General features: G+C 58.4%; 50 protein-coding genes and 2 tRNA genes (2 of these 52 only partly in view). 27 read left to right on the top strand and 25 right to left on the bottom strand.

Annotated elements, in window-relative coordinates; translation table 11 throughout:
- Positions 1–16: the 5' end (the start) of a putative sulfate/molybdate transporter gene (locus AC5FXY_RS14020; RefSeq protein ID WP_493557315.1), read on the bottom strand. Its footprint begins 1,142 nt before the window's first position; 16 of the gene's 1,158 nt are visible here — the first part of the coding sequence; the start codon lies at positions 14–16; its stop codon lies off the left edge, out of view.
- Positions 17–373: 357 nt separating this feature from the next.
- Here AC5FXY_RS14020 and AC5FXY_RS14015 point away from each other — a divergent pair, with 357 nt between their 5' ends.
- From AC5FXY_RS14015 to AC5FXY_RS13990, 6 genes are all read left to right on the top strand, one after another.
- On the top strand, positions 374–664 hold the full coding sequence (locus AC5FXY_RS14015; protein ID WP_493557314.1) for an MFS transporter small subunit: 291 nt from the start codon (positions 374–376) through the stop codon (positions 662–664).
- Between the two features lie 43 nt (positions 665–707).
- Complete coding sequence (gene fdhD, locus AC5FXY_RS14010) at positions 708–1,571, top strand: formate dehydrogenase accessory sulfurtransferase FdhD (protein WP_493557313.1); 864 nt, start codon at positions 708–710, stop codon at positions 1,569–1,571.
- 122 nt (positions 1,572–1,693) lie between these two features.
- Positions 1,694–2,035: a DUF7009 family protein gene (locus AC5FXY_RS14005; RefSeq protein WP_493557312.1), complete on the top strand. Its 342-nt coding sequence runs from the start codon at positions 1,694–1,696 to the stop codon at positions 2,033–2,035.
- A 100-nt stretch (positions 2,036–2,135) separates the two neighbouring features.
- Positions 2,136–4,691 (top strand): FdhF/YdeP family oxidoreductase, encoded by a 2,556-nt coding sequence (locus AC5FXY_RS14000; protein ID WP_493557311.1) that lies wholly within the window; start codon positions 2,136–2,138, stop codon positions 4,689–4,691.
- Between the two features lie 325 nt (positions 4,692–5,016).
- On the top strand, positions 5,017–5,832 hold the full coding sequence (locus AC5FXY_RS13995; RefSeq protein ID WP_493557310.1) for an SDR family oxidoreductase: 816 nt from the start codon (positions 5,017–5,019) through the stop codon (positions 5,830–5,832).
- 56 nt (positions 5,833–5,888) lie between these two features.
- Complete coding sequence (locus AC5FXY_RS13990) at positions 5,889–8,597, top strand: MGH1-like glycoside hydrolase domain-containing protein (protein ID WP_493557309.1); 2,709 nt, start codon at positions 5,889–5,891, stop codon at positions 8,595–8,597.
- 563 nt (positions 8,598–9,160) lie between these two features.
- On the opposite strand, the gene AC5FXY_RS13985 is transcribed toward AC5FXY_RS13990, so the two are convergent.
- From AC5FXY_RS13985 to AC5FXY_RS13955, 7 genes are all read right to left on the bottom strand, one after another.
- Positions 9,161–9,463 carry a hypothetical protein gene (locus AC5FXY_RS13985; RefSeq protein WP_493557308.1) on the bottom strand — a complete coding sequence of 101 codons (303 nt, stop codon included), beginning with the start codon at positions 9,461–9,463 and terminating at the stop codon, positions 9,161–9,163.
- Positions 9,464–9,900: 437 nt separating this feature from the next.
- The gene (locus tag AC5FXY_RS13980) at positions 9,901–10,353 is read right to left on the bottom strand and encodes an ankyrin repeat domain-containing protein (protein ID WP_493557307.1); all 453 of its coding nucleotides are present in this window, start codon (positions 10,351–10,353) and stop codon (positions 9,901–9,903) included.
- Between the two features lie 227 nt (positions 10,354–10,580).
- On the bottom strand, positions 10,581–11,963 hold the full coding sequence (locus tag AC5FXY_RS13975) for a T9SS type A sorting domain-containing protein (RefSeq protein ID WP_493557306.1): 1,383 nt from the start codon (positions 11,961–11,963) through the stop codon (positions 10,581–10,583).
- Between the two features lie 112 nt (positions 11,964–12,075).
- On the bottom strand, positions 12,076–13,122 hold the full coding sequence (locus AC5FXY_RS13970; protein ID WP_493557305.1) for a bile acid:sodium symporter family protein: 1,047 nt from the start codon (positions 13,120–13,122) through the stop codon (positions 12,076–12,078).
- A gap of 63 nt (positions 13,123–13,185) precedes the next feature.
- A complete protein-coding gene (locus tag AC5FXY_RS13965) occupies positions 13,186–13,446 on the bottom strand; it encodes a hypothetical protein (RefSeq protein ID WP_493557304.1) in 261 nt (86 codons plus the stop codon).
- A 13-nt stretch (positions 13,447–13,459) separates the two neighbouring features.
- Positions 13,460–14,056 carry a glycosyl-4,4'-diaponeurosporenoate acyltransferase CrtO family protein gene (locus tag AC5FXY_RS13960; RefSeq protein WP_493557303.1) on the bottom strand — a complete coding sequence of 199 codons (597 nt, stop codon included), beginning with the start codon at positions 14,054–14,056 and terminating at the stop codon, positions 13,460–13,462.
- Positions 14,057–14,440: 384 nt separating this feature from the next.
- Positions 14,441–16,030: an MDR family MFS transporter gene (locus AC5FXY_RS13955; RefSeq protein WP_493557302.1), complete on the bottom strand. Its 1,590-nt coding sequence runs from the start codon at positions 16,028–16,030 to the stop codon at positions 14,441–14,443.
- A 134-nt stretch (positions 16,031–16,164) separates the two neighbouring features.
- On the opposite strand from AC5FXY_RS13955, the gene AC5FXY_RS13950 reads away from it, so the two are divergent.
- Entirely contained in the window at positions 16,165–16,944 is a 780-nt protein-coding gene (locus AC5FXY_RS13950; RefSeq protein ID WP_493557301.1) for a sulfite exporter TauE/SafE family protein, read from the top strand.
- A 287-nt stretch (positions 16,945–17,231) separates the two neighbouring features.
- Here the strand turns inward: AC5FXY_RS13950 and AC5FXY_RS13945 are convergent, their stop codons facing one another.
- Positions 17,232–17,699 (bottom strand): hypothetical protein, encoded by a 468-nt coding sequence (locus AC5FXY_RS13945; protein WP_493557300.1) that lies wholly within the window; start codon positions 17,697–17,699, stop codon positions 17,232–17,234.
- 180 nt (positions 17,700–17,879) lie between these two features.
- On the opposite strand from AC5FXY_RS13945, the gene AC5FXY_RS13940 reads away from it, so the two are divergent.
- Together AC5FXY_RS13940 and phhA are read left to right on the top strand one after the other, a co-directional pair.
- A complete protein-coding gene (locus AC5FXY_RS13940) occupies positions 17,880–18,929 on the top strand; it encodes an SDR family NAD(P)-dependent oxidoreductase (protein ID WP_493557299.1) in 1,050 nt (349 codons plus the stop codon).
- A gap of 390 nt (positions 18,930–19,319) precedes the next feature.
- A complete protein-coding gene (gene phhA, locus AC5FXY_RS13935; protein WP_493557298.1) occupies positions 19,320–20,054 on the top strand; it encodes a phenylalanine 4-monooxygenase in 735 nt (244 codons plus the stop codon).
- 417 nt (positions 20,055–20,471) lie between these two features.
- On the opposite strand, the gene AC5FXY_RS13930 is transcribed toward phhA, so the two are convergent.
- The gene (locus AC5FXY_RS13930) at positions 20,472–21,551 is read right to left on the bottom strand and encodes a zinc-binding metallopeptidase family protein (protein WP_493557297.1); all 1,080 of its coding nucleotides are present in this window, start codon (positions 21,549–21,551) and stop codon (positions 20,472–20,474) included.
- Between the two features lie 473 nt (positions 21,552–22,024).
- Between AC5FXY_RS13930 and AC5FXY_RS13925 the strand changes: the two genes are divergently transcribed.
- The 3 genes from AC5FXY_RS13925 (at position 22,025) to AC5FXY_RS13915 (ending at position 25,504) form a co-directional block, all read left to right on the top strand.
- A complete protein-coding gene (locus AC5FXY_RS13925) occupies positions 22,025–23,476 on the top strand; it encodes a circularly permuted type 2 ATP-grasp protein (protein WP_493557296.1) in 1,452 nt (483 codons plus the stop codon).
- Between the two features lie 92 nt (positions 23,477–23,568).
- Entirely contained in the window at positions 23,569–24,504 is a 936-nt protein-coding gene (locus tag AC5FXY_RS13920) for an alpha-E domain-containing protein (protein WP_493557295.1), read from the top strand.
- A 10-nt stretch (positions 24,505–24,514) separates the two neighbouring features.
- Positions 24,515–25,504 (top strand): transglutaminase family protein, encoded by a 990-nt coding sequence (locus AC5FXY_RS13915; RefSeq protein ID WP_493557294.1) that lies wholly within the window; start codon positions 24,515–24,517, stop codon positions 25,502–25,504.
- Between the two features lie 244 nt (positions 25,505–25,748).
- Here AC5FXY_RS13915 and AC5FXY_RS13910 read toward each other — a convergent pair whose 3' ends face one another.
- The 4 genes from AC5FXY_RS13910 to AC5FXY_RS13895 all read right to left on the bottom strand — a co-directional run bounded on the left by AC5FXY_RS13910 (position 25,749) and on the right by AC5FXY_RS13895 (position 29,541).
- A complete protein-coding gene (locus AC5FXY_RS13910) occupies positions 25,749–26,249 on the bottom strand; it encodes a lipocalin-like domain-containing protein (protein ID WP_493557293.1) in 501 nt (166 codons plus the stop codon).
- Between the two features lie 294 nt (positions 26,250–26,543).
- A complete protein-coding gene (gene mutM / locus AC5FXY_RS13905) occupies positions 26,544–27,362 on the bottom strand; it encodes a DNA-formamidopyrimidine glycosylase (RefSeq protein ID WP_493557292.1) in 819 nt (272 codons plus the stop codon).
- 248 nt (positions 27,363–27,610) lie between these two features.
- Complete coding sequence (locus tag AC5FXY_RS13900) at positions 27,611–28,507, bottom strand: PhzF family phenazine biosynthesis protein (protein ID WP_493557291.1); 897 nt, start codon at positions 28,505–28,507, stop codon at positions 27,611–27,613.
- 152 nt (positions 28,508–28,659) lie between these two features.
- On the bottom strand, positions 28,660–29,541 hold the full coding sequence (locus AC5FXY_RS13895) for a M48 family metalloprotease (protein WP_493557290.1): 882 nt from the start codon (positions 29,539–29,541) through the stop codon (positions 28,660–28,662).
- A gap of 221 nt (positions 29,542–29,762) precedes the next feature.
- Here AC5FXY_RS13895 and AC5FXY_RS13890 point away from each other — a divergent pair, with 221 nt between their 5' ends.
- Complete coding sequence (locus tag AC5FXY_RS13890) at positions 29,763–31,844, top strand: T9SS type A sorting domain-containing protein (RefSeq protein ID WP_493557289.1); 2,082 nt, start codon at positions 29,763–29,765, stop codon at positions 31,842–31,844.
- 70 nt (positions 31,845–31,914) lie between these two features.
- Here the strand turns inward: AC5FXY_RS13890 and AC5FXY_RS13885 are convergent, their stop codons facing one another.
- Both AC5FXY_RS13885 and AC5FXY_RS13880 read right to left on the bottom strand, forming a co-directional pair.
- Complete coding sequence (locus tag AC5FXY_RS13885; protein ID WP_493557288.1) at positions 31,915–33,726, bottom strand: ABC transporter ATP-binding protein; 1,812 nt, start codon at positions 33,724–33,726, stop codon at positions 31,915–31,917.
- Positions 33,727–33,790: 64 nt separating this feature from the next.
- On the bottom strand, positions 33,791–34,126 hold the full coding sequence (locus tag AC5FXY_RS13880) for an STAS domain-containing protein (protein WP_493557287.1): 336 nt from the start codon (positions 34,124–34,126) through the stop codon (positions 33,791–33,793).
- 577 nt (positions 34,127–34,703) lie between these two features.
- On the opposite strand from AC5FXY_RS13880, the gene AC5FXY_RS13875 reads away from it, so the two are divergent.
- Positions 34,704–34,775, top strand: a tRNA-Glu gene (locus AC5FXY_RS13875).
- 212 nt (positions 34,776–34,987) lie between these two features.
- Positions 34,988–35,059: transfer RNA gene (locus AC5FXY_RS13870), tRNA-Glu, on the top strand.
- 120 nt (positions 35,060–35,179) lie between these two features.
- On the opposite strand, the gene AC5FXY_RS13865 is transcribed toward AC5FXY_RS13870, so the two are convergent.
- Complete coding sequence (locus AC5FXY_RS13865) at positions 35,180–35,578, bottom strand: hypothetical protein (RefSeq protein ID WP_493557286.1); 399 nt, start codon at positions 35,576–35,578, stop codon at positions 35,180–35,182.
- A gap of 197 nt (positions 35,579–35,775) precedes the next feature.
- Between AC5FXY_RS13865 and gap the strand changes: the two genes are divergently transcribed.
- The 5 genes from gap to AC5FXY_RS13840 all read left to right on the top strand — a co-directional run bounded on the left by gap (position 35,776) and on the right by AC5FXY_RS13840 (position 40,045).
- Complete coding sequence (gap, locus tag AC5FXY_RS13860) at positions 35,776–36,780, top strand: type I glyceraldehyde-3-phosphate dehydrogenase (RefSeq protein ID WP_493557285.1); 1,005 nt, start codon at positions 35,776–35,778, stop codon at positions 36,778–36,780.
- A 17-nt stretch (positions 36,781–36,797) separates the two neighbouring features.
- Entirely contained in the window at positions 36,798–37,856 is a 1,059-nt protein-coding gene (locus AC5FXY_RS13855) for a diacylglycerol/lipid kinase family protein (protein ID WP_493557284.1), read from the top strand.
- A gap of 63 nt (positions 37,857–37,919) precedes the next feature.
- Positions 37,920–38,264: a translation initiation factor gene (locus tag AC5FXY_RS13850; RefSeq protein ID WP_493557283.1), complete on the top strand. Its 345-nt coding sequence runs from the start codon at positions 37,920–37,922 to the stop codon at positions 38,262–38,264.
- 177 nt (positions 38,265–38,441) lie between these two features.
- Positions 38,442–38,840 (top strand): DUF1622 domain-containing protein, encoded by a 399-nt coding sequence (locus AC5FXY_RS13845; protein ID WP_493557282.1) that lies wholly within the window; start codon positions 38,442–38,444, stop codon positions 38,838–38,840.
- A 209-nt stretch (positions 38,841–39,049) separates the two neighbouring features.
- Positions 39,050–40,045, top strand: coding sequence for a hypothetical protein (locus AC5FXY_RS13840; RefSeq protein WP_493557281.1), 996 nt, complete (start codon positions 39,050–39,052; stop codon positions 40,043–40,045).
- A 14-nt stretch (positions 40,046–40,059) separates the two neighbouring features.
- Here AC5FXY_RS13840 and kdsB read toward each other — a convergent pair whose 3' ends face one another.
- Entirely contained in the window at positions 40,060–40,806 is a 747-nt protein-coding gene (kdsB, locus tag AC5FXY_RS13835; RefSeq protein WP_493557280.1) for a 3-deoxy-manno-octulosonate cytidylyltransferase, read from the bottom strand.
- 185 nt (positions 40,807–40,991) lie between these two features.
- Here kdsB and AC5FXY_RS13830 point away from each other — a divergent pair, with 185 nt between their 5' ends.
- Both AC5FXY_RS13830 and AC5FXY_RS13825 read left to right on the top strand, forming a co-directional pair.
- Positions 40,992–42,011 carry a LysM peptidoglycan-binding domain-containing protein gene (locus tag AC5FXY_RS13830; RefSeq protein WP_493557279.1) on the top strand — a complete coding sequence of 340 codons (1,020 nt, stop codon included), beginning with the start codon at positions 40,992–40,994 and terminating at the stop codon, positions 42,009–42,011.
- Between the two features lie 88 nt (positions 42,012–42,099).
- Positions 42,100–42,873, top strand: coding sequence for a TIGR02757 family protein (locus tag AC5FXY_RS13825; protein WP_493557278.1), 774 nt, complete (start codon positions 42,100–42,102; stop codon positions 42,871–42,873).
- 6 nt (positions 42,874–42,879) lie between these two features.
- Here AC5FXY_RS13825 and AC5FXY_RS13820 read toward each other — a convergent pair whose 3' ends face one another.
- On the bottom strand, positions 42,880–44,442 hold the full coding sequence (locus tag AC5FXY_RS13820; protein ID WP_493557277.1) for a hypothetical protein: 1,563 nt from the start codon (positions 44,440–44,442) through the stop codon (positions 42,880–42,882).
- A gap of 593 nt (positions 44,443–45,035) precedes the next feature.
- Between AC5FXY_RS13820 and AC5FXY_RS13815 the strand changes: the two genes are divergently transcribed.
- From AC5FXY_RS13815 to AC5FXY_RS13800, 4 genes are all read left to right on the top strand, one after another.
- A complete protein-coding gene (locus AC5FXY_RS13815) occupies positions 45,036–45,173 on the top strand; it encodes a hypothetical protein (RefSeq protein WP_493557276.1) in 138 nt (45 codons plus the stop codon).
- Between the two features lie 26 nt (positions 45,174–45,199).
- Positions 45,200–45,643 carry a hypothetical protein gene (locus tag AC5FXY_RS13810; RefSeq protein ID WP_493557275.1) on the top strand — a complete coding sequence of 148 codons (444 nt, stop codon included), beginning with the start codon at positions 45,200–45,202 and terminating at the stop codon, positions 45,641–45,643.
- 206 nt (positions 45,644–45,849) lie between these two features.
- Entirely contained in the window at positions 45,850–48,267 is a 2,418-nt protein-coding gene (locus AC5FXY_RS13805) for an endonuclease MutS2 (RefSeq protein WP_493557274.1), read from the top strand.
- A 204-nt stretch (positions 48,268–48,471) separates the two neighbouring features.
- Positions 48,472–49,302 carry a rhomboid family intramembrane serine protease gene (locus AC5FXY_RS13800; protein ID WP_493557273.1) on the top strand — a complete coding sequence of 277 codons (831 nt, stop codon included), beginning with the start codon at positions 48,472–48,474 and terminating at the stop codon, positions 49,300–49,302.
- A gap of 79 nt (positions 49,303–49,381) precedes the next feature.
- Here the strand turns inward: AC5FXY_RS13800 and AC5FXY_RS13795 are convergent, their stop codons facing one another.
- The 5 genes from AC5FXY_RS13795 to AC5FXY_RS13775 form a co-directional block, all read right to left on the bottom strand.
- A complete protein-coding gene (locus tag AC5FXY_RS13795; RefSeq protein WP_493557272.1) occupies positions 49,382–49,918 on the bottom strand; it encodes a hypothetical protein in 537 nt (178 codons plus the stop codon).
- Positions 49,919–49,988: 70 nt separating this feature from the next.
- Positions 49,989–52,298 carry a phospholipase D-like domain-containing protein gene (locus AC5FXY_RS13790; protein WP_493557271.1) on the bottom strand — a complete coding sequence of 770 codons (2,310 nt, stop codon included), beginning with the start codon at positions 52,296–52,298 and terminating at the stop codon, positions 49,989–49,991.
- A gap of 141 nt (positions 52,299–52,439) precedes the next feature.
- Positions 52,440–53,417 (bottom strand): hypothetical protein, encoded by a 978-nt coding sequence (locus tag AC5FXY_RS13785; RefSeq protein WP_493557270.1) that lies wholly within the window; start codon positions 53,415–53,417, stop codon positions 52,440–52,442.
- A gap of 146 nt (positions 53,418–53,563) precedes the next feature.
- Positions 53,564–54,589: a UDP-N-acetylmuramate dehydrogenase gene (gene murB, locus AC5FXY_RS13780; protein WP_493557269.1), complete on the bottom strand. Its 1,026-nt coding sequence runs from the start codon at positions 54,587–54,589 to the stop codon at positions 53,564–53,566.
- Positions 54,590–54,708: 119 nt separating this feature from the next.
- Positions 54,709–56,106: a sugar MFS transporter gene (locus AC5FXY_RS13775; RefSeq protein WP_493557268.1), complete on the bottom strand. Its 1,398-nt coding sequence runs from the start codon at positions 56,104–56,106 to the stop codon at positions 54,709–54,711.
- Positions 56,107–56,223: 117 nt separating this feature from the next.
- Here AC5FXY_RS13775 and AC5FXY_RS13770 point away from each other — a divergent pair, with 117 nt between their 5' ends.
- Complete coding sequence (locus tag AC5FXY_RS13770; RefSeq protein WP_493557267.1) at positions 56,224–57,420, top strand: THUMP domain-containing class I SAM-dependent RNA methyltransferase; 1,197 nt, start codon at positions 56,224–56,226, stop codon at positions 57,418–57,420.
- A 188-nt stretch (positions 57,421–57,608) separates the two neighbouring features.
- Here the strand turns inward: AC5FXY_RS13770 and AC5FXY_RS13765 are convergent, their stop codons facing one another.
- Positions 57,609–57,671, bottom strand: partial view of a DoxX family protein gene (locus AC5FXY_RS13765; RefSeq protein ID WP_493557266.1) — the final stretch only. The gene runs 303 nt beyond the window's last position; the window shows 63 of its 366 coding nt (coding positions 304–366); its start codon lies off the right edge, out of view; the stop codon is at positions 57,609–57,611.

The following is a 57,671-nucleotide window of genomic DNA, read 5'->3' as shown; positions in this document are numbered from 1 at the left end:
GCGGAAGTACTGTCAAGGGCGTATGGTGAACAATGAAGGTCGCAAAGGAAGCAGAATCCGGCTTGTGGGCATACGCACCCGCCCGCCGGGCAGGATACCGAACCGGGATGCGACCTAGCTATAGCGGATTAGGAACATTTAAGCGCTGCTTTTCACGTAACCCGTGCAGAAGTAGGTGCATTGATTAGGTAACCGTCAGGTCATCAATGGTATGGGGCTGGGTGGTTGGGATACGCGTTTGCGCTTTCACCTACCCACTACCACTCACCTCAATGGCCGCAGGTTCTTTCGTTGATTCTAGGTCCGCTGATCGTAAACTTCCTGCACCAAAGTCAAAAGGGCAAGAGCCTAACCGGGGCGGCAGCATACCAAAGTGTGTTCTGCACCATGGCCGGCATGCTGGTGGTGGTTTTTGGGCCAACCTGCTGGTGCGCGCCGTCAGCGAGAAGCATCACTACAAAGTGGCGCCCGTAGCCCAGCCTGCCACCGCCTGATTGTCTTCCAACTCACTGCTACACATTTTATAGCTTTCGAAACCGAAATTACCCAACCCGGTGAGCCTACGTCGGGCCTGAAGCTGGCCCTGACTTGGATTTACGTGGGCGTTCCGCTGCTCTGGGGCGTGTCACAAACATTTATTAAGGCCCTCACCTTATTTACATAGCCTGCCCGTTGCTTCCAGGCACTTTTGATAACCTCCGTCTTGTATGACTGCCCCTGTATTTCTTCCGCCTACCAGCTACGAGTACGCCACCATTCAGAAGGTAGTGGGGGAGCAGCAGGCTACCGCCTCCGATGTGTTGGCGGCAGAGGAGCCCTTGGAAATTCGGGTAGGTTACGGGCCGGCCGGCGAGCGGACGCACCGCACCTTGGCCATTACCATGCGCACCCCCGGTCATGATATGGAGCTGGCCGCTGGTTTTTTGCTTACTGAAGGCATCATTCGGGCACGACACGAGCTAAATGGCTTGCTTTACTGCCCCGATGTGCAAAAGCCCGAGGAGCGCGAAAACGTGGTGCGGGCCGAACTGGCTACCTCCGTGGCTATGGATCTGCCGCGCCTGGAGCGCCACTTTTACACTTCCAGCAGTTGCGGCGTGTGTGGCAAAACCAGCGTCGACGCCGTACATGCGGCCGCTTGCCTGGTGCTGCCTGCCAGCGGCCCTCACGTGGCCCGGGCCGTTATTCACGCGTTGCCGGAGCGGCAACGGGCCGCGCAGGCGGTCTTTGAGCAGACCGGCGGCCTGCACGCTGCCGCGTTGTTTTCGGTTGAAGGCAATTTGCTGCTGCTGCGCGAAGACGTAGGCCGGCACAATGCGCTGGACAAGCTCATTGGGGCGGCCATGCTGGCTGATTGGCTGCCTTTGCACCAGCACATACTGCTGGTGAGCGGCCGGGCCAGCTTTGAGCTGGTGCAGAAAGCGGCCGTGGCGGGCATCCCGATGCTGGCCGCGGTGGGAGCCCCCAGCAGTCTGGCTGTGCAGGCCGCCCACGATTTTGGCATGACGCTTCTGGGCTTTGTGCGCCAGCAGCGCTACAATATCTATACCCACCCATGGCGGATTGTCTAGCCGTTACGAATGAAGATCGAGGAACTGAGTCGAGAATGAAGAAGGCAGCCGCCATAAATTTCCCTTGTCAGTGGGCAGCCCCGCCAGAAATTGCCGTCCGCTCCTAGCTTCTCCACCCACCCATGAAACTCCGCATTGAAGACAATACCCTGCGCCTGCGCCTATCCGAGGAAGAAGTGCTGCGCTTTGGTCAGGAAGGCCGCGTGGCCTCGGTAGTGACGCTGGCACCCGGCCCCGATGGACGCCTGACCTATGCGCTGCAACGCGCCGACGAGGACTCCACCGCTGCCGCGCAGGGCTTGCGCGTGGCTTATTCGCCGGGGGCGCTTACGGTGCTGGTGCCGGTTGGCGTAGCCCAGTATTGGCTTGGTCCTGAGCAAATAAGCATGGAAAGCACCATGAATATGCCCGATGGACATGAGCTACGTATACTGGTAGAGAAAGACCTGGGCTGTAAGCACTAACGTGGGCAGCTGGTCCTGAACCTTCGTTTTACCCTTAACCCGACATCCCAGCGGGCTTGCTCTTCTGTTCAGGAGAGGGGGACTGGGGAGCAAGGTCATCATGGAAGAATCACCTGCCGAAGACCCCAGCAAGGCTGGCAAAACCGAACAACAAGGCGCCGAAGCCAACGTGCCCCGCAGCGGCGAGCGGCCCGATCAGGGCGCGGCGCCTACCAACGACTACTACGACCCGCACGGCAAGCCCGACGCCGATAAGCGACCTATGGAAGCACCTGACACCCTGGGGGCCAAGCACAAGCACCCCATCCTGGCCCAACCGCCCGAGGAATTTACCGGCCTGAAGCTGGGCAAACCCGCCAAAGTAGCAGCCGGCGTCACGGCCGTGCTCAAATCAGCCTCCTTTACCTTCAGCGAAGACGGCCCGGCCCGCGGCACGCACGCCCTGCTCAAGATGAACCAAAAGGACGGCTTCGACTGCTCCAGCTGCGCCTGGCCCGACCCCGACGACCACCGCTCCGTAGCCGAGTTCTGCGAAAACGGCGCCAAAGCAACGGCTTCTGATGCCGACGCCGAACGGGTCACGCCCGAGTTCTTTGCCAAACACAGCCTGGCGGACCTCTCGCGCATGACCGACCGCGACCTGAACAACGCCGGCCGCATCACGCATCCGATGGTGCTGCGCCCCGGCGCCACGCACTACACGCCCATCGAGTGGGAGGAGGCTTTCCAGCTGGTAGCCGACGAGCTAAACGCGCTGCCCACGCCGCACCACGCCATATTCTACACCTCGGGCAAGGTGCCCAACGAGCCGGCGTACCTGTACCAGCTTTTCGTGCGCCAGTTCGGCACCAACAACTTGCCCGACTGCTCCAACATGTGCCACGAGAGCAGCGGCTCGGCCCTGAGCCCTACCACTGGCCTGGGCAAGGGCTCCGTCACGCTCAACGATTTCTACGAGGCGGAGGTCATCATCGTCATCGGGCAAAATCCGGGTACCAATCACCCGCGCATGCTCTCGGCCCTGCAGAAAGCCAAGCGCAACGGGGCCAAGGTTATCAGCATCAATCCCCTGATCGAGGCGGGCCTGCTGCATTTTAAGAACCCGCAGGATTTCATGAACCCGCTGCGGGCCCTGGGCGCGCTGCTCGGCGACGGCACGCCCATTACCGACGTGTACCTGCAGGTAAAAATCAACAGCGACCAGCTAGTGCTGCGCGGGCTGATGAAGTGCCTGTTGGAAGCCGAAGAGGTAAACCCTGGCCAAGTGCTCGACCATGATTTTATCCGGGAGTACACCACTGGCTACCCCGAGTTGCTCAAAACCCTGAACGAAACCAGTTGGGCTGATATCGAGGAAGCCAGCGGCGTAACCAAAGCGCAACTGCAGGAAGCCGCCAACCTCATTGCCCGGCACAAAAAGGTGATTACCTGCTGGGCCATGGGCCTTACGCAGCAGAAAAACGGGGTGTACACGATTCAGGAAATCGTGAATCTGCACTTCCTCAAGGGCGCCATCGGTATACCCGGGGCCGGCCTGTGCCCGGTGCGCGGCCATTCCAACGTGCAGGGCGACCGAACCATGGGCATCTGGGAGCGGCCGCAAAAGCCCTTCCTCGATGCACTGGCCAAAGAGTTCGGCTTTGAGCCCCCGCGGGAGCATGGCTACGATACCGTAGAGGCCATTAAGGCCATGCACGACGGCAACATCAAGGTGTACGTGGCCATGGGCGGCAACATGCTCTCGGCCGCTTCCGATACGGAGTTTGTGGCCGAAGCCATGCGCAAGCTCCGCCTCTCGGTGCACGTAACCACCAAGCTCAACCGCGGCCACCTCGTGAACGGCGAAATGGCCCTGTTGCTGCCCTGTCTGGCTCGCCCCGACATCGACATGCAGAAAACCGGGCAGCAGTTCACTTCCTGTGAAAACTCCATGGGCGTGGTGAGCCTGAACAAAGGGGTGCTCAAGCCCCTGGAAGGGCAGATGCTGAGCGAAGTAGCCATTGTGTGCGGCATAGCCATTACCACCCTCGGCGACCGTACCACCGTTGACTGGGTGGGCTGCACCGAAAACTACGACCTCATTCGGGACTACGTGGAGCGCACCATTCCAGGCTTCGAGAATTTCAATGAGAAAATCCGGCGGCCGGGTGGCTTTTACCTGCCCAACGGCCCCCGCGAACGAAAATTCACGACCGAAAACGGCAAGGCCAACTTCACTTCCACGCCGCTGGAAAAGCATGTGCTAGAACCCGGCCAATTGGTGATGATGACCATCCGCTCGCATGATCAGTTCAATACCACCGTATACGACTACAACGACCGGTACCGCGGCGTGTACAACGAGCGGCGCGTCATTTTCCTGAACCGTGAGGACATGGCCGAGCGCGGTATCAAGGAGAAGGGCTTGGTGAACATTACCAGCCACTTCGAGGGACAGCAGCGTTACGCGCAGAACTTCATTGCTGTGCCTTACGACATTCCGCGGGGCAACTGCGCCACGTACTTTCCCGAAGGCAATGTGCTGGTACCCATTGGCTCAGTAGCCTACAAAAGCAACACGCCCACCTCGAAGTTTGTGATAGTGACGGTGGAAAGGGTAGAGGTACCGTTGGGCAGCCCCTCACCGGTCCAGGATAGGCAATCTGTCCCGGCTTAAGCTGGGATGCGTGAACAGTAAGCTACCGAGCCCCTCGTGCTAAGCGCAGCCGAAGCATAACGGGCTCGGTAGCTACTGTTAGTACCATGCTCTTACTCGCTACAGCTTGTACGAGTAGCCAAGGCTCTCAGACCGTAGTCGTTTTGCTAGAGCTAGCCGGGCGCGGCGCGGATTGGCTGTTTCCTGTCGACAATTGTAGTTTATGCTTTTATCAAGTAAAAATCAGATTGTCAGTTGATTATTGGGGGTGTAGGCAACCGAACTACGCAAATAACAGTATTGGGGCACTTGGTTGCTGTCGAGAATAAAACATGAACTGTTGATTATGGCTGAATCATCTACCAAACGCTTAGCAAATCAAGTTGCTCTTGTCACCGGGGCTAGTTCGGGCATTGGGGTAGCGGTAGCGCAATCCTTGGCAGCCGAGGGTGCGGCGGTGGTGGTAAACTACCACGGCGACGCCGAAGGGGCCGAAGAAGTGGTGCAGCGCATTACCGAGGCCGGTGGCCAAGCCGTGGCCATCAAGGCCGATGTGAGCAAGGAAGACGAGGTGCAGCAAATGTTCCGTCAAACCAAGGAGCATTTCGGTACGCTGCACATCCTCGTTAGCAATTCCGGCATTCAACAAGATGCCTCGCTCGTTGACATGACCCTGGAGCAGTGGCAGAAAGTCATCGATGTAAACCTGACCGGGCAATTCCTGTGCGCCCGCGAGGCGGCCCGTGAGTTTATCCGGCGCGGCGTGCAGCCGGAAATATCCCGGGCTGCGGGTAAGATCATCTGCATGAGCTCGGTACACGAAACCATTCCGTGGGCCGGGCACGTGAACTACGCTGCCAGCAAAGGCGGCCTAATGCTGCTGATGAAGTCGATGGCCCAGGAGCTGGCCCGGCACAAGATTCGCGTCAACAGCATTGCCCCGGGCGCCATCAAGACGCCCATCAACCAAGAGGCCTGGGAAACACCCGAGGCCGCCCAGCAATTGCTGGAGCTTATTCCGTACGGCCGCATCGGCGAAACGGAAGACATCGGAAAAGTAGCCGCGTGGCTGGCATCCGACGACGCCGATTACGTACACGGTACTACCCTGTACGTGGACGGCGGCATGACCCTTTATCCGGGCTTTATTGGCAACGGGTAAAGGGTCATGGCCCACCGGCGGTCCATTGACTGCCGCGCATCACTAACCACACGAGCATGGGTACTTCGCGACTCTACATGACGCAGGAACAACTACGCTTGGCTGATACCAAGGATGAAAACGCTAACTGGCGACACTTCGGGCCTTACCTCACGGACCGGCAGTGGGGCACCGTGCGCGAAGACTACAGCGCAGGTGGCAACGCCTGGGACCATATCACCCACGAAATGGGCCGCAGCTACGCATACCGCTGGGGCGAAGAAGGCATCGGAGGCATTTCCGACCACCGCCAACTGCTCTGCTTTTCGGTCGGCATGTGGAACGGCGTCGACCGCATTATCAAGGAGCGCCTGTTTGGCCTGACCAACGGGCAGGGAAACCACGGCGAGGACGTAAAGGAGTGCTATTACTACCTCGACAACACGCCCACGCACTCCTACATGCAGATGCTTTACAAGTATCCGCAGCGGGAGTTTCCGTACCTGGAGCTGGTGGAAGAAAACGGCCGCCGAGGCCGCGAGGAGCCCGAATACGAGCTGACTGACACCAGCATCTTCGACGAAAGTCGCTATTTCGACGTGTTCATCGAGTATGCCAAAGCCGGCCCTGATGACATCCTGGTTCGCATCACCACGCACAACCGCGGCCCCGCGGCGGCCGGAATTACCCTGCTGCCGCAGCTGTGGTTTCGCAACACTTGGTCTTGGGGCCACGATGACTACCGGCCGCAGATGAGTACGCCCCGACCGGGCTTGGTGCAGGCCGAGCACAAGCAGCTGGGCGACTATTTCCTGTACTGCGAGCAGGAGCCCGATCTGCTGTTCTGCGAAAACGACACCAACGGCCCGCTGCTCTACAACCTGCCTGCCGATGGCCTGTATTTCAAGGATGGCATCAACGAGTACATAGTCAATGGCGACGAAACGAGTATCAACCCCCAGCAACGGGGTACCAAAGCTGCCGCCCATTACGAACTGCTGCTGGCGCCCGGCGAGTCGCAGAGCGTGTGCCTGCGGCTGAGCAACACCTCCCTTAGTCAGCCATTTGCTGATTTTGAGGCCGTGTTTGCGGCCCGCAAGGAAGAAGCCGACGAGTTTTACAACTGCCTGCAGGATAAGCTGCCCGATGCCGATGCCCGCAATATTCAGCGGCAGGCCCTGGCCGGCATGCTTTGGAGCAAACAGTTTTATTACTACGATGTAGCCCAGTGGCTCGACGGCGACCCCGACATGCTCACGCCGCCTGCCGAGCGCCTCAAAGGCCGCAACAACAACTGGCGCCACCTCTACAACGCCGACATCATCAGCATGCCCGATAAGTGGGAGTATCCCTGGTACGCCGCCTGGGACCTGGCTTTCCACTGCATCCCGCTGGCCATGGTAGACTCGGACTTTGCCAAGCACCAGCTGCGCCTGCTCACCCGCGACTGGTACATGCACCCCAACGGCCAACTGCCTGCCTACGAGTGGAACCTCTCCGACGTGAATCCGCCCGTGCACGCCTGGGCCACCTGGCGCGTGTACCAGATGGACAAGAAGCTGCACGGCGGTGAAGGCGACCTGCACTTCCTGGAGTCGGTGTTTCACCGGCTCACGCTGAACTTCACCTGGTGGGTAAACCGCAAAGACCGCAACGACCATAACATCTTCGAAGGCGGCTTCCTCGGGCTCGACAACATCGGCGTATTTGACCGCTCCGCCCCGCTGCCCACGGGCGGCTACATCGAGCAGGCCGACGGCACTTCCTGGATGGCCATGTACGCACTCAACCTGATGCGCATTGCCCTGGAGCTAGCCAAAACCAACCCCGTATACCAGGACATTGCCAGCAAGTTCTTCGAGCACTTCCTGTACATCGCCGAGGCCATGACCAAGGCCGGCGACGGCTCTTTCAACCTCTGGGACGACGAGGACGAGTTCTTCTACGATGTGCTGCACCTCCCTGACGACGAGCGTACCAAGCTCAAAGTGCGCTCCATTGTGGGGCTGATACCGCTTTTCGCCGTGGAGGTGCTGGATGAGGAGCTGCTCGAAGCCATGCCCGACTTCACGCGCCGCCTGAACTGGATGTTCGACAACCGCCCGCACCTGGCCGAACTGGTGTCGCGCTGGAAAGAGCCGGGCCGTGGTGAACAACACCTGCTGTCCTTGCTGCGCAGCCACCGCATGAAGAAGCTGCTCGAACGCATGCTGGATGAGTCCGAATTCCTGTCGGAATACGGCATCCGGGCGCTTTCGCGCTGCCATTTAGACAAACCCTACGTCTTCCGTACCCACGAAGCCGACTTCTCGGTGAAGTACGTGCCGGGCGAGTCCGAGTCGAACCTGTTTGGCGGCAATTCCAACTGGCGCGGGCCCATTTGGTTTCCCATCAATTACCTTATCATCGAGTCGTTGCAGCGCTTTCACAGCTACTACGGCAAGGAATTTAAGGTCGAATACCCCACCGGCTCGGGCCAGCTGCTCTCGCTCAATGAAGTGGCCGCCGCCCTGGCCGGCCGCCTCACCAAGTTGTTCCGCCGCGACGAGCAGGGCCGCCGCCCCGCCCTTGGCGACTCGGACCTGCTGCAGCACGACCCGCACTTCAAGGATTACCTGCTCTTTCACGAATACTTCCACGGCGACGACGGGCATGGCCTCGGCGCCAGCCACCAAACCGGTTGGACCGGCCTCGTGGCCAAATTGCTGCAGCATTATCCGCAGGCACCAGTAGAAACGTCCTCCAAGAAGCCTGCCGCGGCCGAAGAGGTAGCAGGCGAAGTATAGGGAACCCATTTGCAATTTTGGTCCTCATATACAACCACGCCCGGTGACCTGCCGGGCGTGGTTGTTGCTTTTAACCACTGTTGTCGGCTCAGACTACCCGTTGGCTTGGTGTCGCTTGTTAACCCGAGTTGCGGAGAGCGGCTAAGGTTTGTTGGTCAACAGCTTGCCCTCGGCACTGGCCTTATACCATTGACATGGGCTACTCGCGCGCCTTCGCCGATTCGGTTACCCATAAATACATCTTCCCAGTTACCTGTTGCCTCCGTAGAGCGGTTGGGCGGCGCCACAAAGAACCTGGTTATGCTGAGATACTTAATTTCTGCGTGCACTACGACCACACTCTGCTAGCTTGGTTTCGCAACTTTAACCAGCATCAGGCAAATCGTAACCCGAGTACGCCGAGCGGTTTTATCGAAAGCGGAAGTGTACCAGCCGTCGAGAGCATGCTACCTCCATGCTAGCACTGCCAACTCGGGCAGGTGGTGCTTGCTAAAAAGGCTTGATCAATAGCTATAAACCAGTTAGATAAGCTTGAATTTCTGGTATTTATCGTCAGGCTTAGCTTACTGGGCAGGAACGGCTTTCCAAGCCATAAGAGCTTCATTTAAGTAGCCACGCAGCCGATGCCAGCGCGTAGGTTGCAAACTGGCTTCGAAGGCTGCCTGCCGGCAAAGCTGCTGCGAGGAAGCCAGCACCTGTGCCACTGCCGGGGAAAGCCGCTCTTGCTGCGCCAAAGCCTCCAGACAGCGCAGGCAATGCCCAGGCAGTGCACGTAGCACTGCTTGGTGCGCAGGACGTTGCTCTTGCAAGTCAGGCAAAAGGTCCAGGTAGAGACGTAGCTCCTGTAAGCTAGCGAGGTGGGACATACCGCAAAACAAGCATACTAGAATAGTGCCAATGAAGGCCGACGAGTTGATTGCGGAGGTCCCGCCGCTGTACATACGGCCCCGAAAGCGTTAGTACTGCGGTCGAGCTGCAAGAAAAGTGCAGCTTTAATCAAGTATAGAGGAGCAAGTCTAGCTCACTACGTAAGTATTGCTTGCAGGTAAAAGTTGAATGATACGTAGGATTAAAATGCTTATGTATAATGACTTGCAAAGATTGGGCGCGCACTAAACTAGGTCACGCTTAGATTACCCACTTCTAACTACGGCATGGCCTAAAAAGTACTGTTGATCGACTCCTTACCAATAAGGACAAATTCGGAAGAGCGAGAAGCTGTACGTCGAAGGCCTGGTAAAATGCAATGAAAACGGCCGGTTGCTAGCCCGGCCGTTTCACGTTGCTACTGAGCAGCGCAAGTTTACTTTGACTTCTGCTCAAGCAGGCTGATAACATCCTTGTTACCGCTGGTTTTGGCAGCCGACAATGCGGTGTTGCCTTGGCTATCGGCCGCTTTGGCATCGGCCCCGCTGCTTAACAGAAATTCCACCGTGGCTTTGTCGCCTTTAGCGGCGGCGGCCATCAAGGCGGTTTCCTGGCTGGCATCTTTGGCATTTACCTGCGCCCTGAATTGCACCAGCTTCTTCACCACGTCTAGATTTCCGTTGGTAACGGCGGTAATGAGAAAGGTCGTCCGGAAGCCCGGCATTACTTCGATGAAAGCGTTCGGATCAGCACCGCCTTGCAGCAGGGTTTCGACGGCCGCAGCGTCGTTTTTCATCACGGCTTTAAACAAATCCTTATTTGGCGCCTGGGCAGCAGCAGTGCCCGCAAGGCCCAGCAGCAGTGCAAACAGGAAGAAGTACTTTTTCATCTGAAAAAGAGAAAATTCAGCAATGGACAGATGATAAAAGTACAAAAGCCTGCCTTGTAGTCCAACGTTTAGCTAGAAGCCTGGCAGGAGTAGAATGACACTCAGACCAAAAGAAATACGGTTTCCCGGTGCGGCTGAACAGGGAAGGGCGGAACGGCAGTTACTTTGATGTATCCCAAACCGAGCGCCGCTCCAGAACCTGATTCTGAAGTGCCAGGCAACGCCCCTTACTGCTTCACGAGCCGTAAACGTGCCACCTGGCCGTCGGCCAGCGTAACTACTACTACATATACCCCAGGCGGCACGGCATGCAGATCCAATTGGCAATTCGACTGCGGCGCAGTTGCCGCGTACGTTCGTACCAAGCGGCCGTTCAGATCCAGGAGTTGAATTCTCCGGATAGCTTGCGCAGTGCCGTTGACTAGCTGCGCTGCGTCATGGGCAGGATTGGGATATAAGGCCACCGGAAGTAGGTCATGGCGGGGCTTAGCATTCGTGACGATGCTGGCGTCGGTGAAATACACTTGCTCATCAAAATCCTGCACCATGAAAATGCGGCCGTTGGGCATTTCAACGAACGACTGCGGCTCCCGGACACCGCCGGCACTCATGCCCAGCCCGTCTCTTTTGAACAGCCAGCTACGGCCTTGGTTGCGGGAAAGCAGCGTGCCGCCCGAATTACTGCTGCCGGTGCGCGAGCTGTACCAGTCGCCGTTGCGGGCAAAGTGCAGGCGATGAAGCGGGGACCGGTACCACCACATACCGCCCTGGCTGCGTTGCTGCACCGTCCAGCGGACATTGACATTGGCTACATCGGTCAGGCTTTTGGCAGCGTTGACTGCCACGCCCACGTTTGCTGCACTGCCGGAAAAGCTAAACAGCACCGAGTCCTGCGGGCTGATGGTCAGCGACATCGTCTCATAGACGGTGACGTTGTCGATAATGGAGTTATTACCGTCGATGCGAACGGGTAAAAACTGCCAGCTCAAGCCTTGGTTGTCAGATAGGTACAGGCCGGGTAAGCGCCAGCCATCTTCGTCGGCTAAGGCGGCGTACACGCGTCCGGCACGGTCGCTGACGAGGTGGCTGACGTAGCGCGCAGCGCCGAACCCGGTGTTGCGGACAGTCCACGTCTGGCCGTTATCGGCCGAGAAAAACACTCCATCGCCGAGAAAACCGCCCAGGTCGGCAGTGCCCGTACCGACAAGCAGGCCGCCTTGCGTTGTTTCGAGGATGGAAACGATTGGGTACGGCGTGCCAAGGGCTACCGAATCCCAAGTGACGCCAGCGTCGAAGCTGCGGTAGATTTTGCCGGCGCCGCCTACCAGCAAGCGGCCATTGCGCCCGGCGTGCAGTGCGTAGGTATGGTGGCTGCGCAAGGTCAAAGACCAGGTGCGCCCTTGGTTGGGAGTGCGAAGAACGCCCGAGGCTACGGAAGTTATCAGGGTAGAATCGCCGGTCGCGGCAAGGCCTAGTTTCGGGCCTAGTGGGGCTGTGCGCGTGGTTTGCCAGAAGTTCTGGCTCTGGGCTGAGAGGCTCAGGCTTATCAGCAACACAACTCCGCAGGCACGCCAAAGGCGGCGACGGGAGGATAGCAAAAGTTGGTTCATAGCAGGTAGCAGGTCGGAAACACAAACCTACTTTCTCTGCCTACGCCGGTAAATACCATGTATATGTGAGGCCGCTCATGCAACTGCGCCGCGGCGGCCGTGAAGCAATGCTCTACCGGGACTGCGCTACCCGCTGCGCGGCAAGGCGCCGCCCAATGGCCTGCGCAATCACGCTGGCCAGCAGTATCTGCAGGGCGTGATACAGCATAGTAGGTAGCAGCAGTACGCCCGTAGCAGCCGCGCCGCCAAAGAGCACATTGGCCATGACGGTGCCATGCACGAGCGACTTTTTCGACCCGCAGAACAATGCCGTGACTTGATCCTCCGGCGAAAAGCGCAGCAGCCGGCTCACCCCGATGATGACCGCGTATACCGCCGCAAACAGCGCCACCATGCCCAAGGCCAGCAGGGCCAGGTCGGCGGCGCGGTAGCCCTGGAACACGCCGCCTTCAAAGGACTCGCAGAAGGACGTGTACACCATCAGTAAGATGATGATCTGATCAAACAAACGCAAGCCCTGGCGGTGCCGCTCGGCCCACGCCCCGAAACGCTGGTGCAACAGTACGCCCAGTACCACGGGTAACAGCACCTGCAGGGCCAGATCGGTGGCCATGTCGCCGAAGCCGTCGGCGCCCGCGGCACCTCCGGTGTGCAGCACCGCGCTTACCCACAGCGGCGTAAGTACAATGCCCATCAGGCTGGAAACGCTGGCATTGAAGATGGCGCCGGGCATATTGCCGCCCGCTATGCTCACCATCACTACCGAGGTGGACACGGTACTGGGTAGGGTGCATAAATAAAACACGCTGGCCCATAGCTCTTGGCCTTTATCGGCCCCAAAAAGCGGACGGGCAGCCAGTGCCAGCAGTGGAAACAGCAGGAAGGTGGTTAGCTGCACCACAGAGTGCAGGCGCCAGTTGCGCATGCCGGCTTTCAGCTTCTCAGGGCTGAGCCGTAGGCCATAGAGAAAGAATATCACGGCCACGCCCACGCTGGTAATGGGCCGCCACGGCACCGGGCTGCTTTTGCTACCGATGCCCGGCATCAGATAAGCCAAAGCTACTACGGCTATAAGCCCGAAGAAAAACCAATCGAGGCCGACGCGTTTGAGCAGGCCGCCAGAGTTGGCGGCGGGAGTGAAGGAGGGGGGAGCGGGCATAATTACTAGCGGCCGAAATACAGCCGGCGCTGCAAGCATACGCAGAACGCCGGCAACACGCGCTTACACCAAGCGACCCGTCACCCGCAGCACCAGTAGCAGAATGGCAACCAGCAGCAGGACCAGAATCAGCACGCGGGCCCAGCGTGGGCGCGCTTGGGCCGGGTACATCGCCATGAGCACAAAGCCAACGAGCAGGGCCACCGAACTAACAATGCGCGGCCAGGTGGTACCTTCTTGAAGGTTCATAAACAGCGAAATGGCCACGACCACTGCGGCCAGCCAGTAGATATAATGGGTACGGAAGGGCGATGTAGAAGCCATGAAGTGAAGGTAGTTAGGGCAAAAAGGGCACAGGACGTGGCTGCCTCAGCACCCCAAGTCGGAGCAACCGTGCCCGGTGCTGGCGTTGGAGCACAACGGGGTAGAAATTGCCGAACAAGTTGCCGGCAGCCGCGCCGGCCGCCAGATCATAGCGGCCAAGGTACAGGAAGTACGGCGGCAAGGGCAGCATGGCTACAAAAGCCAGCAAGTGGCAGCACTCGGCGCTCTGTGTGTTGGCCAGCAGCCGGGGCAGATTGGCTTTGCCGCCGCCGTAATATTGCTGACGGGCCTGGGGCTGGTGGTAGTGCACCCAGCAGAGAAAACGGCGCAACCGCTCTACGCCGAGCCAGCGGTACAGCACCTGCACATGCTCTGGGGCAATACAGGAATAAAATCCTTGTCCCAACAAGCCGTGCACCGGTGCTGCCTGGCTGAGCATCCCAAACACTCCCGTAACGCCCATGGTAAAAGCGGCCCCGCCTACTACCACGGCCCCAAACCACGAGGGTTCTCCTGGGTGGCGCTGCAACCACCGCAGCATGGATCCAACCGAAAGCAGTAGTACAATCGACAAGCTCACGAATAAAACCGTCTTGCCAAGGCTCTTCATAGGACAGGTTGGGGCAAGAAACGACCGAGATAGGTCAGGTTAGATATCAAATGGACAGCTTCACTGCCCGCTTTGTTGATTACTTTAAGAAGATGAAAAAAGGCCGTATTACCGGCGTTATCTTTAGCTCAGCTCATGCGCCTAGGGAAGTGAAGCCACTCATGTGTTGGGGCCTCTTGAAAGCGTGGCGAAGGTTATGCTCTTATTGGCACTAGTAGTTTGCTCCTAGGCCATTCGCCTTCTGGCGAAAGCCATCAAGTGTTATCGAAACTATGAAAAACGATCAACCCTTTGCCGAAAAGTTGAAAGGTTCAGTTCTTTGGAAAGACGCCAAGACTCCGCGCGGCCAGTAGGGCGCTCTTCTATGCTTAAACAGCTGCGTTGTTATTCCACTACCGGTGGGGTACCGGCGTTAGACTTACGCAGTGGTAACTCGGGCACCAGCAAAGTGGCGCCCAAGCTCAGTGCCACCAAGCCAATGGTAAAAAAGTAGATGCGCGAAATGCCGCTGCTAAACGCTGCCTGAGTGGCCGGGGCCGGGCGCCCGCCTTCGGGAGTTTGAGCTATGGGCAGGGCAGGTCCCTCGCTAACGACGGCCTGTTGAGCTGCTTGGGATGAGGCGGGAGCATTCGAGGTGGGCAGCAGGTGACCGAGGCTAAGCGTAAGCACGGTGCCCAAAAATGCCGCTGCCACCACGCCCCCGATCTGGCGAAAAAACTGACTGGCCGAAGTTGCCTGGCCCATTAGCCGTGGCTCGGTGGCGTTCTGAATGGCCAAAGTGTAAAGCGGCATGCTCGGTCCGAGCCCAATGCCGCAGACAAATACATACACCAGCACCTGCCAATACTGGGTGCTAGGCGAGAGCGTAGCCATCAGGCTCAAGCCGATGAGCAGCAGCACTGCCCCGCCAACCATCCAACGCTTGTAGTGCCCGCCCCGGCGCGAGACCATCTGTCCGGCCACGTTAGAGCCCGTAACCACGCCCAACGACAACGGAATCAGGCTGATGCCAGCGCGGGTGGCCGAGGTGCCCAGCACGTTTACCATGAACAGCGGCTCGAAAATGATAAGGCTCAGAAAGGTGCCGCCCAGCAGAAACAGCGCCGCATTGGCCGAGCGAAACACCTTGTTGTGAAACAGACTAAAATCCAGAATGGGGTGGGCCGAGCGTACGGAGCGGCCCACAAACAAGCCCAGCAGGGTGAAGGCCAGGGCCAGCATGCCTAGCGTAACGGGGGACGTCCAGGGGTGCTCCGACTTGTTGAGCTGCAAAGCCACAATCAGTGACCCTATGCCCGTCACGAGCAGCAAGGCCGCTAGCAGATCAAGGCGACTAGAGGCGCCGCTGGGCCGCAGCAGGGGCATGTTTTTGAGGATAAACCACAGCGCCACTGCGCCCAGCGGCAGGTTTACATAGAACACCAGCCGCCAGCCCGCCACGCCCGGAATCAAGTTGTCGCCCATGTCAGTGAGCAGGCCACCCAGAAACGGTCCCAGCACCGACGACACGCCGAACACCGCTCCCACGAAGCCTTGGTACTTGCCGCGCTCGGCCGGCGGAAACAAATCGGCGATAATGATGAAGGCTAGCGCAAACAAGCCAGCCCCGCCAAAGCCCTGTACTGCTCGGAAGATGATCAGCTGGCTCATGCCGTCGCCGAGCAAAGGCAGAGGCCCGAATTCACCCGCCAGCCCACACAAGGCCGAGCCGATCAGAAACACCGTGATGGCCCCGATTTCGATGTTGCGCCGCGGAAAAGTATCCGCCAGCTTGCCGTAGATGGGTACCAGCGCCGTGCTGGCCGCCAAGTAGGCCGTAGCCACCCAGGTGAAGCGGTCTAGGCCCTGTAAATCAGCTACGATGCGTGGCAACGCCGTGGAGACGATGGTTTGATCCAACGCGCCCAAGAACATGGCAAGCAATACGCCCGCCAGCGTCAGCATTCGGTCGCGGTGGGTTAATGTATGGCTCATGAATAGGCGCGGCGAAGATTGGGCAGAACTGCAAATACGAAAAATCGGCGCGGCGGCTGCCTGACCAGCCCAAAACCAGCGCCCGGCCCGAAGGTTGGCAGGAGGCAACCGACCGCAGTACCTTTGCGGCCTTTATGGAGTATCTCGACGCGACGCTGGCGCTGCTGTGCGCCTTCGCTTTTCTGGCCGGATTCGTGGATTCTATCGTGGGCGGCGGCGGCCTGATTCAGCTGCCGGCCATGCTGCTTTTGCTGAAGGGCGTGCCGGTACCCACGGTGCTGGGCACGGGCAAAGTATCGTCGGTGGCGGGCACGGCGGCGGCGCTGCGCCGCTACGCCGGGCAGGTGCCCATCCGGTGGAAGGCCGTGGGCGGAGCCGCTATTACGGCCGGGGTATTTTCGTTTCTGGGTGCCCGCGTGGTGAGTCTGCTGCCCTCGGAGCTGCTGCGGCCGCTGGTGCTTGGGCTGCTGGTGGTTATTGCCATCTATACCTTTTGGCGCAAGGATTTCGGTGCCATTCACGCGCCGCGTTTGTCCGACCAGCGCGAGCAACTGTACGGCGTGCTGGTGGGCATGCTCATCGGCTTCTACGACGGCTTTTTCGGCCCCGGTACGGGTAGCTTTTTGCTGTTCGCCTTTGTAGGGCTGTTCGGGTATAATTTCCTGAGCGCCTCGGCTTCAGCTAAGGTGGTGAACGTGGCGACCAACCTCACGGCGCTAGGGTATTTTGCTTATACCGGCCAAATTCTCTGGACGGTAGCCGTGCCCATGGCGGTGTGCAATATGATCGGCTCAACGCTCGGGGCCCGCATGGCCCTGAAGCGGGGCGTAGGCTTCGTGCGGGTGCTGTTCTTGGTGGTAGTCGGCGGCATTATCGTAAAGCTGGGAGCTGATACGTTCGACTTGCACCTGTAACCGCGAGCCGCCAATGTGCTTGCCCCCAAAACGTCCGAGCCCCGGCGCAGTGCTGCGCCGGGGCTCGTTGTGTTAGTGTTGGATTAGGAATGAAGGATGCGGGAAAGCCATTCAGGTTACGTCATCCTGACGAAGGAAGGACCTTACCGCGCTGGAACAGTAATCGTAACTGCGTTTCGTTCAGCCGTAGACAGGTCCTTCGCTAAGCTCAGGATGACAGACGGAAGGGATAAAAGCCTGTTTTTTAAACTACTCCGACTTTCGTCCAATGGCCCTAATCCAAATTCCTACTCCTCGCCGCGCATGCCCGGCACAGCGTTGCCCTGGTTGCCTTGCACGTTCGGAATGCCCATCTTCTTTTCGCGGGCCTTCTGGTATTTATCGAACTGCGCCAGCGTAAGCACATCCTTGAGCTGCGCCATGCGTGCCTGCCCGATTTCTTCTACCAGGTAGTTCATTTTCCGCAGATCGGTGCGGTACTGAAAGCGGGCGGTTTCCACATCGCGCACGCTGCGCAGGTTAATCTGGCGGACTTTTTCCTCCTGCTGCGGGCTCAGGCCCAGGGCCTGCTTTAGGTTCAGCGTCAGCGCATCGGCTTGGGCCTGAATTTTGGCCTCATCGAGCTTCGGTGCTGGGGGCGTCGACTGGGTAGCAGTGGCGGGTTTGCTTTTGGCGCTGCTCGTCTGAGCCCAGGCGCTGGGCGCTGCTATCAGTAATAGACTGACCAGCAAGAGGGATTTAGGGAGAATGTTCATGTTTGGAAATCAGCAATGACGCCCTACAATATGGGCGCTAGGCAGAAGCGTGCACGAAAATAGCGTGCCAGAGTGCTTCGTGCTGCCTCAACGCATTTAGCAGTCGGATTATTCCCGCTCCTTCCAGCATTTCACCTCTTGCCCGCAACCTTTCCCCCAGCTATCCAATATAGCTGAAGCATGAAGCAGCAGTCTCGCAATACATGGTTGAAGGCCGCCGGCATTGGCGCGGCCGTGGCCGCCGCCGCCCTGTGGGCCAATCGGCGCGGCTCGTATGACTTACGCGGCCGCGTAGTCCTCATCACCGGTGGTTCGCGCGGCCTGGGCCTCGTGCTGGCCCGTCAGGCCGTAGCCGAAGGCGCCCGCGTTGCCATTTGTGCCCGCGACGCCGCCGAACTGGACCGCGCCCGGCAAGAGCTGGCTACCGACGGCGCTGAGGTGCTCACCCTCGTGCGCGACCTGAGCGACGAAAGCGCCGTGCGTTCGATGATCGAGGAAGTCAAGAGCCAACTCGGCCCCATTGATGTACTCATCAACAATGCCGGCATCATCACCGGCGGCCCACTCGAGCACATGGATACCCGCGACTATCAAGAGTCGATGGACATTCACTTCTGGGCCCCGCTGCACGCCATGTACGCCGTGCTGCCTGATATGCAGCGCCGCCGCGAGGGCCGTATCATCAATATTGCCTCGGTGGGAGGGAAGGTAGCGGTGCCTCACTTGGCGCCTTACTGCGCCAGCAAATTTGCCTTGGTGGGCTTGTCAGAAGTATTTCGATCTGAGCTGCAGCGCTACGGCGTGTACGTTACCACCGTATGCCCAGGCCTGATGCGCACGGGTTCGCCCCGGCAAGCCATTGTGAAAGGGCAGCACCTGTTGGAGTTTGCCTGGTTTATGGTGGCCGATTCGTTGCCGGCTCTCACCGTAAGTGCCGATTACGCCGCCCGGCAGATCTGGGGTGCCGCCCGGCGCGGCGATGCGGAGCTGATCCTAGGCCTGCCCGCCAAAATTATTTCTCGTCTGCACGGCATTGCTCCCAGCACCCTCGCCGATCTGATGGGCCTCCTGAACCGCACCCTGCCCGATGCTACCGGCCCAGCTGGCAACGAGCGCCGCCGCGGTTTCGAGAGCGAATCGGCGGTGACCAAATCCTGGCTGACTACGCTTACCCGCAAAGCCGAACGCGAAAATAACGAGCTGGGAAATCATGACCCGTACCCGGCGTAGTCGGCTGTGGCGGTCCGTGTCACATGGTGCCAGTCTTAAGGCTGCCTAAGCAGTTTTGAGGCTTTCTAGACGCTACTGCCAATCGGCAAAGTCCGGTTTGACTTAAGTGGTTTGGTGGGGGCTTAGTAGCTCTTGGTGTTAAATTATTGGTCGAAGCGCCGCGCTACTTTTCAGAAAATCACCATATTTGCATTATGCACCTCTTCTGCCAGTCGTACTATTATTATTACCCGACCTGCCAGCCCTCCGGCTTCGGCAACGGTCGTGTATGTACGATGGCCCCGTCGCAGACCCCCTAACGTCTCCTCAGGAACCCACTTCATACTCGCCCCACTCCGATAGCCGGAGTGGGGCTTTTTGTTTTTCACCCTACCTCAAACGTACACTAACATGAATACGCTCCAGCAACACTACGACCAGTACACTGCCGAAGACCGCCAAGTATGGCAGCTCCTGTTTGAGCGGCAACTGCAGGCCCTACCCGGGCGAGCGGCACCCGAGTTTATGGCCGGTCTGGCCCGCATCGGCTTCACCGCTGATCAGATTCCTGATTTTCGCCAAACCAACCAAGTGCTGCAACGCCTCACCGGCTGGCAGCTGGTGGCCGTACCGGGCATCGTCGACGATGCGCTATTTTTCGGCTTGCTGGCCGCCCGCAAGTTTCCCGCTACCACGTGGCTGCGTAAGCTCTCGGAGCTGGATTACCTCGAAGAGCCTGATATGTTTCATGACGTGTTCGGCCACGTGCCCTTGCTAACCAACCCCGATTTCTGTCGCTTCCTGCACCAGTTAGGCCACATCGGCACGCTGCACGCTTCTGACCCGGCTGCCGTGGAGCTCCTGGCCCGCCTGTACTGGTTTACGGTGGAGTTTGGCCTGATCCGCGACGGCGGCAGCGGCGAGTCGCGCATCTACGGGGCGGGCATTCTGTCGTCGGCTGGCGAAACGCGCTACAGCCTTGGGGAGGAGCCTACCCGGCATTCATTCAAGGTAGATGCGGTGCTTGATACTGCCTTTCGCAAAGACGTATTCCAAACGGATTACTTCGTAATTGATTCGTTGGAGCAATTGTACGCTACGCTGCCACAGGTGCAGCGCCGCTTGCGTGCAGCCGTTGTGGCATAGGGCGAGGCCGTTGTAGTGGCTTTGCATTGGATGGCTATCAGTGGAGAAAAGAGGGCCATCCAACCTGTTACGCGCCGCCCAGCTTAGGTCAGCTATAAAGCTGCACAGCCAACAAAACGGCGGGGATAGTGCTGCCATCGGGCTTTGCACTGACCGCTTAAATAGAAACCCGTCAGTTGCCTAGCTTACGAAGGCGGCTGACGGGTTTCTATTTAAACGGGTCGTACTGTTTCTCCTCAACCATGCCCGTTCAGGTTAAAAACTCCAAGGGGGCGGAACCGTCAAGCCCGGCCGCATAGGCAGGAAAGCGGCCACAACGGTGCGATGATAAGGCGGGCGCAGGCCGGTACTGTTCGCGCGACTGGCTGCCTAACGTGGCTTGGTTAATACAGCCGAGTCCTTAGTTTGCGTGGCAACCTATGATTTGGCCTGAGCCGCTTGGCGGCATACGTTATGAATGAACGTCAGCTTCTCAATTACTGCTGAGGGGATGACGAAGGGATACAAATCGTGCAAGCCCATGCTGCGGTTAAGGCTGTTCAGGGCTAGGGACAGAGGCAGCCACTGGTCCATAATGGCTTCGAAATCGTCCAGTTGATAAGGGTCAGTGGTGATGGCCGCTGTCAGTTCGTCGTTCACCCCACCCGCCTGAGGATTTACTCGGATGCCAAATGCGAAGGCCGTCTGCAACGTATCGACAATGTGTAGGTAATGCGCCCAGCTTTCGGCCCAGTCCTCCCACGGGTGCATGGTGGCGTAAGAGCTGATGAAGTGCTGATTCCAATCGGCAGGAGCGCCTTGGTCATAGTGCTTCTGGAGTGCTTCGCCGTAATCGGCCCGTTCATCCCCAAACAGCCGGCGGAACTCATCGATGTGGGGCGAATCGGCAACAAGCCGGTCGAAATAATAATGACCCACTTCGTGCCGAAAGTGCCCCAGCACGGTGCGGTACACCTCGTCCATGTTGCGGCGGGCCATTTCCCGCTCGATGTCGTCAGCTTCCGCAATGTTGATGGTAATAAGCCCGTTGTCGTGGCCGGTCATTACCTTTTCGCCCTTGGGCTTCTGTTCGCTGGCCAAGAAGTCGAAGGCCAGGCCGGTGTCGGCGTTTTCGGCTTTGCTGACGATGGGCAGGCCCAGCTGCAGCAGGCTAAATACCAGCCGATGCTTGGCTTTTTCGAGGTTCTGCCAGCGTTCCAGGTGGTTGGGCTCGTCGAGCTTGGGAATGGTTTGGTTCAGGCTGCAAGCAAGGCAAAGCTCCTCGTTGCTCTCGGCTGGCAGCAGCCAGTTGCAGGCTTGGTGGGCGTGGTTGGCACAGTATTTCAAGGTTGCCCCATCTGGCTGCCCGCACTGGGCGAAGCTTTGCGCGTCACGCTTCAGCAGCGACACTACCTGCTGCTGAGCTGGCTCAAACCCCAAGGGGTTTTTGCACCGTTCGCACGAGACGTTCTCGAAGTAGACCATCTGTCCGCAGTTTTCGCAAGTGAAGAGCTTCATAAGCAGTTGGATAGAGGAGAGTGGTCGATAATTGCAAAGCGGTTCTGGTAAGGCACATCAAACGGGTAATGCCTGCTTAAGTTGGAAAATCCGTCGGCTTTTTGACCTTGCTGTACAACTACGCATGGCAGACGAATAGCTGGGTATAATTACATTGCGGTCAATGGGTATTAATCGCGCCCCCTGATACTTGGGTTCAGTATTGTTCGCAAAAAATTTAGCTTCTAATCAGAGCCAAGGGTAACAAAATATGCCTCTTAGGGCACGTAGAAGCTACGCGGGCTTCTTACTAAGGTAGAATATAATCAATTATAGGAATGGTTTTTACTAACTGAGTATTAGCTTTTACGCCTGATCATGCTGATGAGGTATTATTAAAATACAACTTAACTAGTAGATAAGCGTAGGTAAGGGCACCAGGCAACAATGTGAGAGTGTGGTTGATGTTGCCTGGCTTGGCCATTACCTCAAGTATGAAAGAAAACTCCTTGCTGCAAACCTATCGGGAGCAGCCCAACATCTGGGACGAGATGTTTCACGCGGAGCAGATTCGCCCGGAGTATCAAAAGTTTGTCGCCGCCATCGAGAACCTGCCCAGCACGGAGATGACGCGCAAGGATGAACAGGCCAAAAAGCTGTTCATGAGTCAGGGCATCACGTTTACTGTCTACAGCAGCGGCGAGGGCATCGAGAAAATCTTTCCGTTCGATATCATTCCGCGCATCATTCAGTATGAGGAGTGGCAGCACATCGAGGCGGGAATCAAGCAGCGGCTGCGGGCGCTGAACATCTTCCTGAAGGATATCTACCACGAGCAGTTCATCATTAAGGACGGCCTCATTCCGGCGTCCTTGATTTACTCTTGCCCCCAGTTCCTGCGCGAAATGATGAACGTGCAGGTGCCGTACGACATCTACACGCACGTGGCCGGCGTGGACCTGATCCGCGACGCCGACGGGCAGTTCTACGTGCTGGAAGACAACCTGCGCACGCCGTCCGGGGTGTCGTACATGCTCGAAAACCGCAACATCACCTCGCGCATCTTTCCCGATCTGCTGCCCAAGAACAACGTGCAGCCGGTCAAAAGCTACCCCGATCTACTGTTCCGCAACTTACTGGCCCTGGGTAGTAACCAAGCCAACGACCCGACCGTGGTGCTGCTGTCGCCTGGTATCTACAACTCGGCGTATTTCGAGCACGCCACGCTGGCGCGCCTGATGGGCATTGAACTGGTGGAAAGCGGCGACCTGGTGGTGCACAACCACCACGTGTTTATGAAAACCACCAAGGGCTTAAAGCAGGTGGACGTAATTTACCGACGCGTCGACGACGAATTCATGGACCCGCTGGTGTTCCGGCCCGATAGCATGTTGGGCGTGCCGGGCATTTACGCGGCTCACCGCAAAGGCAATGTGGCTATCGTCAATGCCATGGGCAATGGCGTGGCCGATGACAAGGCGGTGTATTCCTATGTGCCGCAGATGATTCGGTATTACCTCAACGAGGAGCCGATTCTGAAAACGGTGCCTACTTACCAAATGAGCGACCCTGACCAGCGCCAAATGGTATTTGAGAGCATGGACAAAATGGTGATTAAGCGCACCAACGAATCGGGTGGGTACGGCATGCTCATCGGCAGCAGTGCTACTGCGGAGCAAATGCAGGCTTTCCGGCAGGCCATTACCGAAGACCCGCGCAGTTACATTGCCCAGCCCATCATCAGCCTATCATCCACACCCTGCTACCTCAACGGGGTGCTGCAGCCCCGCCGCGTCGACCTGCGGCCTTATGCCCTCTACGGCCCTTCGGGCATCGACATCGTGCCGGGCGGCCTTACGCGGGTGGCGTTGCAGGAGGGGTCGTTGGTGGTAAACTCCTCACAGGGCGGCGGCAGCAAAGATACTTGGGTGCTGGGGCCAGAATAAGAGCTCGGCAGCACCCGCGCCTCAGTTATGCCGCGGGGTTGTCGTTAAGTTCTGTTGCTCATCCATTCCCGTTTTCTTTCTTTTTTTCTTTCATGCTAAGTCGCGTTGCCGATACTATTTACTGGCTGGCCCGCTACATGGAGCGGACGCAAGCCATGTTGCAAGTCATTCGCATCCATTACCAGGCCTCCCAAGACAACCCACAGGATTTCAGCTGGCGCCCGCTGCTGTATAGCTACGGCAGCCTTAAGCTGGATGAGCTGGCCACGACCGAACGGGACACTGCCCGGGTGCTGGATCGGCTGATTCTCGATAAGAACAACATCACCTCGGCCTATAATAATGTACTGCAGGCGCGCGAAAACGCCCGCGCCGTGCAGGATCATATTACGCAGGAGGTGTGGCAGTGCCTGAACGACTTTTACCACGCCATCCGCGGCGGGGAAATCACGCAGCAAATCCAGTACGGCGACCCGCTGTCGGGTATCGATGGGCTCATGCGCAACGGCCTGGTGTTTAGCGGCGCCGTGCAGAACACCATGCCCCGCGACGAAAGCTTCGGTTACCTGAGCTTGGGCAGGCTGTTGGAGCGTGCCGTGCAAACCACGGATATCGTGCGCATCAAATGGTTGAGCATTGCTGAAAAGGCGCCCGGCGGCCGGGAAGTAGCCGAGCTGCGCTATCTGCTGCACTCCTTGTTTGGGCAGGAGCTTTACTTCAGAAAATACCGCGGCAATTTCAACCAGGAAAGCGTGCTGCAGTTTGTGCTGCACGATTCGCACTTCACCCATTCCCTGTCGGCGTGCCTGGCGCGCCTGCACTGGTATTTCGAGCGGCTCAAAACCGATAGCCTGCCCGATAACCACGCCGAACTGGACTTCATGATTGGGCGGCTGAGCAGCCAGGTGAAGTACAGCAGCGTGCCGGCCCGTAAGCCCGAGCAGCTAAACGAGTTTCTGCTGGAAACCCGCAAGACGCTGCTTGACATAGCCGGGGCTTTGGGCAAAAACTATTTCGGAAGAAGCTAACCGCACGCCAATGCCTTCCTATACCATCAAGCACATCACGCGCTACACCTACGCCTCCGAGGTCATCGACTGCGCCAATCAGATCATGCTCTATCCCCTCGAGGACGAGCGACTGGAGGTGATTCGGCACGAGGTATCCGTCGTTCACGATTCCGGTGTGCGGCAGCCCACCTCCATTTGCAACTACGCCGACTACTTTGGCAATACAGTAGGGGTATTCACCGTGCTGGCGCCGCACACCGTACTAGTTATCGAATCGGAGAAGGACGTCGTAACCCGGCCGATCCTGTTTCCTATGGATGAGCAGCCCGCTGAGCATCAGTGGCAGCACTTGCATAGCCTGAAGCAGGCGCCAGCCTTTATCGATTTTCTGGTGCAGGAGGATTTTCCGTCCGCGCAGGAAGTGCAACAGACGCTAGGCCAGATCATCGACTACACCGATAAGCCCCTGAAAAACGCGCTGGTGCTGTCGGAATACGTTTTCGATACGTTCCAGTACCGCACGGGCGTTACGAACGTCGAAACCCCCGCCGAGGATATCTGGCGGCTAAAGGCGGGGGTGTGTCAGGATTTCGCCCACATACTGCTGACCTTGCTGCGCATGGTAGGCATTCCGGCGCGCTACGTAAGCGGCTACGTGTGCCCCCAAAAAGAAGAAGTACGGGGAACAGGGGCCACGCATGCCTGGGTGGAGGCGTATATTCCCTTTTACGGCTGGCTAGGCCTCGACCCCACCAACAACTGCATCGTCAACGACGGGCACGTGCGCGTGGCAATTGGCCGCAACTTCCCGGACTGCACGCCGGTGAAAGGCACTTACAAAGGCAGCGGCAGCCACAAACTGGAGGTGGCAGTACACATCGAAAGCCGCCAGTCAAGCGAAACCAAGGCCCCGCCGCTAGTCCCAATGCATGCCTACGAGGTGCCGGACCCCGAAATGTCCGCAAACTCTTACCGTAACCACTTGGAACTGCAACAGCAGCAACAGCAGCAGCAATAACGCACGATAGGCTCAGCGGCTTGGTATGCAACGCAGGTGCCGCAACAGGAGGGGAGCAATACAGCCAGGAGCCACCTGCTTGCCAATCCTGCTGACGTTCGTGCCCTGCCGTCTGTCATGTAGGTGCCGCTCGTAAGTCTACCCAGCCTCAGCTTTTCTACCAACCAAAACGCCCGGCCGCAGCAGCGGTCGGGCGTTACCCATTGGGTGGAGACAACGGGACTTTGGAAATCGGTGCGCTGTCTTAGTGAGTGAAGGTGCTCACGTAGGTTACTGCGGTCGGGCCTTCGCCGTCCGTCAGTTTCAGACGCAGGGTGTTTGCCGAAAGCTCTTCCACGGTGTACTGACGCTGGTAGTCAGGCAGCGTGACGGTCAGGGTCTTGGCATCTTCGCTGAGCGCGAACGTGCCTGACTTCTGCTGTGCAGCTTCGGGGTTTACTTTGGTGGCGCCTTCGTCGAGCACGTAGCGACCATCGGTGGTGAATTGCGTGAGGTTGTCACGCAGGGTGGGCTTGAGGCGAGCGTACATGCTCACGGTTACAGCCTCGGCGGCGCCAGCTTCTTGGCTGGTGGTCGTCAGGTCTGTCATGTGCCACTGACCACCGGCTAGCAGTTGCTGAGGCGTTTGCTGGGCTTGGGCTTCGGCGCGAGCCGAAGGCTGGGGTACTGCTTCTAATTCTTTCTCACACGATGCCAGGCTGGTAACAGCCAGTGCCAAGCTCAGGTAAACGGGCAACTTCTTCATGAAGAGGGGTTAAGAGTGTGGTGGAGAGATTTCGTTGATTTCTGTTCGTAAGCTTCTGACTTCAGGCACTTTCCAACTTCTCGCTTCGAGCAGGTTTCTAGACCTTTCTTGCCGTCGACAATGCTAAACTAGAAACTATAATTCAGACTTTCACGGAAAAAGTCAATAATTCTAACATTATGTTTTTAAAGTCCAATACAATTTGATATTGTACTTTATTACGTTGATATAATGCAAAAGCCGCTGCTATATCATATAGAGCGGCTTTTGCTTATCGTCAAGTAGGAAAGATACTTATGCAGGCGTATTCTGGCAAACCGGACAGAAATACGTAGCACGGCCTCCGACATATTTTTTTACAATTGCGCTTTTATCGACGGGGCAGTACTTAAAAGCGTCGGAGCCGGCCACAGGATAGGAATCCCATTCGCGGGCGTGAATCAGGAAAGACGTCGGAAACTGCTGGTACCGGGCTTCCTGCTCGATGGCGGTGCTCAGCACCACTTGAATAGCTGAGTGCAGGCGTTCCACTTCCTCCGGGCTTAATGAGTTGGAGTGCCGCTCCGGGTGCAGCTTGGCTTGAAACAGCACCTCATCCACAATCCAGTTGCCCAGGCCCGCCGTCAGGCGTTGATCGAGCAGTTGGGGTTTGAGCAAGGTCTTCTTACGGGACAAGGCCGTCTTGAGCTCCATAGGACTCAGATCTAGGGCATCAGGGCCGAGCTTTTTTTCGTGGCGGTACTCGGTCACGCTTTTGGCTAGTCGAATACGCCCAAACTTGCGCGGGTCAATAAAGGCAATTCGTAGGCCCTCTTCTAGGTGCAGCGCCACGCGGGTAAAGCGCGGACGGTCGTGTTCGTCGCGGTAAGCCCCCACGTCTCCGGTCATGCCAAAATGCAGCACCAGCACCTGGCCCGATGAAAGCTCCAGAAAGCAATTCTTACCCAGGCGGCGCGTACCGGTGACGGTGGCCCCCGCCACCGCCCGCCGCAGTGCATCCTCGCCGATGGGAAGCACCTTGGTATCCAACACGTCCACGCCCACAATGGTCTGGCCCAGCATCAACTCATCCAGAAACCGCCGGTAGGTTTCGACTTCGGGTAGTTCAGGCATCTTTATAAGTAGTTGTCATCGACGAGCTGGTGGTCAACGTAACCACCAGTTGTTCGCCCCAAGCACTACCATTTTCCAGCAGGAAGTGTTCCTCATAAGCTCGTCAGGGATGTTGGGGCTGGTGCTATCAATTAAAGTCCGGTCAATGACATGCTGAAGCGAGGTGCTGCAGCATATACAAGTCATAGAACCGCCCCAACAGAGCAACATCCAATCTTGCCTACTTGCAGGCCACCATGCTATGTCTGTTAAAGCTCTAAGGTGCCTTCTACCAGAACTACCGCCGAACCGCTGATTTGCACGGTTTCGATTGCCGCCCGTTCGCCAAGTATGCGCACCTGCACGTTGCCGGGGCGTCCCATCCAGTGGCCTTGCTCAGCGGTAAATTCGGGCACGGTTAGGTAATCATAGTGCCAGAGGTAAGCCGCCATGGCGCCTGTGGCGGAACCAGTCACGGGGTCTTCCATAATATCGGGTGGGGTACCGAAGTGGCGGGCAAAGGTGCGACCAGCACTGGTAGCGCCGGTCAGGCAAAACAGGTGCGGGCTGAAGAAGTCGCTGGCCGAGCGGTAGCGGCTGTATTCTTCCGGCTTTGGTGCTTGGGCGCGGCGTAGGGCGTCGTGGTCGCGTAGCAGCACCATCAGCTGGGGCGTGCCGGTACTCACCGTCTGTATGGGCGCGCCGGGCAGCACATCGTCGGGGTTGAGGCCAAACAAAGGCATGACTACGGCCGGATCGTGCACGGCTCCGAATACCGGGCGGCGCTGGGTCATCGTGACCAGCAGCGGCTGGGTGGGCGTAGCAGGCGTCACGTCCACGTTGATCGGACCGTCGCGCAGCTCGAAGCGCAAAGCGGCTGGCCCGCCCAGCAACGATACGTGCCCGGCGTGAACCAAAGCCGCAGCGGTAGCAATGGTGGGATGGCCGGCCAAGGGAATCTCCTCGGCTGGTGTGAAATAGCGCACCGCTACGTCGGCCATGGATGAGCGTCGCACGAAAGCAGTTTCAGACTGATTGAATTCCCGGGCTAGTTGCTGCATGGTTTCCGCCGATAGGTCATCAGCATTGAGCACTACGGCGCAGGGGTTGCCCCCCATGGCCTTGGTAGTGAAAGCATCGACGAGCAGGAAGGGGTAGGAAGGCATATAAAGTCAATGGGCGATGAATAAGCGCAAAGAACGAAGTTTGGCGTTGAGGTAGACGGCCCGATTATTCAAACCCGCCTCGGGCCAGCGCGCAAGCATAAAAAAGGCCAACTCCCGAGTAGGAAGCTGGCCTTGATAGCAAATGGGTATAACTAAGAAAGATCCGACAAACGGCCAATCTGTTGGCCTTCGGTGTTGAAGATACCGCCCTGCGCGCTGACGTACAGGCGGCGCTGTTGCGCGTCGATTAGTATAAAAGGAAAATCGGCGCTGCTGGAGCGGGTCAGGCGGCCTACTACCTCGGCCGTGCGCTCCTCGTGGTCGAGGCGCACTACGCTCAGGCTCTTAGTGAGATAAAGCGGCTCATCGGGGCTGCTGCGGAAAATTAGCTTGCCCACAAAGCTAAGCGCCGAGGAGTTGGCGGTAGCTGCCGAAGCGGCTGGGCGCGGCGTCACTGCTACCGGCTGGGCCGAGGGCGCCGAGGTACGGGCGCTGGCTACAATCTGCTGGTTGGCCTGCTGCCAGCCGCGTCCAATGGCCGTCAAGCGGGTAGGGCGACCCGGGTGCGTGGGCGAATCGTAATCCTGCGCTATAACAGCCATAGCCGTTTGGGCTTCGGCCAAGCTGGCACCCATCTTCCGCAGCACAAAGCCCGAAAATTCATCGGCTTCCAGCTCATCGGCTGGATTGGAGCCGCCGGCTTTCAGGGTGTGCCCATTGAGGTGGTGGCCCATCTCGTGCGCCAGAATGCTAATTCCAGCCCAGTCGGTACGGCCGGCACGGTTTACTGTCGCCACGAAGTTGGGGTTATATAGTAGGTAACGCTTGCCGCCGTATACCACGGCAGCGGCATTTTCTACTTGGGTAGTGGCGCGCAGTTCAAAGCGCGGCTTCAGGCCCACGACCTCCGTAATCTCACGCAGCACGTCGCGCTGCGGTGCCGGTTGGGCAGCCGTGGCTGTGCCGCCCGTCAGTACCCCCCACGTGAGGAGGCAACTGGCTAGTATGCGGCGAAAGATGCGGTTATGATTCATGAAAAAGTCCTTTTAGCCTAGGCCTGCTAGTGCAATTTTGCTGCCAATTTTTAACTGGCTGTTGGGTTGTCAGGCTCCATGTTAGTAACGTCAAAAGCGTAAGGTTTCGTTTATGGGAAACTGAAAAAGTTGATTTTTGGAATCAATAGACGGCTTTCGTTGTTCGCCGCAGACCCGAGGCCGCCGATTGGGTCGTCCCGGACAAGTGCAAAGACGGTTCTATGATTCGACCCCAACCACTCGCCCTTATCCTGCTGCTTTGCGGCCTCTTCACTCAGGCTGCCCAAGCGCAGGAGACCTGCATGCTGGAGCCTATTGCCCTGAGACGCCGCGCTGCCGAGGCCACGCTCATTGTGGAAGCACGCGTGAGTGGGCAGCGCGCCGTAGCCGATGCGGCTGGTCGCATCTTTACCGTCAATCAACTTGATGTATATAAGGTGTTCAGCGGAGCAGTGCCCACTGGAAACCTCCAGGTGGCTGAGCCCGGTGGCACGCTCGGCGCGCAGCGCCAGGAAGTAAGCGGCACGGCTGGCCTGACAGTGGGACAGCAAGGCATGTTCTTTCTGGAACTTGACCCTTCCGGGCCCGACCGCGCCGCTTACCGCCTTTACGCCGGCCCGCAGGGCTTCGTGCGTTACGACGCCACCGACCATAGCGCTGCCGAACCTTTCGGCCGTTACCGCTCCATTGAAAATGAGCTTTATCCGGCCGTAGAGCGTGGTACGGGTAAGCGTCACCGCGAAGTACAAACCAATCAACTGCTGGAATCGGCGGTGGCTGACCAGGCGCGCGGCACTGCCGCTCCGGTGGTTAGCAGCTTTGCTCCGGCCGCGCTTTCCTCCGGAATCGGAGCTGTACTAACGATAAATGGCTCTGATTTTGGAGCTACTCAAGGGAGTGGCCGCGTAGAATTTCCAAACGCCGACGCCGGCGGCAGCTCGTACGTGGCGGCTAACGCTGCTGATTACGTGTCGTGGACCAATACCCAGATTCAGGTGCGGGTGCCGTCGCGGGCTAATGGGGGCGGAGCCGGCTCAGGAACGTTCAGGGTAGTAGTCGACGCTGGAACCACGGCATCGAGTCCTTCGCCGCTGTCGGTGGTGTACGCTTACTCCAATATCGGTTCGGTGCCCAGCCGCTCGCGGCTCATCAACGACGATACCCAAGGGGGCTACACGTTGCAGTACGATGCCGGGTTCGCCGCCAACGACGATGCCAAAAGTGCCTTTCAGCGTGCCCTAAGCACCTGGACGGCGGCCACGCAAATGAACTGGCGAATCGGCACCACTACCAGCATCAGCGCTGCCGCCAGTGACGGGGTAAATGTGGTGCGTTTTGATGTAGGAACCGAATTGCCAGCAGGCGTGCTTGGGCGCACTACTTCTTACTACACAGGTTGCAGCAGCGCAGGTGTCACTTATTGGGCAGTGGGCGAGATGGATTTTGTGTTCAACGACGGCACCAACTGGAACCTATCCACTACGGCACCGACCTCCAGCCAGTACGACTTCGAAAGCGTAGCCCTGCACGAGGCCGGCCACGCCCACCAGTTAGGCCACATTATTCGGCCTGGCGCGGTGATGCACTACGCCATTGCCAATGGACAACGCTCGCGCGTGCTAAGCACCGATAGCGACATTACTGGCGGCAAAAGCGTCATCGATTTCAGCTTGAGTGGCTCGAACCCCTGCAACTTCTCTTTGCTACGGTTACTGAATACGAGCACCCCACTACCCGTGGAGCTAATCAGTCTTACGGCCCGTTACGAGCCTGGCCTGGCGGGCGCGCGCATCAACTGGGCTACCGCCAGCGAATTGCGCAGCGACTATTTCGCCGTGCAAGCCACTGATGATGTGACTAGCAGTAACACCTGGCGGGAGGTTGCCCGCGTGGCTGCGGCCGGTCAGAGCACCACGCGCCGCAGCTATGAAGCCACCGATGCTCGCTCCCTGGGCGCCGGGCAAGTACGCTACTACAGGCTGCGGCAGGTAGATACCGATGGCGCTGAGCACTTCACTGATGCCATTCCCGTTACGGGCCTTGCGTCGGCTACCGATCTGCAGGCTTTCCCTAATCCTGCGTCGGATGTGCTGCAAGTACGCGGCCCGCTAACAGAGAAGGCCACCAGTGTGCATATCACCTTGGTTGATGCCGCCGGCCGGCTGGTACGGGAGTTGCGTCTGCCTGCAGCCTCTGGCTCCGTAGAGGTGCCGGTGACCGAACTGCGTAATGGCGTATACATTCTGCAGTGGCAGGCTGAAGGCGGTTCTGTTCTGCGCCGCCGGGTTCTGGTGCAGCATTAATAGCCATTGCCGAACACCAACGCGCCCGCTGTACAACTGAGTACGGCGGGCGCGTTGACGTTCTGAGGATTTAAGCGGGTTGTTTCTTTGGTGCCCCATTGGGTGCTGAAGTGCCGGCCGTAACCGGCCGCTGCCGTTCCCCAATCTGCTGCCGCCACATGGCGTAATACAGGCCTTTGCCTTCCAGTAGCTCCTCGTGTCTGCCGGCTTCCACAATGCGGCCGCGCTCAAGCACGTAAATGCAATCGGCGTGAAGGATGGTGCTAAGCCGGTGCGCAATCAGGATGGTCAGGTGTTGGCGCGTGGCCGATAACTCACGCACCGTTCGGCTAATTTCTTCTTCCGTGAGTGAATCCAGTGCCGAGGTAGCCTCGTCGAATACCATCAGCGTGGGCCGGCGCAGCAAGGCGCGGGCGATGCTTAAGCGCTGCTTCTCGCCGCCCGAGACCTTCACGCCACCTTCCCCGATAACGGTATCCAGGCCCTGGGGCGCACGCTGCAGTAGTGAATCAGCGGCCGCTTGGCGTAGGGCCCGCATGCAGTCCTCATCGGTGGCCTGCGGGGCTACGAAACGCAAATTGTCACGGATGCTACCAGCAAACAGCTGCGGGTCCTGGGTTACAAAGCCGATTTGCTCGCGCAGCGCATCCAGATCCAGCTCCGTGCCGGGCACGTCATTGTACAGAATGCGCCCTTGAGCCGGCGGGTACAGTCCCACCAGCAGCTTTACTAAGGTGGTCTTGCCCGAACCGGATGGCCCCACAAAAGCTACCGTCTGACCCAGTTCGGTACGGAACGAAATGCCATCCAGCGCGGCCGTGTTAGCCGATAAATGCCGGAAATGAACTTGGTCGAATTCTAAGGTGCGTAGCTCCCCGATAGCTTTAGGCGCTTCCGGCTTTACTTCCCGCGGCGTGTCCAGGATCTGCTGAAAGTTGGCCAAAGAGGCTTCCGTTTCACGGTAGATATTGATAATGGAACCAAGCTCTTGCAACGGTCCAAAAATGAAAAACGAGTAGATAAAAAGGGAGAAGAATTCGCCCACCGTCACGCGCCCCTGCACCACTAGGTAGAGCAACATCATCAAAATCACGTTGCGCAGTAAATTGACAAACGTGCCCTGCACAAACGATAAGGAGCGCAGATAGCGCACCTTTTTTAGCTCCAGTTGCAGGATTTTGGCGGTGGTACCATTCAGGCGTTGGGTTTCCTGTTGGGCCAGCCCAAGGCTTTTGACAAGCTCGATGTTGCGCAAGCTTTCCGTCGTGGAACCGGCCAAGGCTGTGGTTTCAGCCACAATGGTTTTCTGAATAACCTTGATGCGCTTGCTCAGCGTCAGGCTGAGCACCACCAGCAGCGGAATCGTGAGGAAGTACACCGGCGCAATGAGCCAGTACACGGTAAAGGCATAGGCCACCACGAACACTATACCTACCAGTGAGGTAAATAGGATGTTGACGAACGACTGAATCAGCTTCTCCGTGTCAGTCCGCACTTTCTGCAGCTTCCCCAAGGTTTCGCCGGAGCGTTGATCCTCAAACACTTGGTAGGGCAGTTCCAGCGAATGTCGTAGACCGTCGGAGTATATCTGAGCTCCGAGGCGCTGCGTGATGACGTTGACGTAGTAGTCCTGAAAATTTTTGGCAATGCGCGACACCATGGCGACGCCCATAGTAGCCAGAATCAAGGGGCCAGCGCCGCGCAGGAACTCCCGTAGCGTTAGATTATGCAGCGAGCCGCCGGGCTGCACCACATATTGATCAATGATTTTGCGGAAAATCCACGGGTCAAGCAGCGAGAAGATCTGATTGACCGCGGCCAACGCCAAGGCCAGCACCAGCAAGCCCCGGTACTGGCGCAGATACCCGTACAATAATTTCATAGGGCGGAAGGTAGGGGGAAAGGACTCCTAACAACTGCCCACCTAACAGGAAGTTTGCCAGGGGTTATTCGGTAGGGGATGCGAGCGTATTCACCATCTCCGGCAGGGCTTCCGGTGCTACTTCCTGGAAGGCATTTTTCACGGCTTCGCAGGGCTGAGAAATCACCAAACGCACCGCCCGACGACCGAGGCGCTTCTGGTAACGCAGGAGCAAGTCCCGAGCCGTAGGAGGAAGGTGGTGCAAGCGGCTGCAATCAATCCAGACGCTGGTTTTGCCGCTGCGCCAAGCCTGCAGCAGGCACCGGGCCAGTGTATCGGCCGCCGAGCCGGTGGCGGGCGTTGGAGCATCGGCCAGTAGCAGTACGTACCGGTCGGGCAGGATTTCGTGGTACACGTCCATAACAGCGGAAGAGAAAACCGGCAGCCACCGCCGGCGCATCCCTATACGCGCAGCACCCACAAAAGATGAGCTAACCCAACAGGCAAAAGGGGAACCTCATTGTGGTTCATCAGCGTGCATGAACCCCACTTAGCTCAATTATTACACTCCTAAGCCGGTATTGCATAACAGCCACCCATAAGGAAGCCGAGCGCAGATTCGCAATTCCGTATTTACCGCGCACCGATTTCAGTATCTCTACCGCCACACTAGTTGGGCGGGTGCGCTTCCTTTGTTTTAGCGGGCTGCCTGTCAAATGCGGCAACTGGCGCGGCCTCAGGTGTGGTGTCGCGCCGTGACAGGCGGCCTGCTTTTTTTGTTGGGTTATCTAGATAGCTCCTGCCAAGCTCATCAGGCCGCGCCGATGCCCCGCCCCACAACGTTTCGGTAATCAGGTAAGTAGCTTGGTTGAAAAATTTCAACTTGAAAATCAGCTGATTTGACCTGGGAAGGCTTTTTTTTCAGTGGTAGCTATTGTGTTAAATCCTTGGCGCTGTATCTTTGCACCACTGAAACCGACAACGGTACGCCACTAAATGGTCCGTTCGTCTAGGGGTTAGGACTGCAGATTTTCATTCTGCCAACAGGGGTTCGATTCCCCTACGGACTACTCAACCTTGTCGGTTTAGCTAAGGCCTCCCGGTAAAACACCGGGAGGCCTTTTGTTTACTCCTTGAGTAGAAGCAACGATTGGTTTTGCGGACAACTAATTCGAATGGCCACGGCCACCGACTTCATCACCAAGAAAAAAATCGTGCTTTAGCAGGTTGGAGTTTGAAATTCTCAAATCTGTTTCTACATTTGCACCACCAAATCCAAAACGGTCCGTTCGTCTAGGGGTTAGGACTGCAGATTTTCATTCTGCCAACAGGGGTTCGATTCCCCTACGGACTACAAAAAGAGGCTCGCCGGAAATTCCGGCGAGCCTCTTTTGCTATTGCAGCGTTTCGTTAAAATCGTATTTGGCGCTCTGGAATTGCAGGAAGTCCGACTTACGCCTTACTAGCTCATTGCCTACCTATCCGTCAGCCATCCGACGGCCGCTTCCATGTCGGTGAAGAAGCGGAATTGTAGCGGGCCTACCAGCGTCGCTCCGATGTTACGGGCTGCTAAGCGGCCAATCGGGTTTTCGCTTTCCACGACGGCACAGTGGGTATAGCGCGCTTCCTTAATGGCCCGCGGTATCCATTCCTGGGCAATCCATTCTTGTTCGGGTAGGGGCAAAGGGCGGCGGAAGCGGTGGTCGGTCAGCAGCTTGCCTGTATTGAAACGCACCAAGGCTCCCAAGGTATGCTCGTAGATGGCGCGCAACTCGGCCGAACTAGGTGAGTGAGCTGACCAGCGGAGGTAAACAAAGCCGCCGGAGTCGTAAGTAATATCGCACAAGGCATTGTGAAAGTAAACAGTGGTCATTGGCCAGGCGTCTGAGGGGCGCAAAGGAAACAATTATGGAGCAGAGTTGGCTATTTGGCTACCAGTAGCGGAGCTGCGGAGAAGCAAAAGGCATTCAGTTTTAAAGGCCATTTTGTATTTACCCCCGTACCCACATACCTTCGCCGCGCATTCTCACTTCGGCCCGAAGCGTGGGCCACTAACCCGTTTTCCCTGATATGGCTAAAATTAAAGTTGCCATCAACGGCTTCGGCCGCATTGGCCGCCTGACTTTTAGGTCGTTGCTGAACCGCCCGGATGTTGAGGTAGTTGCCATCAACGACCTGACCGATAACAAGACGCTGGCTCACCTGCTGAAGTTTGACTCCGTACACGGCCGCTTCAACGGCACCGTAGAGTACGACGAAACCAGCCTCACCGTGAACGGTCAGCGCATCGCGGCTTTGGCTGAGCGCGACCCGAAGCTCCTGCCCTGGGGTGAAATGGGGGTGGACGTAGTGCTGGAATCAACCGGCCGCTTCACCGACGAAGAAGGCGCTGGTCAGCACCTCACTGCCGGCTGCAAAAAGGTGGTAATCTCGGCTCCTGCTACCGGCAACATCCCGACCGTAGTACTGGGCGTGAACGAGGACATCCTGACGGGTGACGAAACCATCCTGTCGAACGCTTCGTGCACTACCAACTGCCTGGCCCCGATGGCCAAGGTGCTGGACGACGCTTTCGGCCTGGAGAAAGGCTACATCACCACGGTGCACGCCTACACTTCCGACCAAAACCTGCAGGACGCGCCTCACAAAGACCTGCGTCGCGCCCGCGCCGCTGCGTACAGCATCATCCCCACCAGCACCGGCGCCGCCAAGGCCGTAGGACTGGTGCTGCCCCACCTGAAGGGCAAACTGGACGGTGTGGCCATGCGCGTACCCGTGCCGGATGGTTCTACTACTGACTTCGTAGCCGTGCTGAAGCGCGAAGTCACCAAGGATGAAATCAACGCCGCCATGAAGGCTGCTGCCGAAGGCCCCATGAAAGGCATTCTGGAGTACAGCACCGATCCGCTGGTAAGCATCGATATCATCGGTAACCCGCACTCATGCATTTTCGACTCGCAGCTGACTTCCGCCAACGGTACGCTGGTGAAAGTGGTGGGCTGGTACGACAACGAGGCCGGCTACAGCGCCCGCGCTGCCGACCTGATCGAGAAACTAGGCACCTTCGCCAAGTAATTTTTGCGCTTGATTCTGTGAGACGCCCGCTTCGCCACCCGGCGGAGCGGGCGTTCCTGCGTATGCAGGAGGCGGCTACCCCGCAGGCTGGCCGCTGGCGCCGCCGCACAACATCAAACGCGGTGCATGCCGTGCCCCACCGCAAGCCACTCCACTGCGTATCTTGCCCCGCTATGACGCCCAACCTTTCGCGCCTGTGCTTCATCTTCAACCCGATTTCGGGCACCAACCGGCGCTTTGATTTGCAGGGCTTGCTAAACCGGCAGCTGGGCAAAAGCTACGGCCTGCACTACGAAATCCGCTCTACCGAATACGCCGGCCACGCCGAGGAACTGGCCCGCACGGCTGCCACCGAAGGCTACGGCGTGGTGGTGGCTGTGGGTGGCGATGGCACCGTGAACGAGGTTGGACGTGGCCTGCTAGGCACGGGCGCGGCCCTTGGTGTAGTGCCACGAGGCTCGGGTAATGGCTTGGCACGGCACCTAGGCATTCCGCTCACGCCCGCTGGCGCAGTGGATCTGCTGCGTCAGCCGCGGGTGCTGCCCATTGATGTAGGGAGGCTGAACGGCAAGCCGTTCTTCTGCACGGCCGGGCTAGGATTCGATGCGCACGTAAGCCGGTGCTTTGCCGAGGCGGGTACGCGCGGCCTGGCTACCTACGTGCGTGTAGCTCTGCGCGAATACCGCCGCTACCAAGCAACCCCCATCAACCTGGAGCTGAATGACCAACGAATCAGCACCGAATGCTACGTGTTGGCCTTTGCCAATGCCGCCCAATACGGCAACAATGCTTACATCGCTCCGCTGGCTGATATTCGAGACGGACTGTTGGACGTGTGCCTGATCGACCAGCTGCCACTGAGCCGTGCCGTACGCGTAGCCTACGGGCTGGCCGCCGGCGACCTGCCTACTTCCGGGGCCGCGGCCTACCACACCACTCACACTGTGCGCGTGCATTCCGAGCAGCCGCTGGGCTTTCACCTCGACGGTGACTTTGCCGGCGAGGCTACCGATATTGCTGTGTCACTGGAGCCGTTGGCATTACCGGTAGTCGTTGGAACTGCGTTTAAGGGCTAAGCTTTTGGAATCGTTTTATGTATTACTTAACCACCGGCAGCCGTAAAGCTGCTACCTAATACCATGGCCAAAAATCACCGCAACCGCGACGGCGTGGTGTATTCCACCAACCCCGAATTTGAATATCAGCAAGACGACGCCTCAGAAGCTGTAACACCTCCGCCGCAACAACAGCAGCTGCGCGTACAGCTGGACCGTAAACAGCGTGGCGGCAAGCAAGTAACCCTCATTACCGGCTTTGCAGGGCGTGACGAAGACCTGCAGGCCTTAGGTAAGGCACTGAAAACCAAGTGTGGTGTGGGGGGCAATGCCAAAGACGGCGAAATACTAATTCAGGGTGACTTCCGCGACAAAATCTTGGCCGAGCTGATCAGCCAAGGCTACAAGGCCAAGAAAGTAGGCGGCTGAGCAGTCAGGCGGCGGCCGCAGGCTTAGGCATGGCCGTATACATGAGCAGGATTTTTCGGCCCATATGAACCTCAGCCCAGTTTTCCGGCTCCTCAGCATCAAGCCTTTCGTGCAAAGGACTGGGAAAGAAACCCGGCGCGGGGCTTTGATTTCTGGTCACATTACCTCTGCCCTCACATGAAGTCCGTGTTCGAAACCGTGGAGGGCACTGTCTGGGTCATGGCCCAATGGCTGAAGCTAGGCGTGGAGGCGGTGGGGGCGTTGGTGATAGGCGTGGGTGTGGTGCTGGCCCTGGGTCGGCTTATACCGATGATGTTGGGCCGCGGGCCGAAAAGCTTCACGGCGGTGCGGTTGCTGCTGGCGCGCTACCTAGCCTTGGCGTTGGAGTTTCAGCTAGCGGCCGACATCCTTTCAACGGCTATTGCGCCCAGTTGGGAGCAAATAGGCCAACTGGGAGCTATAGCCATCATCCGAACGGTGCTGAATTTCTTTTTGTCGAAAGAAATGCGCGAGGAGCAGGCCTCCGTGGCAGAAGAGCAACTGGAAGCCAAGACAGACCGCAACTTGGGGAAGTAGGTTCCTATTTTACAGCAACTCTCCGCCAACTAGCCATGCCCGCCAACTGTTGACCCACATTGTGCTGGGAAGGCAGGAATAGAGCCTAATGCCTAAATGCCGGATGAGTGTATAGAAAAGCAGGCTATGATGTTCTTAGAATAATCAATAGAGTAAGTAAAACTCCTAATTTGCAAGGCTGATTACTTACTTGGTTTTTACACACGTTTATGCCTTCGCTGTATCGCGCGGCAGCCAGAGCGCTGCGCTTAGGAATATGTATGGTAGCCCTGCTGCCGGGGTTACTGGGCTGCCGTCAGCAGCCGGATGCGGCGCTGCCCGAACATATCGTTACCAAAGCCACTCCCAGGCATACATACATTCCCGGCACCCACATGCTGGTGGTACCACCGCAGGGCTTCGAACTGCTACCGTTGCAGCACATCCTTCGGAAGTCGGACAGGCAGTTCGTGCAGGTGATAGAATTACCCGATAGCAGCTTTACGACTTACGTGAAAGAATTGCGCCGGCAAATCAGCGAGGCAAAAGACATTCCTGCTGATGCTCTGCGCGAGACAACCTTCAACGGCCTGCCCGCGGTTTTTCTGACCCAGACAGTGCGGTCGGGAATTGGGCTGGAGTCGGCGCTGCTGGCGTTCGGCGATTCTACCCGCGTGACACTGCTTCTGGGCGTATATCCCAAATACGACGGTGCGGCCCGGGAACTGGTGCAGCAGGCACTGCTCACGTCCTACGTGGATCAGCAACGGCAGGTGAGTGTGGAAGAGGCGCTGGGGTTCAGCATCGATATGCTTGATACGGATTATGAATTGCTGGGCCGCGACGGGTCCTGGGCAATGTACACTCCGGCGGGTGAGCCGAGCAATGATGCTTTCGGGACCATGTTCCGCGTCACAACCCTTCCGCCCACCGAGGGGCAAACGCCCATTCAGGACGCAGGTCTCTCGCTTATTCGGCACTACCGCAATGATACACAGGTAGAAAACGTACAGGAGGCCAACACCGAAATGAACGGTAACTATGCCTACGAAAACGTTATTTCTTACACCTATCAGGGACGCGAGGGCAAAGCTTTGGTGCTACTCATCAGCACCCCGCAGGGCATAGTGGTAGTGGAGGGCCGTGCCTACGACGAACCATACAAGCGGCTGAAGGAATTTGTGCGCATCGCCAAGGCCATTCGCATTGCAGCGCCGGCTGCCTGACCCGACAGGCTCAGTTAGCTGCCTCGCTGCAGGTAGCGGAGGGTGCGCTCCACATCCTCCGGTGTATCAATCCCGATGGTTTCCAGCTCCGTTTCGGCCGTGCGAATGCCATAGCTGTGCGCCAACCAACGCAATTGCTCCAGCGACTCGGCCAGCTCCAGCGCTGCTGGGGCAAGCTGCGTGAGCTGTTGCAGCACGGCCGGCCGGTAGGCATACAGGCCAATGTGGCGCAGAAAACGGTGGTGCTGCAGCCATTCGGTTTGCGGATGCTGGCGCAAATAAGGGATGGGGTGGCGGCTGAAATACAGCGCCTCGCCTTGCGCGCCCAGTACCACCTTAGGCAGATGCGGGCTTAGTAGTTCTTCCTGGTTGAGTATTGGCTTGACGAGCGTCGCAATCTGGGTGGCTTCATCGGCGAACAGACCCAGTAGTGCGTTGATTTGGGCGGGCTGAATAAAAGGCTCGTCGCCTTGAATGTTCACTACGCAGTCGGCTGCGGTGCCCAACTGCTGATAGGCTTCCCACACGCGGTCGGTGCCGCTGGGGTGGTCGGGGTGGGTGAGCACCGCCTCGCCCCCGAAGTCCTGCACGTGCTTTAAGATGCGTTCATCGTCGGTGGCCACCACCACGCGCTGCAAGTCGGCCTGCCGAGCCTGCTCCACCACGCGCTGAATCATGGTTTTGCCGCCCAGATCGATCAGAGGTTTGCCAGGAAGGCGCGTGGAGGCGTAACGGGCTGGAATGATGCCGATGCTGTGCATGCTGGAATAAATATGCGGTGAAGCAATGAAAATCGGTAGGATTTACCCCAGCAAAAGTGGCACGATACCGGTCAAAATCCCACGCTGCAGGCATATTTCCGTATCTTTCGCCGTTGTGGCCCGCTCTTGGCAGTGCCACACGCCGTCGACTGACGCCGCGCGCCGCGCCGTACGACCTTTCAGGTATGACTCGTATTACTCAGACTCTCTCCGCCTTTTTCTTTTTGGTACTACCGTTTAGCGCCGCCGCCGCCCATGTGCTGCCGCCCGATTCGGTAGGTGTAGTGTACCGGCAAAACAAAACCTACGTCCGGCACCGCGTGGCGCCCGGCGAAACGCTTTACGGGCTGGCGCGGCGCTACCACGTTAGCGTAGAGCAGCTTATGGAGGCCAATCCCAGCATCAAAGGAGCCTTGGTTTCGGGGCAGGAGGTGCTGGTGCCCCGGGTGCGGGCTGTGCTGCCAAGCGCCGGCACCGCAGCGGCTACTCCCAAGCCTGCTACTGCGGCGACTGAAGCTTCTGCTTCTATTCGGAGCCTAGCGACTGATGCCCAAGGCAACCGCGTGTTCAAAGTGCAAGCCGGGCAGACGCTGTTTGCGGTTTCACGCAAGTTTGGGGTAGCCGTGGCGGATCTGCAGCGCTACAACAAGCTGCCCGCCAACGGCGGCGTGAAGGTGGGGCAGATGCTTATCATCGCACCGGGCAATGCCCCAGCGGAAACGGCCCCCGCGGTGGCGGCCAAGCCAGTTGTTACTCCGCCCACGGCGCGCCCCGAGCGCGATGATGAGGCCGAAAAGGAGCGCATTCGCGAAGCTGAGCGCGAAGCGGCCAAAGCCCGCGAAGCCGAAAAGGGCCGTGAGCGGGAAGCAGCCGTAGCGCCGCCCAGTCCCACCTCGCAGCCGGTAGAAGAACCAACCCGCGCCAACGAAATCGTGCGCAAAGTCACCGAAAGTGGCCTGGCCGCCATCATTGAGGGGGGTAACTCGGAGAAGTACTTGGCTCTGCACAAAACAGCACCGGTGGGCACCATTATGATGGTACGCAACATCATGAACGGCCAGGTGGTGTACGTGCGCGTCATCGGGAAGCTGCCCGATACCGGCGACAACTCCAACGTACTGATTCGCCTGTCGAAGAAAGCCGTCGGGAAGTTGAATACGCCCGATCAGCGCTTCCGCGTGGAGACATCCTACCTGCCGGAGTAAGCCGATAAACCTGTTGCAGCCTAGCGGCATAGCAACTCTGGTTTGTCGTAATAAGTACTGGAAGCCCGGCCTTTGTCGGGCTTTCTCTTTGACCTTTACCTCAGTGACGCACGCCCAGCTCCTAGCCCTGCTCGACGACCGGTACGACCGGTACGATCAGTCCACGTTTATTGCGCCGGACCCCATCAGCCTGCCGCACCGCTTTACGCGGCTGCAGGACGTGGAAATCAGCGGACTATTCGCGGCGCTGTTGGCCTGGGGCAAGCGCAGCATTATCCTGAAAAAAGGGCATGAGCTACTGGAGCGCATGGACAATGCGCCGTATGACTTCGTGCTGCACCACCAGGATGACGATCTGCGCCGGCTGGAGCGCTTTTGCCACCGCACCTTCTGCGACACCGACCTGCTGTACTTCGTGCATTGGCTGAGCTGGTACTACCGCCAGCACGAGTCCTTGGAAGATGCCTTTTTGCAGGGTGCCACGCAGCGCGAGCGGCTGATCAACTTTCACAACCTGTTCTTTTCCCTGCCCGATGCGCCCGAACGCACGCGCAAGCACGTGGCAACGCCGGCCCGTAACTCGGCCTGCAAGCGCGTGAACATGTACCTGCGCTGGATGGTGCGGCGCGACACCCGCGGCGTGGATTTCGGCCTGTGGCAGCGCTTGTCACCTGCCGACCTGGTATGCCCGCTCGACGTGCATGTGGAGCGGGTGGCACGGCGCCTGGGGCTGCTCACTCGTAAGCAAACCGACTGGCAAGCGGCCAACGAACTGACTGGCAACCTGCGTAAGTTCGACCCCGAGGACCCGGTGAAATACGACTTTGCTTTGTTTGGGCTGGGGATTGAGGAAAAGTGGTAGGCCGCGTTAGCGACACGTGTACACGTTCAGCACGCCGCCGCGCGCCGCGGGCTGTTGCAGGAAGAGCAATGATTCAGGGCTGGTGCGGCTCAGCCAGTAATGACCGCGTGGTGCCGCTTGGGGCTGGGCAGTATCGAGCCGGCGGATGGCGGCGTAAAGCGCTCCGTCGGTACTGCCGTCGCCATGTACCCACCGGGATTCGCCAGCTTCCGGTCGTTGTTCACTGAAGAGGTGCAGCGGCGCGGCATAATGCACCAGCGTGGCATCCGGCGGATTCGCAAACTCCGCCGCTTTGGCGAAGTGCCGCGTTCGGTGACTCTGGTAATCCCAGTTCCCATCGAAGTTTACCTGCAGCAAGTCTAGGTTGGTGGGGCGTGGCCCTGGGAAGTAGCGCACGAAGGAGAACTGCCCGTGGCCGGAAGCTGGGTCGAGGCTGAAAAAACATGCGCGGGAAATGGGAAACGACCCGTCCTGAAAAAGGCGGGCTGCAGTCGGTAAGGCGTACAAGTTTGCTGGGTAAGGGGTATTGGCCTGGCGCAGCAGCTTGCCCGTGAGGGGCTCGTATTCACGCATAAAAAAACCTGCCACCGGCGGAGTGCCCTTCGGTGAAGCTTTGGCACTGGCTCCGTATTCCCCGAATATCAGGCAGTGGCCCGTCGTGTAATCCAAGTAGTAGTCACCGTAGCCTACAGTTCCCAGATAATTGTCGTAGCCATTATTATGCAGGTCTTCGGGGCGGTGACCCTGGCCGTACAGGTTGGGCATGTGCCCCGAAAATATCGGGTGCTGCCCGGCCGGCAAGTCCAGATTGGTAGTGAAGCCGCCCACCTTCACGCCGGTATTGTCCAGCACCAGCACCTCGAACTGAACAGCATGCTTATAAGCCGCCTTCAGGTTATCCGGCGAAGCAAACCGCCGACCGAAGTACGTTTGGTTGGGGCGGTGGCCCAGGTAAATCCAGTCGTTGTAATACTCATTTCCGCCGCGGTATTCCGGCGGGTTGGGGAGGGCCAACTCTGTGTGCGTAGGACGGCCGCCAAAGGTCAAATCGGTGCGACGTAGCAGATACTTATTAACCTTGGGTCGGTTATTTCGGTCGCGCTCCTCAATTACCCGGTAGTAGCTGCCCGCGTCCACAAAGTGCCCTAGCTCATAGCGAAACGCTGGGGTCTCGTAGGGAAAAGGCTCGATTAAGGTCGGACGCAGTTGGCCATCTTCGCCCACACGCTGTATCAGTATCTGCCCGGCCTTGAGCTGGCTGCCTTTGGGGCCGTCCGACCCTAGCTGTTCGTGCACGTAGACCTCGTTGCCGCTGGTAAATACTTCCAGTGGCAGCAGGTCGTTGATGCTGGCCTGGTGCTCCTGCTGGGTCTGGCCGGATTCAAACCAGTACCTGCCGGCGCGCACTTGCTGCAGCTTTTGCAACATGACTTCCCATGCTTTGTGCCCGTCGGGACCCAGTGCTATAGCCCGTACGTTTGGGCTAGTGGCCGAAGCAATAAGTACTACCGTGTTTTGGTTGGGTAAGCGGACCACGCCGCCCAGCATTTCCTGTTCTGCCAGCGGCAAGGCTTGTACTAGGGCAGGATTTTGGGCAGCCGCGGGGTATAATGGTAAAACACTTGATAGCAATAGCATGCCCAATGCACACAAACGAGTTGAGTAACGAATCGGTGCGGTATTTTGGGCAGGGCCAAGGCTTTGGAAAGCTGGCGCGAAAAGAGCCGAACGTAGGTTTTTGTGCATAAAGCCTGGTAAACGTAAGCGCCAAAGCTACCGGTTGATTTGCCAGCAACAAAACACGCCTATTGGAGTATGTCACCGCCAGCAAACCGGTCTATTGGGGGCGTCACGCCGCCAATGGCCAGCTGGCTAAGCGGTGTCCGGGAAGGGAGCTTCGGGCAATTAATCTTGGCACTTGGTAGCGGTACACAAGTGCTGCCTACTAACTTATGCCTGCTTCTTGCGCTACTCCTCCGCCCGTATGCAAATCACAGCTACCCACACACTCACCAGCCAATGCCGCCTGTACTGCCAAGGCAAGCTCTACGGAAGCTTTGATACTTCAACTCAGCGCAGCGGTTGCTGATGGCGGCCGGTCCCTGGAGCGGCCCAACTTTTTCCAAGGTACTTTCGGTCATGTACTGGCTGCGTGCAGCGTCGTGCGTTTCGTAGCGGGCGTGTGGCTACTGCTGGCTCCCGGCTACGAGTGGACCCAGGGCGCCCGGCTGCTCACCTTCAGCTCATTGTATTTGGGGGTGTATGCTGCCAATCGGCGCCCCCAGGCAGTACAGCAATAGCCCAAGTCTAAATTTCTTTTTTGCATATGCCGGTTGCTACGCAAGTTTTTGAGTTGCACGTCTATAAACCCAAGCTATTATGGGCCGTCATTGGTGGGGTCATGCTCCTTGCGGGTACGGTGGCCGCAGTAGTAGGGGCAGAAAACAACGGGCTTACAACCGTCGTGTTCCTCGCGTTACTGGCGCTGGGGTACTGGCTGGGCCGCCGCGTTGCCACTTCCCGCGGAAAAGCCGAGCTAACCCCGGCCGAACTGCGCATTACGCGTAGTACTGATCCAATTGAAATGATACAGCGGGCCGAAATAGCGACCTGCGAAGCCCGGGTCTGTGACGACGGCCACGCCCGCCTAATCCTGCGCCTGCGCTCCGGCAAGCGTACCGAACTGATCATGCGCGACGATGCGGCCGGCCAAGACTCGGCGTTTGAGCGTTTGGCAGCGGAACTGGAAGCGGATTTGGCGCGGGCTTGACTGATTACAGTCCAGTACAGCGGCCCCGCGCCTTTCAGCTCAATTAATCCAGGCAGCAAAGCGTATAGCTAACTATCCCCTGCACAAAAGGCTGCCGCTGCTGCCTAACGCCTAGCTTTGCCTGAATCTTTTCGCCCATACTGAGTGTTAAGGAAGGCTTAGCCATGGGTCGAGCCTAACTTCACCGAATTACGTCTTTTCGCTACTTGATTTACCCCCAAACCTTCGAGCAGAAAATCGGCTTTGCGCAGGTGCGCGAGCTGCTTTCGGAGATGTGCCTGAGCCAGCTCGGGCGGCATTACGTGCAGAAAATGCAGTTTCAGCCCCGCGCCGACGAGCTGCGCAAGCTGCTGCTGCAGACCGACGAGTTTCGTCAGCTACTGCACTCCGGCGCCGATTTTCCGAGCCAATACTACCACGACGTGCACCCGCACCTACTGCGGGCGCAGCTACCCGGTGCGTTCCTGGAAGTGCCCGCCTTCTTCGAACTGAAGATGTCGCTGCGCACCATCCGCGAGGCGCTGACTTTCTTCACGCAGGCCGCTGAAGGCATGTACCCGACCTTGCGTTTGCTGGGCGTAGGCGTGCAGGCCGACCGCAACCTGCTGGCCTCCATGGATAAACTGGTGGACGACGAAGGCCGGGTGCGCGATGACGCCTCGCCCTTGCTGCGCCAGCTGCGGCAGGAACTCATTAACCGTCAGGGCATCCTGCGGCGCCAGATTGCCGACGTACTGCGCAAAGCCCGCTCCGAAGGCTGGACGCCGGAAGGCGCTGAGCCCACCATCCGCGGGGGCCGCCTCGTACTTCCCGTTTTGGCTGAGCACAAGCGCCGCGTGCGGGGCCTGATTCACGACGAATCAGCCACCGGGCAGACGGTGTTTATCGAGCCGGAAGCGGTGTTCGAGCTCAACAACGACATCAAGGACCTCGAAAATGCTTGGCACCGGGAGTTGGTGCGCATCCTGATCAGTCTTACCGATCAACTGCGCCCGCACATTCCGGACCTGCGCCGCGCTTATCAGTTCCTGGGCTTGCTGGACTTTATCCGGGCCAAGGCCCGCTTTGCCCTGCGCGTAGAAGCCACGCTGCCTAAGGTGGCGCCGCGGCCCCTGGTGAAGTGGAAAGCGGCCCGCCATCCGCTGCTGCACCTGAACTTCAAGGAGCAGGGCCGCGAAGTGGTGCCTTTGGATATCGAACTCGACCCCGAGCAACGCATACTGGTAATTTCCGGGCCCAACGCCGGCGGTAAGTCGGTGGCAATGAAGACGGTGGGGTTGGTGCAGTACATGTTGCAGTGCGGCATGCTGATTCCGGTGCAGGACGGTTCCGAAGCCGGCGTGTTTGATGATATCTTCCTTGATATCGGCGACGAGCAAAGCCTGGAAAACGACCTGAGTACGTACTCATCGCACCTGACGCACATGAAGCAATTCCTGCTGCTGGCGGGCAAGCGCAGCCTTGTGCTCATCGACGAATTCGGAACTGGGACCGAGCCGGTGCTGGGCGGCGCCATTGCCGAAGCCGTGCTAAGCGAGCTGAACCGTGTGCGGGCCTTCGGCGTCATCACCACGCACTACACCAACCTGAAAAACCTGGCCGAGCGGACGCCGGGCCTCATCAACGGCGCCATGCGCTACGACCCGAAGCATTTGCAGCCGCTATACCGCCTGGAAATCGGCAAGCCGGGTTCGTCCTTCGCGCTGGAAATTGCCCGTAAGATCGGCCTGCCCAAGCCCATCGTGGAGCGGGCTTCGCAGCTCGTGGGTAAAGAAAAGGTGCGCTACGACCGTTTGCTGGAAGAGCTCGAAGCCGAGAAGGCTGAGCTGGAAAAGCGCACGGCCGAGGCCGAGAAAAACGAGCGCCGCATGAAGAAAGTGGCGCAGGAGTATCAGGAGCTCAAAAACCACCTGGAGGAAACCCGCCAGGACGTGCTGCGCGAAGCCAAGCAAAAGGCCAAGTTGCTGCTGAAGGATACCAACGCTCAGATCGAAGCCACCATCAACCAGATCCGAACGGCGCAGGCTGAGAAGGAGCAGACCAAGTCGGCCCGTCAGAGCCTGGATGCCTTTGTGCAGAAGGAGCTGAAAGAAGAAGCTCCAAAGCCGCGGGCCCACCGCGAGGCCGCCGATGCCGGTGCCCTAAAACCCGGCGACAAAGTGGCGCTGATCGGGCAGGAAGGCCACGGCGAACTGGTGAGCGTAAAGGGCAAGACCGCCGAGGTGTTCTTCGGCGGGCTGAAGACCATTGTGAAAGTGGCGCAGCTCGAAAAGCTTACGCGCTCGGAAATTCGGGAGCGGGAGAAAGACGCCGCCCGCAAAGCACCGGCCACCGAAGCCCGCTCGGGCAGCGGCGTCGACGTAACCGGCCGCATGGCTGGGTTCAGCACCACGCTGGACCTGCGCGGCGAACGGGCTGAAGATGCCCTGCAGCGCATCATGAACTATGTGGACGATGCGGTGATGCTGGGCGTGCCAGAAATCAAATTCTTGCACGGCCGCGGCAATGGCGTACTGCGCCAGGTGGTACGAGACTACCTCCACTCGCAACGGGCCGTGGCCAGCGTCGCCAATGAGCACGCCGACCGCGGCGGCGACGGCGTAACGGTGGCCGTGCTGAAGTAGGAGCAAGCCCTTAATTAATTGAAGCCAGGGCCGGATAACTTCCGGCCCTGGCTTTTTTTACGCGCCAAAATTATCGTTGAGCTTCAGGGTGCTTTTATTATAAAGTCCAAGTATTTTTCGGAGCTAATATTGACTGAATACGAAGCGTAGCCTGCTTTGTGTATTCGATAATCACTTCAATTGCCGTAAGGCCAATTACTATCCATGGACCTTGGACTTGTAGGGGTAGGCATACTCCTCGTAACCGCCTTTGTTACCTACAATGGACTTAAAGATGCGAGCTATCAGGACCGCTATGCGTTCAGCGTAGGTAGCATTCTTACCCACCGCAAATACGAGCGGCTGCTGTCTTCAGGGCTGTTGCACGCCAATTGGCTGCACTTCGGCTTTAATATGCTGACGCTGTATTGCTTTGCTCCTGCGCTGGAAGCCACTTTGGGGGCTGCCAATTTTGGTCTTCTATACGTCGCAAGCCTAATCGGGGGCAATCTGTTTTCACTGTTCATTCACCGGCGCAATTCCGGCTACCAGTCAGTGGGTGCTTCTGGTGCCATTAGCGGCTTGATCTTCGCTTCGATTATTCTGTTTCCGGGCATCGAGGTGGGGTTGCCATTCCTGGAGTTGTACATGCCCGGCTGGCTTTATGGACTAATTTACGTGAGCATTTCTGTACTGGGGTTGCGCAGCCAGCAAGGCACTATCGGGCACGCGGCTCACTTAGGCGGCGGGCTGAGCGGCTTGGTGGTGGCGGTAGGGCTACACCCATACGTGTTGCAAGTCAATTACTTGCCTATCCTGTGCATCGTGGTGCCCAGCGTGGCTTTTATCGGAGCGTTGCTGTACCGGCCCGAATTGTTGATTGCGGACCGCCCTTTCAAAGCCGATAAAGGCCTCTACACCCCGGACGACCTGCACAACATTATCAAGCGCCGAAAGCAGGAAGAACTCGATGCCTTGCTCGATAAAATCAGCAGCTCGGGCTTGGAAAGCCTTAACAAGCGCGAAAAGGCGGAGTTGGAAAGGCTGACAAAGTAGCCCTCAAGCACAACGGGCTACTTGGTCAGCAGGCTGGCTACTGATACGCCGTGTATCTGCGTATCATTGACCTCCGCAACTAAGGCCGCTTCTCGAATATCATCACTTCACCTGCGTCGGGGTCGCCGTATGTAAAGATGATTCCATAAGGAGCCTTGTGATTCAGAAAGCCGGCATACATCAAGGTTCCAGGCATTGGAGTTAATCTCATTCCCCAATGGCTTTTGAGAGATATGCCGTCGTCAATGCCGCCAATAGTTTCAAAATTCCATTTACCCTCCTTCGTTACTTTTCTGTTAGGTCTGCTCTCAACATCGGGAACATGCAACGCCGTAAAAGTGCCATCTGTCTTTATCAGTAACCGGGGCAAATTCGACTTAAATGAGGTTGGATACTTGTAAAATGTTTCTGCTTCAGATGGATCGACGTTCTGATAATGCAATACATACTCGCCTACGACATCAGCCACCGCTGGCTTGTGAGTGGTCTTTTCGTCTCCGTATGGACTGTAAAAACAGCCTGTTAGCAAGAACAGCCAGCAGTTCTGCAGAAGGCTATCCGCCTTTCTGTGGAGCAGGTGGGGTAAAAGCATCCTTTTGATAATTTCTTGGTACACAAAGTAGCATAAGTAAAAGAGGCTGCCCCGTCGGGGCAGCCTCTTTTCTAATCTAATCCCTTCGGTAGAACTATTCCACCACCACGCGGCTAACCTGCGTAGCCTCAGGCGTTACGATCTGTACTAGGTACAGGCCAGCTTTCAACTGCGAGGCATCCACGCTCAAATCCTGACCTGCTACCAGCGCCTGGGTTTGGGTGAGCACCACGCGGCCGGTGGCGTCGCGCAGGGTAATAGTGGCTTGGCGGGCCGAAACGGCACCGGTTACGCGCATCTGGAACTGCCCGCGGGTAGGGTTGGGGTACACCTGCACGCTGGATTCCTGCACCTTGGCCGTTCTGTTGGCCAATACCAGGTTGCACACTTGCACGCCCGCTACGTTCTGGCTGGAAATCAGGCGGGCAAACTCCTGGAAGTATTGGTTCACAATCAGCGGATCGTGCACGATGAGGGTATTCTCGTCGTTCTCGGTGTTAGCCGAGAGGCTCCAGTTGTGCGAACCGGTAAACACCGTCGGGTCCGACTGCGAGGCGCCGGCGTCGATCAGCACGTATTTGTGGTGCATGATGCCGCTCACGTTGTTGAGCAGGGTGCGGTTGCCCAGGGCCTGCTTGATGGTGCGGAAGATCGGGCCCGAGGCCGTGCTGCTGGTGGTGTCGTCCACGAGTACTTCCGAGCAGCTGGCGATGTTGCGCAGCAATACCTGGTCGCGGATGGCGCGGGCAATGTCGGTTTGGGTGATGAGCATGGTTGCCACGTGCAGGTCGTTGTCGGCGGTTTGCACGGCTTCGATCAGGCGGCCATTTACGTTGTCGGTGGGTGAGAACCACGACTCCACCAGCTTGCCGCCGATGTTGAAGTAGTGCGGAGTGTTATCGGTTTTGCGCGAGCCAAATACGGCCGTGGCGTTGGTGCCGCCGCCCCACATTTCGTCGAATTCCATCTTGTACACTTTGGCCAGCGACTGGTCCTGCACGGCAATGGCGTTGTTGCGGTCGGTGCTGAGCTGGGCCGGGGTCCAGTTCGTGGAGCCAGTCCACACCCACGGGCGGTTCGGGTCGGTGCTGTTGGCGTCAATCACCACAAACTTGTTGTGCATGATGTTCTGCTGGGTCAGGCGACCAACGCGCCGAATGGCCGCGTTTAGGCCCGGAACGCTCACGTTGGCGTTATTCGCCTCGTAAAGCACGCGCACCTGCACGCCCCGAGCATGGGCCGCATTCACCGCGTTCAGGATAATGCTGCTGTTCCAGTTGTAGATGGCAATATCCAGCGTCTGCTGGGCGCGGTTGATGTAGCTGGCCAACGTATCGGCAATGCGGCCATTAGGCAGCGAAACCGCATTGTTGTTGGGCAGCGCCAGGGCGGTGTTAACGGCGGTGGTGAAGTACGCTCGCATCTTGCCAGAAGATTGCGAGGCCGTAATCATCGGCACCACGCGCGACTCCGACAGGCCGGCACTGTTGGTGGAGCTAGCCTTTATATAGTACACCGTGGTGGGCTGCAGGCCCGCAATGGCGATGCTGTGCTGCGTGCCAGTGGCCGCATTGGTGAGCAGGGTGAACGGGCCAGTAGCGGAGGTGCTGTACTCCACGCGGGTATTGCCCGCGTTCTGGGTCGTGAAGTTTACCGTGAAGCCCGTTGTGCTGATGTTTGAAGGACGCGGGTTCGAAAGGATATTCGGCGTATTACCCTGCTGGAAATCGGAGTACAGGCGCGGCAGCAGCTGGTACCCAGCGTTGCCCGGTGCCGTGTTGGTGAACTGGCTCATGATGCCCATCACGTCAAATGTGCCCGTGGGGGCTGGTTTGCCGATGAGGCCATCCGGACCATTGGAGGCGGCATTCACGAAAATAACATTCGTGGTGCTGCCATTCAGGCGGAACGTGGTGCTGGTGAAGGCTGATACCGGGCCACCCGCGGTGGTAGTGATGGACGTCACGCCTTGGAGCTTCACGAGCTGGCCTTCGTACTGCTCAGCGTATGCCGTTCCGATGCTGCTGGCCGGAATAGTTACAGGCGCGGGTAGCGGCTTATTGCCGGCCAGTACTGTCAGCGACGTAACCGGGTCTATTTCCAGCAGCCCGCGGAAGTCCTTCAATGCCCCCACTACCTCGATGCTGTCACCAGGCACCACACCTGCTACCATGGTGGGCGAGTACACTCCGATGCCGCCCGTACCGTCTTGCATGTAGCGGATAGCCCCTAGCTCGGCGCCGTTGGTGACGATGCCGCGCAGCCGCACCGTCGCCCCCGACTGGTTGAAGGCTGGAGCCTGCGCCCGTGCCTGCGCAATGGTAATGGCCGTCTGAGCCTGGGCCGACTCAGTCAATCCTAAAGTCCCGCCAAACAGCAGAGCCAGAAGAGTAAATCTTTTCATGAAACGAAAGAAAGTGGGAAGGCAGGAATGAAACGTTCGGTTCTCGACTGACCTTGCTGAACGTGGCCACACCACCGAAAACGTGTCTTAAAGCCGAAGACGCAGCTACTGGCCATGCAGCGGCTGCGTCTTCGGGAAAGGTTACTTTTTGATTTTCGGCGTCAGGCGATTTTTGCTGTCCGTAATCATGGGCACAGCTTCAAAACTGGATGTGCCTTTGGCGTTGGTGGACGAGACGCGCACGTAATACACGGTGGCGGGGTCCAGGTTGGTGAGCGTCAGCGCGTGATTGGTGGTGGGCGTGTTGTCCGATACCACCCCGCCCAGGGCCGGCGTATTACCGTATTCTACTTTGGTGGTGCCGGGGTTTTGCGTGGTAAACTTTACCGTGAAGCTGGTTTTGCCTACCTCCGTCGGGACGGGTGTGCCGACAATCAGCGGCAGGCCGCCGCCCATTTCGATATCAGTGCCCAGGCGCGGCAGCAGCTGGTAGCCAGTGGCCTGGCCGGTGGGCGAGTGTTGGCCCATGATACCGGTAATATCAAAGGTGCCGCTGGGAGCGGCTTTGCCTACCAGGCCGTCGGGGCCGGTAGAAGCGTTGTTGATGCGGACCAATGCGCCAGCCTGGCCGTTGAGCAGGTAATTAAAGTTGCCAGCAAGGTCAGTGTTGATGCCTTGGCCACCCATAGTGGTGAGCTGTGACACGCCGGTAACGCGAACTAGGCGACTTTCGAAGGCCTCGTTATACACCTTGCTAAAGGACGTGAAGGGCACTTCTATTGCTTTCACTCTGCGGTTGGAGGCAAGCTTGGTTACGGCCGTTACTGGGTCCATCTCCAGCAGGCCGTTGTAGTTCTTGAGCGTGCCCGTAATCACGATACTGTCGCCGGACACGAGGCTGGCAAATTCGGGCAATTTGGTAGAAAAAGCCGCCAGACCGGCGTCCTTGTCTTGCAAGAAGCGAATCGGCCCGAGCTCCGCGCTGTTGACCACCGTACCGCGCACCGTAACGGTAGCGCCCGGGCCCGCCGTACGGGCTGCCGATAAGCTGATAACGGATTGGGCAGAGGCGAAAACACTGCTGCTAAGCAGCAGGGACAAAAGCGTAAGATTCTTCATGTACGGTGTAAAAGTCGCAATAGGGCAGAGGGATGGAAAAAGAGCGTCAAATATCGTCACTTTCGTTCATAGTCGCACGCAAATGCCTATAAGCTTGCTGTTTTGGCAAGCTTATAGGCATACAATGGATGACCCGTAAGGCGGTATTACAAAATATTGACCTCGGGATGCAATTCCACCCCGAACTTGTCGCGTACTGATGCAATGATCTGCTGGGCCAACTCGCGTACTTCGGAGCCCGAAGCGCCGCCGTGGTTTACCAGCACCAAGGCCTGCCGGTCGTGCACGCCGTAGGTGCCGCGGCGGTGGCCTTTCCAGCCGCACTGCTCAATCAGCCAGCCGGCAGGCACTTTCACGCCACCCGGCACTGGGTAGCCGGGAATGGTGGGATGCTCGGCTTTCAGCGCGTCGAACTTGGCCTGCGATACTTCCGGATTCTTGAAAAACGAGCCCGCATTCCCAATCTGGGTGGGGTCGGGCAGCTTGCTGCGTCGTATGCTGATGACGGCCTGGCTCACCTGCTGCGGCGTGGGCTCGTCGGTGATGCCCATTTCTTCCAATGTAGTCTGGATGGCGCCGTACGACACATTGGGCTGGTAGCGCCGGTGCAGCCGCAGTACCACGCTCGTCACGATGTACTGGTTTTTGAGTGGCCCCTTAAATACCGACTCGCGGTAGCCGAAGCCGCATTCTTCGTGCGTGAAGCGGCGCAGCTGTCCAGTGCTGATTTCCATGGCTTCCAGGTACTCGAAGGCATCCTTCAGCTCCACACCGTACGCGCCAATGTTCTGCAGCGGCGCAGCCCCCACCGTGCCCGGTATCAGCGACAGGTTTTCGATGCCCGCCAGGTTCTGCTCCAGCGCAAACTCCACCAGCCCGTGCCAGGAGTCACCGGCGCCAGCCAGCACCAGGGCCGTTTCGGCATTGTCGTCGGTTAGTACTTCCAGACCGCGGATTTCATTTTTCAGCACCACGCCATCGAAGTCGCGGGTAAACAGCACGTTGGAGCCGCCGCCCAGGACTAGCTTTTCGGCCTGTTGCACTTCCGGGAGCCGCAACAGCTCGCGCAACTCATCGGCGCTACTGAAACAGCCAAACAAGCGCGCCTTTACATCGATGCCGAAGGTGTTGTAGGGGCGGAGGGAAACGTCGTGCTGAAGCTGAGCGGACATAATAGGAGGGGTAATGCAGCTGCAAAGGTAGTGCACTGTGCCGGGCAGCCGATGAAAACCACAGCGCCCGTGACCAAGCTTGGCCGCGGGCGCTGTGAGAATTACTGGCGAAAGGAGTCTTACCGCACCCGGTAGCCGCTCAGGGCGTAGTAGAGTAGGTAAGCGTAGCAGAGCGCCGGAATGACAAACGCCACCTGCAAGCCGCCGCCGTATGTGGCTATCCAACCCATGAGCAGCGGTACAATGGCGCCGCCCACAATGGCCATGATCAGATAAGACGAGCCCTGCTTGGTAAATGGCCCAAGTCCTTTGATAGCCAAGGGGAAAATAACGGGCCACATGATGGAGTTCATCAGCCCGCAGAGCACGATCAGCCACAACGCAATTTCGCCCTGCAACAAAATGGAAGCCAGTACGAAGGCCACGCCGGCGGCGCACACTGCGGCCAGAGCTTTGCGGTCATTCACGCGGCTCAGCAAGGGAATGCCCACCACACGCCCTACCAGCGAGCCAAACCAGTACGAGGCCACCAGTACGGCACCTACTTCTTTGGTAAAGCCGGCAGTGGTATTAATCGGGGCCGGGGACTGACCCAGCAACACGGCAACAAAGTTGGTGGCAACGTTCAGGCCGCTGACCAGGGTTTGAGTAAACCCACTCAGCTGCGTAATGCCCTGCGACTCGCCGTAACGGATCAGGAACGAGCCTAGGCCTACTTCCACACCCACGTATAGGAAAATAGCCGCTACGCCTAGCACCAGGTGCGGAAAAGCCAGCGCCGAGGTGCGGCCCGCAGTGGTAGGCAGGGACTGCGCGTCGTCATCCGAAGGCAAGCTCTCGATTTCGGGCAGGCGCAGGGTGAAAAATACGGCGGCTAGCACGGTCAGAAACACCGCAAGGCCGATGTACGGACCCTTGACCAGCGTGGCTTCTTCCGCAAGGCGCTGCTCCATAGGCATAGCCGCGAGACGGGCCTTTAGCGCCACCGAGCCGCCAAACAGCAGCATGCCGCCCAACAGCGGCGAGAGCGTGCCGCCGAGGTTGTTGGCCACGCCCACGATGCTCACGCGGCTGGCTGCCCGGTTGGCCGGCCCGAGCACCGACACGTACGGATTGGCTGCCACTTGCAGCAGCGTGACGCCTGCCCCGAGCACGCTCAAACCCAGCAGGAACATGGCAAAAGTGCGCGTATTGGCCGCCGGGATAAAGAGCAGTGCCCCGGCCGCCATCACCAGCAGGCCCAGCACGATGCCGCGCTGGTAGCCCAGGCGCTTGAGCACGTAGCCCGCCGGCAGCGACATCAGGAAATAAGCCCCGAAGAAGGCAAACTGCACCAGCGACGACTGCAAGTCGGTCAGCTGACACACGTCCTTCAGGTAGGGCATGAGTACGTCGTTGAAGTTGGTGACGGCGCCGAACAGGAAGAATAGCGACGTCATGGCCACCATGGGCACGGCGTAACTGCGCACGGAGGCCGTGCCAGTAGAGGGAGAAGAGGAAGTAATGGGAGCGGCCATGCAGGCGGTGCTTTTCGGGGAAAGAAGGGCTTAAATATAACAAACGGCTGCCCGAAGCCGGGGCTCCTGCGGGCTTTTGCGCACCTTTGTGGCCTCGTTTTTCTAATCTGCTTGCGTATGGCCTCCCGTTCCGCCGACATGTACCTGACCGCCACCACCCAGTTTGGCCTCGAAGAGCTCCTGGCCGAAGAGTTGCGCCAGCTAGGCGCCCGGGAAATCCAGGTCGGCAACCGGGCCGTGGAATTCATCGGTACCAAGCAACTGCTTTACGAAGCCGTGCTCTGGTGCCGCACCGCCATGCGCATCATGATGCCTTTCGCTGATTTTGCGGCCCCTGACGAGCGCAGCCTCTACCGCGAAGTCAGCCGCATCGACTGGAGCCAATACCTCACGTCTGATCAGACCTTCGCCATTACGGCCGTCACCAACCGCTCCACCCTGGAGCACTCGCTTTACATTGCGCAGCTGACCAAGGATGCCATCGTGGATCAGTTCCGCACGCGCACCGGTCGCCGGCCCAGCGTCGATCCGGTGAAGCCCGATGTGCGCCTGCACTTGCACCTGCTCGAAAACGAGGCCATTTTGTCGCTCGACGCGGCGGGTGAGTCCTTGCACCGGCGCGGCTACCGCCAACTCACCAACGAGGCGCCCATGAACGAAGTGCTGGCCGCCGGCTTGGTGCTGCTCACCGGCTGGGACGGCCGCCGGCCCCTCATCGACCCCATGTGCGGCTCGGGCACCATCCTCTGCGAAGCCGCCATGATTGCGCAGCGCATCGCGCCGGGCCTCTACCACCAAGGTGACTTTGCTTTCCAGCACTGGCCCGATTTCGATCAGGCCCTGTGGGACACCGTGGTGATGGACGCCCGGCAGGCCCGCCTGGAAGAACCGCAGGCTTACCTTGCCGGCTCCGATCTGTCGGCCGAAACCCTGGAGCGCGCCCGGCAAAACGTAGCTGCTGCCGACCTCGAAGACTTTATCCGCCTGGCCGTTCGTGACGTGCGCGCCGCCCAGCCGCCCAAAAACGAGGAGCCCGGCATCATCCTTTCGAATCCGCCCTACGGCGAGCGAATCGGGGCCGAAGCCGAAATGGCCGGCCTTTACAAAACCATAGGTGACACGCTCAAAACAAACTTCCAAGGCTACGATGCCTACCTTTTCACTGGCAACCTGGAAGCTGCCAAAAGCGTGGGCCTGCGCACCTCCCGCCGCGTCCCGCTCTACAATGGTCCCATCGAGTGCCGCCTGCTGAAGTACGAGTTGTATCGCGGCTCGCGCAAAGCCCCAAAAGAGGATCCTAAAACCGAAGAGTAGCAGCACAGAGCCTTCCTCCGCAGCAGAGGGCACGCTCTGCCATAAGCAAACTGGGCTGATTTACCGGCATGGCTGACGTTGTCTAATCAGCGTCGAAGACCAAAAGCGCTTGCTAAACCCTCAGCCGCATCGCCCAACCGTTTCCACTCACCAGCCAGCCACGCATGTGACTGGCTGGTTTGTTATTACTACCCGTGCCTTGCCACCCGCGTGTACCGCCAGGCCCACCAGATAAGCAAGCCCTGCACCGG

This window comes from Hymenobacter sp. FMD4 (assembly GCF_058932745.1).
Note: the sequence above shows the minus strand (reverse complement) of the source record. Positions and strands in the feature narration are given on the sequence as shown.

Bases quoted from the DNA above. Each gene is read 5' to 3' on its own strand.
- AC5FXY_RS13925 (WP_493557296.1), top strand. From the start codon at position 22,025: ATGAAAGAAAACTCCTTGCTGCAAACCTATCGGGAGCAGCCCAACATC.
- AC5FXY_RS13850 (WP_493557283.1), top strand. From the start codon at position 37,920: ATGGCCAAAAATCACCGCAACCGCGACGGCGTGGTGTATTCCACCAAC.
- mutM (WP_493557292.1), bottom strand. From the start codon at position 27,362: ATGCCTGAACTACCCGAAGTCGAAACCTACCGGCGGTTTCTGGATGAG.
- AC5FXY_RS13920 (WP_493557295.1), top strand. From the start codon at position 23,569: ATGCTAAGTCGCGTTGCCGATACTATTTACTGGCTGGCCCGCTACATG.
- gap (WP_493557285.1), top strand. From the start codon at position 35,776: ATGGCTAAAATTAAAGTTGCCATCAACGGCTTCGGCCGCATTGGCCGC.
- AC5FXY_RS13895 (WP_493557290.1), bottom strand. From the start codon at position 29,541: ATGAATCATAACCGCATCTTTCGCCGCATACTAGCCAGTTGCCTCCTC.
- AC5FXY_RS13845 (WP_493557282.1), top strand. From the start codon at position 38,442: ATGAAGTCCGTGTTCGAAACCGTGGAGGGCACTGTCTGGGTCATGGCC.
- AC5FXY_RS13775 (WP_493557268.1), bottom strand. From the start codon at position 56,106: ATGGCCGCTCCCATTACTTCCTCTTCTCCCTCTACTGGCACGGCCTCC.
- kdsB (WP_493557280.1), bottom strand. From the start codon at position 40,806: ATGCACAGCATCGGCATCATTCCAGCCCGTTACGCCTCCACGCGCCTT.
- AC5FXY_RS13930 (WP_493557297.1), bottom strand. From the start codon at position 21,551: ATGAAGCTCTTCACTTGCGAAAACTGCGGACAGATGGTCTACTTCGAG.
- AC5FXY_RS14005 (WP_493557312.1), top strand. From the start codon at position 1,694: ATGAAACTCCGCATTGAAGACAATACCCTGCGCCTGCGCCTATCCGAG.
- AC5FXY_RS13810 (WP_493557275.1), top strand. From the start codon at position 45,200: ATGCCGGTTGCTACGCAAGTTTTTGAGTTGCACGTCTATAAACCCAAG.
- AC5FXY_RS13910 (WP_493557293.1), bottom strand. From the start codon at position 26,249: ATGAAGAAGTTGCCCGTTTACCTGAGCTTGGCACTGGCTGTTACCAGC.
- AC5FXY_RS13790 (WP_493557271.1), bottom strand. From the start codon at position 52,298: ATGAAAAGATTTACTCTTCTGGCTCTGCTGTTTGGCGGGACTTTAGGA.
- AC5FXY_RS13940 (WP_493557299.1), top strand. From the start codon at position 17,880: ATGAAGCAGCAGTCTCGCAATACATGGTTGAAGGCCGCCGGCATTGGC.
- AC5FXY_RS13890 (WP_493557289.1), top strand. From the start codon at position 29,763: ATGATTCGACCCCAACCACTCGCCCTTATCCTGCTGCTTTGCGGCCTC.
- AC5FXY_RS13885 (WP_493557288.1), bottom strand. From the start codon at position 33,726: ATGAAATTATTGTACGGGTATCTGCGCCAGTACCGGGGCTTGCTGGTG.
- fdhD (WP_493557313.1), top strand. From the start codon at position 708: ATGACTGCCCCTGTATTTCTTCCGCCTACCAGCTACGAGTACGCCACC.
- AC5FXY_RS13785 (WP_493557270.1), bottom strand. From the start codon at position 53,417: ATGAAGAATCTTACGCTTTTGTCCCTGCTGCTTAGCAGCAGTGTTTTC.
- murB (WP_493557269.1), bottom strand. From the start codon at position 54,589: ATGTCCGCTCAGCTTCAGCACGACGTTTCCCTCCGCCCCTACAACACC.
- AC5FXY_RS13970 (WP_493557305.1), bottom strand. From the start codon at position 13,122: ATGCCCGCTCCCCCCTCCTTCACTCCCGCCGCCAACTCTGGCGGCCTG.
- AC5FXY_RS13840 (WP_493557281.1), top strand. From the start codon at position 39,050: ATGCCTTCGCTGTATCGCGCGGCAGCCAGAGCGCTGCGCTTAGGAATA.
- AC5FXY_RS13880 (WP_493557287.1), bottom strand. From the start codon at position 34,126: ATGGACGTGTACCACGAAATCCTGCCCGACCGGTACGTACTGCTACTG.
- AC5FXY_RS13975 (WP_493557306.1), bottom strand. From the start codon at position 11,963: ATGAACCAACTTTTGCTATCCTCCCGTCGCCGCCTTTGGCGTGCCTGC.
- phhA (WP_493557298.1), top strand. From the start codon at position 19,320: ATGAATACGCTCCAGCAACACTACGACCAGTACACTGCCGAAGACCGC.
- AC5FXY_RS13990 (WP_493557309.1), top strand. From the start codon at position 5,889: ATGGGTACTTCGCGACTCTACATGACGCAGGAACAACTACGCTTGGCT.
- AC5FXY_RS14000 (WP_493557311.1), top strand. From the start codon at position 2,136: ATGGAAGAATCACCTGCCGAAGACCCCAGCAAGGCTGGCAAAACCGAA.
- AC5FXY_RS13865 (WP_493557286.1), bottom strand. From the start codon at position 35,578: ATGACCACTGTTTACTTTCACAATGCCTTGTGCGATATTACTTACGAC.
- AC5FXY_RS13965 (WP_493557304.1), bottom strand. From the start codon at position 13,446: ATGGCTTCTACATCGCCCTTCCGTACCCATTATATCTACTGGCTGGCC.
- AC5FXY_RS13830 (WP_493557279.1), top strand. From the start codon at position 40,992: ATGACTCGTATTACTCAGACTCTCTCCGCCTTTTTCTTTTTGGTACTA.
- AC5FXY_RS13950 (WP_493557301.1), top strand. From the start codon at position 16,165: ATGGAGTATCTCGACGCGACGCTGGCGCTGCTGTGCGCCTTCGCTTTT.
- AC5FXY_RS13960 (WP_493557303.1), bottom strand. From the start codon at position 14,056: ATGAAGAGCCTTGGCAAGACGGTTTTATTCGTGAGCTTGTCGATTGTA.
- AC5FXY_RS13995 (WP_493557310.1), top strand. From the start codon at position 5,017: ATGGCTGAATCATCTACCAAACGCTTAGCAAATCAAGTTGCTCTTGTC.
- AC5FXY_RS13985 (WP_493557308.1), bottom strand. From the start codon at position 9,463: ATGTCCCACCTCGCTAGCTTACAGGAGCTACGTCTCTACCTGGACCTT.
- AC5FXY_RS13955 (WP_493557302.1), bottom strand. From the start codon at position 16,030: ATGAGCCATACATTAACCCACCGCGACCGAATGCTGACGCTGGCGGGC.
- AC5FXY_RS13900 (WP_493557291.1), bottom strand. From the start codon at position 28,507: ATGCCTTCCTACCCCTTCCTGCTCGTCGATGCTTTCACTACCAAGGCC.
- AC5FXY_RS13945 (WP_493557300.1), bottom strand. From the start codon at position 17,699: ATGAACATTCTCCCTAAATCCCTCTTGCTGGTCAGTCTATTACTGATA.
- AC5FXY_RS13770 (WP_493557267.1), top strand. From the start codon at position 56,224: ATGGCCTCCCGTTCCGCCGACATGTACCTGACCGCCACCACCCAGTTT.
- AC5FXY_RS13800 (WP_493557273.1), top strand. From the start codon at position 48,472: ATGGACCTTGGACTTGTAGGGGTAGGCATACTCCTCGTAACCGCCTTT.
- AC5FXY_RS13980 (WP_493557307.1), bottom strand. From the start codon at position 10,353: ATGAAAAAGTACTTCTTCCTGTTTGCACTGCTGCTGGGCCTTGCGGGC.
- AC5FXY_RS13915 (WP_493557294.1), top strand. From the start codon at position 24,515: ATGCCTTCCTATACCATCAAGCACATCACGCGCTACACCTACGCCTCC.